At 44.7% G+C, this 57,671-nt stretch carries 59 protein-coding genes and 1 other annotated feature (2 of these 60 cut by a window edge); of the genes, 50 read left to right on the forward strand and 9 right to left on the reverse strand.

Annotated features, from left to right (window positions below; genetic code table 11):
- A protein-coding gene (locus ACFPZG_RS00565) for a CBS domain-containing protein (RefSeq protein ID WP_283733515.1) crosses the window boundary here: on the reverse strand, window positions 1–409 show its 5' portion. It extends 221 nt beyond the left edge of the window; 409 of the gene's 630 nt are visible here — the first part of the coding sequence; its start codon is at window positions 407–409; its stop codon lies off the left edge, out of view.
- Window positions 410–546: 137 nt separating this feature from the next.
- Here ACFPZG_RS00565 and ACFPZG_RS00570 point away from each other — a divergent pair, with 137 nt between their 5' ends.
- The 3 genes from ACFPZG_RS00570 to ACFPZG_RS00580 all read left to right on the forward strand — a co-directional run bounded on the left by ACFPZG_RS00570 (window position 547) and on the right by ACFPZG_RS00580 (window position 3,132).
- Window positions 547–1,191, forward strand: a complete 645-nt coding sequence (locus tag ACFPZG_RS00570; RefSeq protein WP_317940469.1) for a LytTR family DNA-binding domain-containing protein — start codon at window positions 547–549, stop codon at window positions 1,189–1,191.
- A gap of 165 nt (window positions 1,192–1,356) precedes the next feature.
- Entirely contained in the window at window positions 1,357–2,880 is a 1,524-nt protein-coding gene (locus ACFPZG_RS00575; protein WP_283733517.1) for an acetyl-CoA hydrolase/transferase family protein, read from the forward strand.
- A 72-nt stretch (window positions 2,881–2,952) separates the two neighbouring features.
- Window positions 2,953–3,132 (forward strand): hypothetical protein, encoded by a 180-nt coding sequence (locus ACFPZG_RS00580; protein WP_381426365.1) that lies wholly within the window; start codon window positions 2,953–2,955, stop codon window positions 3,130–3,132.
- A gap of 67 nt (window positions 3,133–3,199) precedes the next feature.
- On the opposite strand, the gene mgtE is transcribed toward ACFPZG_RS00580, so the two are convergent.
- Both mgtE and ACFPZG_RS00590 read right to left on the reverse strand, forming a co-directional pair.
- Window positions 3,200–4,684, reverse strand: a complete 1,485-nt coding sequence (mgtE, locus tag ACFPZG_RS00585) for a magnesium transporter (protein WP_317940471.1) — start codon at window positions 4,682–4,684, stop codon at window positions 3,200–3,202.
- Between the two features lie 290 nt (window positions 4,685–4,974).
- Entirely contained in the window at window positions 4,975–5,118 is a 144-nt protein-coding gene (locus ACFPZG_RS00590) for a hypothetical protein (protein WP_317940472.1), read from the reverse strand.
- A gap of 122 nt (window positions 5,119–5,240) precedes the next feature.
- Here ACFPZG_RS00590 and ACFPZG_RS00595 point away from each other — a divergent pair, with 122 nt between their 5' ends.
- From ACFPZG_RS00595 to ACFPZG_RS00605, 3 genes are all read left to right on the forward strand, one after another.
- On the forward strand, window positions 5,241–6,053 hold the full coding sequence (locus ACFPZG_RS00595) for a transporter substrate-binding domain-containing protein (protein WP_283733519.1): 813 nt from the start codon (window positions 5,241–5,243) through the stop codon (window positions 6,051–6,053).
- Window positions 6,054–6,122: 69 nt separating this feature from the next.
- Window positions 6,123–6,755 carry an amino acid ABC transporter permease gene (locus tag ACFPZG_RS00600; RefSeq protein ID WP_283734561.1) on the forward strand — a complete coding sequence of 211 codons (633 nt, stop codon included), beginning with the start codon at window positions 6,123–6,125 and terminating at the stop codon, window positions 6,753–6,755.
- A 15-nt stretch (window positions 6,756–6,770) separates the two neighbouring features.
- Window positions 6,771–7,496 (forward strand): amino acid ABC transporter ATP-binding protein, encoded by a 726-nt coding sequence (locus tag ACFPZG_RS00605; RefSeq protein WP_317940473.1) that lies wholly within the window; start codon window positions 6,771–6,773, stop codon window positions 7,494–7,496.
- 41 nt (window positions 7,497–7,537) lie between these two features.
- On the opposite strand, the gene ACFPZG_RS00610 is transcribed toward ACFPZG_RS00605, so the two are convergent.
- Window positions 7,538–8,122: a hypothetical protein gene (locus tag ACFPZG_RS00610; protein ID WP_381426366.1), complete on the reverse strand. Its 585-nt coding sequence runs from the start codon at window positions 8,120–8,122 to the stop codon at window positions 7,538–7,540.
- A 277-nt stretch (window positions 8,123–8,399) separates the two neighbouring features.
- Between ACFPZG_RS00610 and ACFPZG_RS00615 the strand changes: the two genes are divergently transcribed.
- On the forward strand, window positions 8,400–9,326 hold the full coding sequence (locus tag ACFPZG_RS00615; RefSeq protein WP_317940474.1) for an AEC family transporter: 927 nt from the start codon (window positions 8,400–8,402) through the stop codon (window positions 9,324–9,326).
- A gap of 205 nt (window positions 9,327–9,531) precedes the next feature.
- On the opposite strand, the gene ACFPZG_RS00620 is transcribed toward ACFPZG_RS00615, so the two are convergent.
- Window positions 9,532–10,596, reverse strand: a complete 1,065-nt coding sequence (locus ACFPZG_RS00620) for a M24 family metallopeptidase (RefSeq protein ID WP_317940475.1) — start codon at window positions 10,594–10,596, stop codon at window positions 9,532–9,534.
- Between the two features lie 165 nt (window positions 10,597–10,761).
- On the opposite strand from ACFPZG_RS00620, the gene ACFPZG_RS00625 reads away from it, so the two are divergent.
- The 5 genes from ACFPZG_RS00625 (at window position 10,762) to ACFPZG_RS00645 (ending at window position 18,972) form a co-directional block, all read left to right on the forward strand.
- Window positions 10,762–12,012 (forward strand): helix-turn-helix domain-containing protein, encoded by a 1,251-nt coding sequence (locus ACFPZG_RS00625; protein WP_283733521.1) that lies wholly within the window; start codon window positions 10,762–10,764, stop codon window positions 12,010–12,012.
- A 232-nt stretch (window positions 12,013–12,244) separates the two neighbouring features.
- Complete coding sequence (locus tag ACFPZG_RS00630) at window positions 12,245–14,809, forward strand: ABC transporter permease subunit (RefSeq protein ID WP_317940476.1); 2,565 nt, start codon at window positions 12,245–12,247, stop codon at window positions 14,807–14,809.
- Window positions 14,810–14,961: 152 nt separating this feature from the next.
- Window positions 14,962–15,396 (forward strand): YugN family protein, encoded by a 435-nt coding sequence (locus ACFPZG_RS00635; protein WP_283733525.1) that lies wholly within the window; start codon window positions 14,962–14,964, stop codon window positions 15,394–15,396.
- A 143-nt stretch (window positions 15,397–15,539) separates the two neighbouring features.
- Window positions 15,540–16,436, forward strand: coding sequence for an ABC transporter ATP-binding protein (locus tag ACFPZG_RS00640; protein WP_317940477.1), 897 nt, complete (start codon window positions 15,540–15,542; stop codon window positions 16,434–16,436).
- A complete protein-coding gene (locus ACFPZG_RS00645) occupies window positions 16,417–18,972 on the forward strand; it encodes an ABC transporter permease subunit (RefSeq protein ID WP_317940478.1) in 2,556 nt (851 codons plus the stop codon). The genes ACFPZG_RS00640 and ACFPZG_RS00645 overlap by 20 nt, the downstream gene beginning before the upstream one ends.
- 249 nt (window positions 18,973–19,221) lie before the next feature.
- Here the strand turns inward: ACFPZG_RS00645 and ACFPZG_RS00650 are convergent, their stop codons facing one another.
- From ACFPZG_RS00650 to ACFPZG_RS00660, 3 genes are all read right to left on the reverse strand, one after another.
- Complete coding sequence (locus ACFPZG_RS00650; RefSeq protein WP_381426373.1) at window positions 19,222–19,314, reverse strand: putative holin-like toxin; 93 nt, start codon at window positions 19,312–19,314, stop codon at window positions 19,222–19,224.
- Between the two features lie 112 nt (window positions 19,315–19,426).
- Complete coding sequence (rluF, locus tag ACFPZG_RS00655; protein WP_283733530.1) at window positions 19,427–20,131, reverse strand: 23S rRNA pseudouridine(2604) synthase RluF; 705 nt, start codon at window positions 20,129–20,131, stop codon at window positions 19,427–19,429.
- A gap of 209 nt (window positions 20,132–20,340) precedes the next feature.
- Window positions 20,341–20,567: a binding site (T-box leader), on the forward strand.
- 262 nt (window positions 20,568–20,829) lie between these two features.
- Complete coding sequence (locus ACFPZG_RS00660; RefSeq protein ID WP_381426367.1) at window positions 20,830–20,958, reverse strand: hypothetical protein; 129 nt, start codon at window positions 20,956–20,958, stop codon at window positions 20,830–20,832.
- 27 nt (window positions 20,959–20,985) lie between these two features.
- On the opposite strand from ACFPZG_RS00660, the gene ACFPZG_RS00665 reads away from it, so the two are divergent.
- The 34 genes from ACFPZG_RS00665 (at window position 20,986) to ACFPZG_RS00830 (ending at window position 54,408) form a co-directional block, all read left to right on the forward strand.
- Window positions 20,986–22,338 (forward strand): anthranilate synthase component I family protein, encoded by a 1,353-nt coding sequence (locus ACFPZG_RS00665; protein WP_317940479.1) that lies wholly within the window; start codon window positions 20,986–20,988, stop codon window positions 22,336–22,338.
- 36 nt (window positions 22,339–22,374) lie between these two features.
- Entirely contained in the window at window positions 22,375–23,406 is a 1,032-nt protein-coding gene (trpD, locus tag ACFPZG_RS00670; RefSeq protein ID WP_317940480.1) for an anthranilate phosphoribosyltransferase, read from the forward strand.
- Window positions 23,403–24,194 carry an indole-3-glycerol phosphate synthase TrpC gene (trpC, locus tag ACFPZG_RS00675; RefSeq protein WP_283733531.1) on the forward strand — a complete coding sequence of 264 codons (792 nt, stop codon included), beginning with the start codon at window positions 23,403–23,405 and terminating at the stop codon, window positions 24,192–24,194. Before trpD ends, trpC begins: the two co-directional genes overlap by 4 nt.
- Window positions 24,191–24,814 carry a phosphoribosylanthranilate isomerase gene (locus ACFPZG_RS00680; RefSeq protein WP_317940481.1) on the forward strand — a complete coding sequence of 208 codons (624 nt, stop codon included), beginning with the start codon at window positions 24,191–24,193 and terminating at the stop codon, window positions 24,812–24,814. Before trpC ends, ACFPZG_RS00680 begins: the two co-directional genes overlap by 4 nt.
- Entirely contained in the window at window positions 24,804–25,997 is a 1,194-nt protein-coding gene (gene trpB, locus ACFPZG_RS00685) for a tryptophan synthase subunit beta (RefSeq protein ID WP_283733532.1), read from the forward strand. The genes ACFPZG_RS00680 and trpB overlap by 11 nt, the downstream gene beginning before the upstream one ends.
- Entirely contained in the window at window positions 25,994–26,788 is a 795-nt protein-coding gene (gene trpA, locus ACFPZG_RS00690; protein ID WP_317940482.1) for a tryptophan synthase subunit alpha, read from the forward strand. The genes trpB and trpA overlap by 4 nt, the downstream gene beginning before the upstream one ends.
- Window positions 26,789–26,836: 48 nt before the next feature.
- Window positions 26,837–27,811: a DUF4003 family protein gene (locus tag ACFPZG_RS00695; RefSeq protein WP_317940483.1), complete on the forward strand. Its 975-nt coding sequence runs from the start codon at window positions 26,837–26,839 to the stop codon at window positions 27,809–27,811.
- A 290-nt stretch (window positions 27,812–28,101) separates the two neighbouring features.
- A complete protein-coding gene (locus ACFPZG_RS00700; protein ID WP_317940484.1) occupies window positions 28,102–29,127 on the forward strand; it encodes an ABC transporter ATP-binding protein in 1,026 nt (341 codons plus the stop codon).
- Window positions 29,108–30,034, forward strand: a complete 927-nt coding sequence (locus ACFPZG_RS00705) for an ABC transporter ATP-binding protein (protein WP_317940485.1) — start codon at window positions 29,108–29,110, stop codon at window positions 30,032–30,034. The genes ACFPZG_RS00700 and ACFPZG_RS00705 overlap by 20 nt, the downstream gene beginning before the upstream one ends.
- A gap of 15 nt (window positions 30,035–30,049) precedes the next feature.
- Entirely contained in the window at window positions 30,050–31,018 is a 969-nt protein-coding gene (opp4B, locus tag ACFPZG_RS00710; RefSeq protein ID WP_283733535.1) for an oligopeptide ABC transporter permease, read from the forward strand.
- A gap of 30 nt (window positions 31,019–31,048) precedes the next feature.
- Entirely contained in the window at window positions 31,049–31,963 is a 915-nt protein-coding gene (locus tag ACFPZG_RS00715) for an ABC transporter permease (protein ID WP_283733536.1), read from the forward strand.
- A 21-nt stretch (window positions 31,964–31,984) separates the two neighbouring features.
- Window positions 31,985–33,817, forward strand: coding sequence for an oligopeptide ABC transporter substrate-binding protein (gene opp4A / locus ACFPZG_RS00720; protein WP_283733537.1), 1,833 nt, complete (start codon window positions 31,985–31,987; stop codon window positions 33,815–33,817).
- 201 nt (window positions 33,818–34,018) lie between these two features.
- The gene (locus tag ACFPZG_RS00725; RefSeq protein ID WP_317940486.1) at window positions 34,019–34,843 is read left to right on the forward strand and encodes a M55 family metallopeptidase; all 825 of its coding nucleotides are present in this window, start codon (window positions 34,019–34,021) and stop codon (window positions 34,841–34,843) included.
- A 12-nt stretch (window positions 34,844–34,855) separates the two neighbouring features.
- Complete coding sequence (locus ACFPZG_RS00730) at window positions 34,856–35,791, forward strand: ABC transporter permease (RefSeq protein WP_283733538.1); 936 nt, start codon at window positions 34,856–34,858, stop codon at window positions 35,789–35,791.
- Window positions 35,791–36,729 carry an ABC transporter permease gene (locus ACFPZG_RS00735; protein ID WP_317940487.1) on the forward strand — a complete coding sequence of 313 codons (939 nt, stop codon included), beginning with the start codon at window positions 35,791–35,793 and terminating at the stop codon, window positions 36,727–36,729. The genes ACFPZG_RS00730 and ACFPZG_RS00735 overlap by 1 nt, the downstream gene beginning before the upstream one ends.
- 101 nt (window positions 36,730–36,830) lie before the next feature.
- Entirely contained in the window at window positions 36,831–37,814 is a 984-nt protein-coding gene (locus ACFPZG_RS00740) for an ABC transporter ATP-binding protein (protein WP_317940564.1), read from the forward strand.
- 56 nt (window positions 37,815–37,870) lie between these two features.
- Window positions 37,871–39,535 (forward strand): peptide ABC transporter substrate-binding protein, encoded by a 1,665-nt coding sequence (locus tag ACFPZG_RS00745; RefSeq protein WP_317940488.1) that lies wholly within the window; start codon window positions 37,871–37,873, stop codon window positions 39,533–39,535.
- A 68-nt stretch (window positions 39,536–39,603) separates the two neighbouring features.
- Complete coding sequence (locus tag ACFPZG_RS00750; RefSeq protein WP_317940489.1) at window positions 39,604–40,527, forward strand: S66 peptidase family protein; 924 nt, start codon at window positions 39,604–39,606, stop codon at window positions 40,525–40,527.
- 41 nt (window positions 40,528–40,568) lie between these two features.
- Window positions 40,569–41,516, forward strand: coding sequence for a C40 family peptidase (locus ACFPZG_RS00755; RefSeq protein WP_283733540.1), 948 nt, complete (start codon window positions 40,569–40,571; stop codon window positions 41,514–41,516).
- A complete protein-coding gene (locus ACFPZG_RS00760; RefSeq protein WP_283733541.1) occupies window positions 41,513–42,526 on the forward strand; it encodes an ABC transporter ATP-binding protein in 1,014 nt (337 codons plus the stop codon). The genes ACFPZG_RS00755 and ACFPZG_RS00760 overlap by 4 nt, the downstream gene beginning before the upstream one ends.
- A gap of 475 nt (window positions 42,527–43,001) precedes the next feature.
- On the forward strand, window positions 43,002–43,304 hold the full coding sequence (ureA, locus tag ACFPZG_RS00765; protein ID WP_283733542.1) for an urease subunit gamma: 303 nt from the start codon (window positions 43,002–43,004) through the stop codon (window positions 43,302–43,304).
- A 12-nt stretch (window positions 43,305–43,316) separates the two neighbouring features.
- A complete protein-coding gene (locus tag ACFPZG_RS00770) occupies window positions 43,317–43,682 on the forward strand; it encodes an urease subunit beta (RefSeq protein ID WP_317940490.1) in 366 nt (121 codons plus the stop codon).
- The gene (ureC, locus tag ACFPZG_RS00775) at window positions 43,683–45,398 is read left to right on the forward strand and encodes an urease subunit alpha (RefSeq protein ID WP_317940491.1); all 1,716 of its coding nucleotides are present in this window, start codon (window positions 43,683–43,685) and stop codon (window positions 45,396–45,398) included. It abuts the gene before it with no gap.
- Between the two features lie 36 nt (window positions 45,399–45,434).
- A complete protein-coding gene (locus ACFPZG_RS00780) occupies window positions 45,435–45,881 on the forward strand; it encodes an urease accessory protein UreE (RefSeq protein WP_283733543.1) in 447 nt (148 codons plus the stop codon).
- Window positions 45,823–46,563, forward strand: a complete 741-nt coding sequence (locus tag ACFPZG_RS00785; RefSeq protein WP_283733544.1) for an urease accessory protein UreF — start codon at window positions 45,823–45,825, stop codon at window positions 46,561–46,563. The genes ACFPZG_RS00780 and ACFPZG_RS00785 overlap by 59 nt, the downstream gene beginning before the upstream one ends.
- A gap of 29 nt (window positions 46,564–46,592) precedes the next feature.
- Complete coding sequence (gene ureG, locus ACFPZG_RS00790) at window positions 46,593–47,222, forward strand: urease accessory protein UreG (RefSeq protein ID WP_317940492.1); 630 nt, start codon at window positions 46,593–46,595, stop codon at window positions 47,220–47,222.
- Complete coding sequence (locus ACFPZG_RS00795) at window positions 47,215–48,021, forward strand: urease accessory protein UreD (protein ID WP_381426368.1); 807 nt, start codon at window positions 47,215–47,217, stop codon at window positions 48,019–48,021. Before ureG ends, ACFPZG_RS00795 begins: the two co-directional genes overlap by 8 nt.
- Before the next feature lie 15 nt (window positions 48,022–48,036).
- Window positions 48,037–49,614, forward strand: coding sequence for an ABC transporter substrate-binding protein (locus ACFPZG_RS00800; protein ID WP_283733546.1), 1,578 nt, complete (start codon window positions 48,037–48,039; stop codon window positions 49,612–49,614).
- Window positions 49,604–50,575, forward strand: coding sequence for an ABC transporter permease (locus ACFPZG_RS00805; RefSeq protein ID WP_317940494.1), 972 nt, complete (start codon window positions 49,604–49,606; stop codon window positions 50,573–50,575). Before ACFPZG_RS00800 ends, ACFPZG_RS00805 begins: the two co-directional genes overlap by 11 nt.
- Complete coding sequence (locus tag ACFPZG_RS00810; protein WP_317940495.1) at window positions 50,572–51,384, forward strand: ABC transporter permease; 813 nt, start codon at window positions 50,572–50,574, stop codon at window positions 51,382–51,384. The genes ACFPZG_RS00805 and ACFPZG_RS00810 overlap by 4 nt, the downstream gene beginning before the upstream one ends.
- Window positions 51,377–52,123 carry an ATP-binding cassette domain-containing protein gene (locus ACFPZG_RS00815; protein ID WP_283733549.1) on the forward strand — a complete coding sequence of 249 codons (747 nt, stop codon included), beginning with the start codon at window positions 51,377–51,379 and terminating at the stop codon, window positions 52,121–52,123. The genes ACFPZG_RS00810 and ACFPZG_RS00815 overlap by 8 nt, the downstream gene beginning before the upstream one ends.
- Window positions 52,124–52,140: 17 nt before the next feature.
- Window positions 52,141–52,839, forward strand: coding sequence for an ABC transporter ATP-binding protein (locus ACFPZG_RS00820; RefSeq protein WP_283733550.1), 699 nt, complete (start codon window positions 52,141–52,143; stop codon window positions 52,837–52,839).
- A 61-nt stretch (window positions 52,840–52,900) separates the two neighbouring features.
- Window positions 52,901–53,377 carry an acyl-CoA thioesterase gene (locus tag ACFPZG_RS00825; RefSeq protein WP_283733551.1) on the forward strand — a complete coding sequence of 159 codons (477 nt, stop codon included), beginning with the start codon at window positions 52,901–52,903 and terminating at the stop codon, window positions 53,375–53,377.
- Window positions 53,378–53,457: 80 nt separating this feature from the next.
- Window positions 53,458–54,408 carry a hypothetical protein gene (locus ACFPZG_RS00830; RefSeq protein WP_283733552.1) on the forward strand — a complete coding sequence of 317 codons (951 nt, stop codon included), beginning with the start codon at window positions 53,458–53,460 and terminating at the stop codon, window positions 54,406–54,408.
- On the opposite strand, the gene ACFPZG_RS00835 is transcribed toward ACFPZG_RS00830, so the two are convergent.
- Entirely contained in the window at window positions 54,405–54,773 is a 369-nt protein-coding gene (locus tag ACFPZG_RS00835; RefSeq protein ID WP_283733553.1) for a VOC family protein, read from the reverse strand. The two genes, ACFPZG_RS00830 and ACFPZG_RS00835, sit on opposite strands and share 4 nt — an antisense overlap.
- 456 nt (window positions 54,774–55,229) lie before the next feature.
- Here ACFPZG_RS00835 and ACFPZG_RS00840 point away from each other — a divergent pair, with 456 nt between their 5' ends.
- The 4 genes in view from ACFPZG_RS00840 to ACFPZG_RS00855 are tightly spaced (at most 2 nt apart) and all read left to right on the forward strand, a layout consistent with a single transcriptional unit that may run on beyond the window.
- Entirely contained in the window at window positions 55,230–56,012 is a 783-nt protein-coding gene (locus tag ACFPZG_RS00840) for a hypothetical protein (protein ID WP_317940496.1), read from the forward strand.
- Window positions 56,009–56,662, forward strand: coding sequence for a hypothetical protein (locus ACFPZG_RS00845; protein ID WP_283733555.1), 654 nt, complete (start codon window positions 56,009–56,011; stop codon window positions 56,660–56,662). Before ACFPZG_RS00840 ends, ACFPZG_RS00845 begins: the two co-directional genes overlap by 4 nt.
- A 2-nt stretch (window positions 56,663–56,664) precedes the next feature.
- Window positions 56,665–57,033, forward strand: a complete 369-nt coding sequence (locus ACFPZG_RS00850; RefSeq protein WP_283733556.1) for a GntR family transcriptional regulator — start codon at window positions 56,665–56,667, stop codon at window positions 57,031–57,033.
- A protein-coding gene (locus tag ACFPZG_RS00855; protein WP_283733557.1) for an ABC transporter ATP-binding protein crosses the window boundary here: on the forward strand, window positions 57,026–57,671 show its 5' portion. 71 nt of this gene lie beyond the right edge of the window; 646 of the gene's 717 nt are visible here — the first part of the coding sequence; the start codon lies at window positions 57,026–57,028; its stop codon lies off the right edge, out of view. The genes ACFPZG_RS00850 and ACFPZG_RS00855 overlap by 8 nt, the downstream gene beginning before the upstream one ends.

Below are 57,671 nucleotides of genomic sequence, written 5' to 3' on the forward strand. Positions count from 1 at the left end.
CAAGTGTAATATTAAGTCCACCAGTATTTAGGCCGAATGCATCTTCAAACACACTTTCGATTTTATTATGCGTTACAATACCAATAAGCTTGCCGTTTCTTACTACGCTGATGAATGGCAATGCCTTGATTTTAAGTAAGGCGCTTAAAAATGAAGCATCTTCATAAACGTAAACATCTTGATGCTCTAACAAAGGCTCGATTGACCCTTGTTCATCGCCTTTTTCTTCGTATAAATAGGAGAGCAAATCGACCTTATAGATCATTCCTTTATACGTATCATCGTTATCTACAACAGGGATACAGCGGTATCCTGTCTCAATAATTTTCTTGTATGTTTCGGAAACAGTTTGTTCCACTTTTACCGTTGCGACTCCTAATCTTTCTACGATTAAATCTCGAATATGCATGCTGAATGTCCCCCTTGATTTTTCTTTTTTGTCATAATTTTTTGTTACTTAGTATCTTCCATTATAATTCAAAAGTTGAATGTTGTACATGAAAACTTATATCTATAGTAAAGAGCTTTTCAAAGAAAGGAGCAAGGATGGGCATGTTGAACTTGGACTCCCTTTTAGATGTTATCGGGGAATTATTTGCTGATGAAATATCCATCGTTGTATCGAATACAAAAGAATACGTTTATTATCGACCAAGCAAACGGATTGATTTGAAAATCAGGCCTGGTGATCCTGTAAGGGAAGGGACACTTGCGTACAAAGCATTAACAGAAGGCCAGAAAACTTCGGAGTTCATTAACCGAGATGTTTTCGGCGTCCCTTATCATGGTATGGCCGTTCCTTTTCATAATGATGGTGTCATAGATGGCTGTGTTATTGCAATTTATCCGGCATATACGGAAGGGAAATCGGTTGTCACTTTGAAAACACAGGACGGATGGGTCCCTGTTCCATTTTCGGAAGTGAATTATATTGAAGTAAAGAATCGTAAGACCGTTGTTGTAGCCGATCATATTACAGGTACCCACAAGAATTCATTGCAAAACTTTGAGTATGTCTTGCCGCATGATCTTTTTGTCCGTTGCCATCGATCGTTCATCGTGAATGTGACGCATATAAAAGAAATTTTTCCGGACACTCACTCAACTTTCTTGTTATCTATGAGTGACGGTGCACAAATTCCTGTCAGTCAGTCGTACTCAAGTTATTTTAGAAAACTATTGGGTTTTTAATCTTGGTCTTAAAGCGCGCTGAACAGTTGCTTAGTCAAAAATATGCTGCTTTAGACAAAATGTATGGCTGTTTATCCGCTAATATCGTTTTTCATCCTCAAATTCCCTTTCGTTCCTTTGGATGCGATAAGATTAAGCCAAAGACAATCAAAGGAGCGGTTGGGAATGGGTAACCACATGGATCGTATCAGACATGAAGGATTGAAAAATGTTATTGTTTCTGCTGAAGAGGCGGCTTCTTGGGTTAAGGACGGAATGACGTTGGGGTTAAGCGGGTTCACTCGTGCGGGTGATGCGAAAGCGGTTCCAATGGCTTTGGTAAAACGCGCTGAAACAGAAAAATTCAAGGTGAACGTATTTACAGGTGCTTCACTCGGATCAGATATAGATAGATTGTTTACGGAAGCTGGGATTATCAATAAGCGTTTGCCATTCCAAGCGGAAAGAGCAATGCGTAACGGCATCAATAACGGGGAACTTCTTTTTGTAGACCACCATCTATCTCACACAGCAGAGTGGATTCGCGCAGGTGTAATTGAACCAATTGATTTCGCAATTGTGGAAGCGGTTTCAGTTACTGAGGACGGAATGATTATTCCTTCGACTTCTGTTGGTAACTCGTTATCGTTTGCAAAGCATGCAAAATCAATCATTATTGAGATAAATACAGCTCATTCTTCGGAGTGGGAAGGTATCCATGATTTATATGATACTGGTAAACAAGGCGAGCGGAATCCAATCCAGCTAACGAAAGTGGATGATCGGATCGGAACAGTCGGAATCCCAGTAGACGTGGATAAAGTCAAAGGAATCGTATTTACACATCAAGCAGATTCTCCATCGACAATCACTCAACCAGATGAGGACACTGAAATCATGGCTGGACATCTACTGTCGTTCTTACGCACGGAAGTAGAGTCCGGCAGATTGACAAATTCATTGGCACCTCTTCAATCAGGTATCGGCTCACAGGCAAATGCTGTACTTCATGGCCTGTTAGACTCGGAATTCGAAGACCTTGAAGTGTACTCGGAAGTATTGCAGGATGCTGTATTTGACTTGATTGATGCGGGTAAAGTTCGTAAGGCTTCATGCGCTTCAATTACATTGTCACAAGAGAAGATGGATAAAGTATTTAGTAATTTAGATAAATATCGAGATAAATTAATCATGCGTCCACAGGAAATTTCGAACCACCCGGAAATTATCCGCCGACTCGGATTGATTTCTATCAATACTGCACTTGAGCTGGATATTTACGGAAACGTCAATTCAACGCATGTAACTGGAACGAAAATGATGAACGGCATCGGCGGCTCTGGAGATTTCGCACGTAATGCACGGCTTGCTATCTTTGTGACAAAGTCAGTTGCCAAAAACGGTGACATTTCCAGTATCGTACCATTTGTCTCTCACGTGGATCATACAGAACATGATGTCGACGTCATCGTTACGGAGCACGGATTTGCGGATTTACGTGGACTTGCACCAAGAGAGCGTGTCGAATTGATCATCGGAAATTGTGCGCACCCAATGTACCGTGCACAATTATGGGAGTACTACTCTGAAGCGCTTGAGCGAGGCGGCCACACACCGCATGTGCTTGAAAAAGCGTTCTCATGGCATACGAATTTGATGCAGCACGGGACAATGCGCCCACGCACTGAGCGTACGGAAGAGTTAGTTTAAGTACACTGCCATTCGAATTAAAATATATAAACCGCAAAAAAGCGATCCCTTCTATGGGGTCGCTTTTGCATGGTGTCGATGACATGCCAGCGGGAATTGCTCGAGTTAGGTGGAGTTATGCTCGAGTTTTATGGTGTTATGCTTGAGTTTGGGGAGGTTATGCTCGAGTTTGGACTGGGTATGCTCGAGTTCGATGGGGTTATGCTCATCTCGGGACTATCGACTCATCAAAAAAGTACGGGAGGACCATGATTTCGCGGAAAGTCCACTGTAAAATCAATTATCCGATTGCGCCAAATGCCTTTGACCAATAAAATCTTTACATCAATTTCGAGATAAACATCGCTGCAATACCGAAATAAATAAGCAAGGATAAAATATCATTTATGGTAGTAATGAGTGGACCGGACGCGACGGCAGGGTCGACTTTGAATTTATTCAAAATAAGTGGAATGACAGTGCCCGCGAGTGTGCCGATAATCAGAGTTGCAAAGAGAGATGCCCCTACGACAAGACCAAGCGCAAGGTTTTGTTGCCAAAAATAAGCGATGATGGCTATAATGACGCCGTTGATGACACCAAGCATGATGCCGACAAGCAGTTCGCGGAAAATGAGACTGAATGTCTTTTGCATCGTCAGTTCCTCAGTCACAAGTCCGCGGACGACAATGGCTAACGACTGCGTTCCAGTATTTCCGGTCATCCCCGAAATCATCGGCATGAAAAAGGCGAGCGCAACAACGGCTTCAAGTGTTGCTTCGAATTTGGCAATAATGCTTCCCGAAACGAGTCCGATGAATAATAGCAATACGAGCCAAGGCAATCGTTTAAAAGCAGCTACAACCGGTTTTGTATGAAAATCAATTTCCTTCCCAGACGCAAACAACATTTCAATATCTTCATTCGCCTCACGTATAACGATGTCGAGCACATCATCCGCTGTAATAATACCAACCAAAATATTTTCATCATTTACGACAGGTACAGAAAGAAAATCATAGCGTCCAATCATTCTCGCAACTTCGCTTTGTTTCGTATTCTCATTGACCTTGACGATATCGGATGTCATCACCTCCGAAATGGGATTCTCCGGTTTGCATAACAGAAGGTCCCGATAGGAAGCGACGCCAATCAATTTCTTCTCATCATCAATGACGTATACATAATTCAAGTAATCCGCGAACTCCCTAAAATGTTTCAGTTTATCAATCGTCATTCGGACAGTATATGATTTGTGAACCCATACATACTGACTGATCATCACCCGCCCGGCAGATTTCCTCGGATACTTCATCTGCTTGCGTATCGCCTTTTTCTCCTCATCCTTCATCTGGGCGATCAACTGATTAACTTCTTTATCCGGCAAATCGGAGAGTAGTTGGGTAAGTTCGTCACTTTTCAAAAGCTCCATTAATTCTGTAGAACGGATTGGGCCGATTTTCTTTAGCACAAGAAGCTGTTCACCACGTGTCAAATATCTTAGTAGGGTCACTAATTGATCTAAAGAGAGCCATTCCAAGAATAGGATTCTACGTTTTCGCGGCAAGTTGCGGTAGTGAATTGAAGTGTCATATGGCGATAATTCACTAATCACCTTTTGGAAAGTATTCTTCTGACCTTCTTTTAATAAATGAACAATTGCGCGTGAAATCTCTTCTTTTCCTCCATTGACTGACATGACTCTCTTCACCTCACTTACTATTTCGATGAAGTACTCGATAACCTGTCTATCCCCTGATAGTTGTTTAGATAAACAGAGTGGGGGATTGTAAGGGGGCTGTTTTTCAAGTTGAATTGTAGCCATTCGGTGGTAAATTCGCCTAAGTCGGTGATAAACACCCGAGAGTCGGTGATAAAGTTGCCCGAGTCGGTGATAACACGCCGAGAGTCGGTGATAAACCCCGCCAAGTCGGTGATAAATGGTTGGGGCCAGCTCTTTTTTGTCCAAGTGGTGATAACTATGCCCTGAGTGGTGATAACAGTGTTCCAAGTGGTGATAACGGACATTTAAGTGGTGATAAACATGTTTTAAGTGGTGATAAATGATTCCAAGGGCAGTTTTTCAAGTTGAATTGTAGCCATTCGGTGATAAATTCATCCAAGTCGGTGATAAACACCCGAGAGTCGGTGATAAAGTTGCCCGAGTCGGTGATAACAAGCCTCAAGTCGGTGATAAACCCCGCCAAGTCGGTGATAACGCCTCAAGGACATGCCTGCAATAGGTGCTACCAATACCAATTAGTCTCCCTCCCAACCAATCTCCCCCAAAAAAAGTAGGTTTATTGGATAAATGATAGGGAAAGAGAGTTAGTAGGCAAATAAATTCGGCATCGGTCGATGACAAAAGGGAGTTTTTTAGAATGAGAAAATGGAAAACGCTATTATTCTTGCTTATAGCAACTGTTTCAGTGCTCGCAGCATGTGGAGAGGACAAGGGCGAATCGAGTGATAATGAGTATGGTCTTGTTAAGAAAGGTAAATTGACATATGCGGCAAGTGGTCTTTATAAGCCGTTCAACTTTGAAGAGAATGGCGAGTTGACAGGGTTTGACGTGGAAATCGGAAAGGCAATTGCGGAGAAGATGGGCTTGGAGGCTAATCCGGTGACGAACCCGTTTGAAACGATCTTGCAAGGATTAGTTGCGAATAAATATGATGCCATCATCGGTTCGATGGCTTACACAAAAAAACGTGCAGAGCAGGCGGCGTTCACGGAGCCTTACTACTACTCTGGCGGAATGATTTGGGTTGCGAAGGACAATGACGAAATCAAGACCCCAGAAGATTTGAAAGGGAAGAAGATCGGTGTCGTCTCGCAATCTACGTATGAGGAGCCAGCGAAAACTTTGTCGGACGATATCCAATATTATTCCAGTGACGTTGTAGCACTTAAGGATTTGACAGTAGAAAACCGTTTGGATGCTGTCATCACGGCGGACATCGTCGGATTTGAAGCAATTGAAAATGGATTTGAAATTAAAGAGGTCGGCAATCCATTATGGGTGGAACAGCCATCAATCGCGGTGAAGAAGGATAATGAAAAGCTTCGTGACGCGATTGATCAAGCCCTCCAAGAAATTATCGATGATGGTACCTATGATGAAATCTCACAAAAATGGTTCAAACGGAATCTGTTAGACATCGACTTGGAAGATGCGGAATTGCTTGAGTAAATATGGATTTGTAATGGAAAGAGGGATTGATTAGTGCCTGAAACAATAAAAACATTTTACGAAGTATTCATGAACACCTATCCGGGTTTCCTCGAAGCGGTACTTGTCACCCTGAAGGTAACGGCGATTGCAGTTGTTTTGGGAACCGCATTTGGAATTATCTTTGCACTGATGAAAATATCAAAATCAAAACTTTTACAGACGATTGCAAACTTATATATTCAGATTATCCGAGGGACGCCGCTCATCGTACAGATCATGTTCCTTTATTACGGAATTACGTCGATTGTCGTCCTGTCGAATTTCTGGGCGGGGGCGATTGCGCTTGGTATCCATAATGGTGCCTATATTGCAGAGATTTTCAGAGGTGCAATCCAAGGCATTGACCGTGGCCAACGTGAAGCAAGCCTTGCGCTCGGCATGAATCGAACTCAAGCGATGCGCCGTATTATTTTCCCACAAGCGCTTCGCCGTGCGATTCCGCCACTCGGCAACCAGTTCATCATAACATTGAAGGATTCTTCCCTTGTTTATTTGATAGGGGTTTCGGAGTTGTTCTCGCGTGCGAATCGTGAAGCTGCAGCGAACTTCTTGCCGTTTGAGACATTCCTCGTCGTCGGATTGTATTATCTCATCCTCGTCCTTATTTTCACTTGGTTGTTGAAGCTGTATGAGAATAAATTGAATGTGGATGGATCTTGATAGGGAGGAATACAGATGATTAAAACGAAGAATCTTCATAAATCTTTTGGTGAATTGGAAGTTTTGAAAGGGATTGATCTGGATATTAATCCTGGTCAGGTTGTCGTCTTGGTCGGGGTCAGCGGATCCGGAAAAAGTACATTGCTCCGCTGCTTGAATTTCCTTGAGAAGGCAGAAGAGGGGACGATATCCATCGATGGCCGTACGGTGGATCGGAAAAAGGACGATCTTTCACAAGTTAGGGCTGAAGTTGGCATGGTGTTCCAGCATTTCAACCTGTTTCCGCATAAGACAGTTCTTGAGAATATAATGGAAGCGCCGTTGATCGTGAAGAAGGCGGATAGGGGGAAGGCAAAGCAATTGGCACATTCCCTTTTGGAAAAAGTCGGTCTCTCCGATAAGGCGGATGTCTATCCGAATAAGTTGTCTGGTGGACAGAAGCAGCGTGTCGCCATTGCGCGGGCGCTTGCAATGGAACCGAAAGCTTTGCTATTCGACGAACCGACATCCGCACTCGATCCGGAGCTTGTCGGTGAAGTACTTCAAGTCATGCAGGACCTTGCGAATGAAGGGATGACGATGGTCGCCGTGACGCATGAGATGAAATTCGCAAAAGAAGTGGCGGATCGCATCATTATGTTGGATGAAGGCGTCATTATCGAAGATGCCGATCCAGAGACATTTTTCAACCACTCAACAAACGAGCGGACACGGCAGTTTTTGGAGATGGTCAATGTGTGAGTAAAAAGCAGCTTCCTATTGTAATAGGGGGCTGCTTTTTCTCAATCTATCTCACTCACCCATTCAGGCACATAACTAAGATTGACACGAGAGGAATTCGCTAAAAAAGTTAAAATAGTAGGCTCCCGATAACTGTTGCTATGATACAACTGATAATAAAATCGGTCATCCTTCCACTCCATGAGATTTATCCTAAACAGCGCTTCCACTCCATCGTCCAACGAAATTGTTTCCACATCATCCAACCCTGAGTCCACCAAGGAATAAGCGATAGGCTCTTTACTGACACGATAATAATACGTGCCGTACGTAAGCTGTTTATTATATTCCCATTTCGCACCCTTACGGACATCGATTTTCATATCCCGATGCCTGACAATATGCGTAAACTGCACAGGCTCCCCATCTGCATACGCTACTTCACCAAAGGTACATTCGACAAAATAAGGTTCATCCTTAGGCAAAGGCATATATTTCCCAAATTCCTTCATCGCATCTTCCGTCTGTTTATATCGCTTATAATTCTTCTCATCGATTGTTTCACCTGCAATGTTTTGACTCACCTCAAATTGACCGACTGGTTGATTGAAAAAAATAAAAGAATCGTAATGAGGTGCTTTCCGCATGCATGAGTTATTGTTGGAAAAATAGTAAGCCCCGATAATGATGAATAGTAATAGGATGGGGATTATTACTCTGGGTTTTCTTATTAACTTCATTCGATCCATGACGAAACGAAACCCCCTTTACCGTCCCGAAGTAACTGTACCCTTTGTGTTTATTGTACCACAATAAATTACCGTTTTCTGATTATTATTTTAATTACAGAAACAAATTAATTTCTTGTATACTTAAATGAAAGAAGTTTCTGAGGATTAGAGCCTCACAACAGGGGGAGACACTATGTTCATCGGAACCATTTTCATTAATATCATTATACCTATCTTAATCCTCCTCCTTGTCGGGGCAGGTTTGCAAAGGAAATTCGCATTCAATTTAAAAGCAATCTCGAATCTGATTACATATTGTCTTATGCCAGCCGCGGTTTTCATTAATCTGTATCAGACAGAGATTGACGTGCAAATTCTATTGGAAATCATCGGTTATTTGGTTGCGTTCAGTTTAATAATAATTGTTGTTACAACGGTTTTAAGTAAATTATTGAAGTTGGAAAGAGGGGAAGCGGCGATATTCAAAAACAGTATTTCATTAATCAACTCCGGGAATTATGGGATACCGGTCAGTCAGCTGCTATTTCATGCAAATCCTCTCGGCATTTCCATACAAATTATCGTGATGGTCTTCCAAAATATTCTAACGTATACATATGGATTATATAATTTGATATCCGCTACGAAGTCGGGGTTGGAAATTCTAAAATCGTTATTGAAAATGCCGGTCATCCACGCGATGCTTCTTGGCGGTTTGTTGAATTGGCTGCAAATCCCGATTCCGTCCTTTTTATGGACTCCTATCAGCCATCTGGCAGGTGCATTTTTGGCAATTGCGCTTGTGTTGTTGGGAGCACAACTTGCACAAATCGAATTGAAGACAATCGTCAATCGGACGATTGTTACAAGCAGCATCGGAAGGCTAATCATCGGACCAAGCGTGGCACTGCTCCTCATTTTCATTTTCGGGATAGATGGCGTAGTCGCCCAATCTCTGTTCATCGCAAGTTCCTTCCCAACGTCAAGAAACAGTTCGACACTTGCGTTGGAATACGACGTACATCCGGATTTGGCGGCGCAGACTGTTTTATTTTCAACCGTTTTAAGCGCAATCACGGTTACATTTGTAGTTTATTTGTCTACGGTGTTGTTTGTTTGATTGAGGAGTGAGGTGGGGCGGTAGGTAAAAGGTCACGAAATGACGATAAATTTGTGAAAGTGACCGATAACTTTGCCGAAGTGACCGATAACTCCCTAAAAGTGACCGATAAGTTTGTGAACTTGACCGATAACTCTCTGGAAATGACCGATATTCCGTCTCTCCGAATTAAAATGGACTTCCAGCTAACCGGAAGTCCATTGTTTCAAAGAATGATCAACTCTTTAGGTGATTTCGTAATAATTTCAATTCCATCTTTTTTCATGATAATATCATCCTCAATCCGAACTCCGCCAAGGCCTGGAATATAAATGCCCGGCTCGACCGTCAACACCATTCCTTCCTCAACAAGCAGCTCGCATGTCGGATTCATGAAAATGTCCTCATGAATATACAAGCCAATCCCGTGCCCCATGCCATGCCCATAATTGTCGCCATACCCTTTTTCGCTAATCAAATCACGGGTCAAAGCATCCGCTTCTTTCCCAGTCATTCCGACCTTGATGCCTGACAGCGCATTTTCGAGAGCGTCATAGACAATTGAATAGATTTCCTTTAGCTTCGGATCCGGCTCTCCGACTGCAATTGTTCTTGTCATATCGGAGCAATAGCCTTGATAATAGGCACCGAAGTCCAACGTTACCATATCACCTTGCTCAATTACTTTGTCACTTGCGACTCCATGCGGCAACGCGGAACGAACGCCAGATGCAACAATCATATCGAAAGAAGAAGAAGTAGCACCTAATTTCCGCATATGGAATTCCAGCTCATTCGCAACTTCAATTTCAGTGCGCCCGGGCTTAATGAACGTCAAAATATGCTCGAACGCAGCGTCTGCAATTTCAGCAGCTTTTTTCAAAATAGCCATTTCAGATTCATTTTTAATCATCCGCAGTTTCTCAACGACATTCGATACAGGCACAAGCTCTGGGTTGATTGCCTTCACAAGCTGGGAGTAATAAAAATAAGACTGATGCTGCTGCTCAAAACCTAACTTCTTGATTCCCAAGTCATCTATAAGTGTTGAAATTTCCTCATAAATGATAATGCGATCGATTTCCTTCACGGTAAAATCCGTAACCTGCTCATTCGCCTGGCTAGTATAACGGAAATCGACCAATAAATACGCTTCCGTTTTGGATACAAGCACAGTCCCCGCAGTACCAGTGAAACCCGTCAAGTATCTCCGATTGTAAGGATCCGTAATAATCATCCCATCGATTCCTAATTCGTCAAATGAACCACGTAACTTCACTAATTTCTCCATTATAAAACCCCCATTAATAGAAATATTCCCATTATTACTATGACATAGGAAGCCTGGAGATAATAGAGAGCATTTTTTATTTCTACTATTTAACTCAATAGATTTAATTTATTTAATTTTTCGGAATGGTATAATAGATTAAAATACACACAGCGGGTGATACAAATGGCTATTGGAACGATTATTAAAACAGAGCGACTTCGGAAGAATATGAAGCAGGAGACTTTGGCGAAAGAAATATGTTCCATTTCCCACTTAAGCAGAATTGAAAGTGGGAAAACCGAGCCAAGCGAAGAATTATTAAGGAAGCTATCAGATAGACTGGGTGTGCTGTTAGCTGTTGAAAGTGAAAATGTGGAAATGGAGCAGCTGCAAGACCAACTCGAAACAGTCATTAATGAACGGGATCAAGAAGGTGCAGCACAGTTAGTGGAAGAGTTAAATGTGTTGTTGCACAGAGTGCCAATTGAGGCGGAAATAAGACTTGACTTAGAATTGATGCTGCTAAGGGCGCAATCTGTCCTACCCAAGCAAGAAGAAAATATACTACAATCGTTAGCCAAGTTCACTGAAACTGATTTCAACTTAACACCAATCCAAGCGTTTCGGGCTCAACAAATTAAAGGAATGGCAAGTTATGGAGTAGGTGAGCTGAAAGTGTGTCTGGACTGTTTTTCTGAAGGAGCAGAATTGGCGGAGCTTCTTCCGCTCTCCCGTTTTGAACGGGCTGATTTTGCTTATGTTCAGTCGATTGCATTTATGGCGGATGGACAGAAATTTGAAGCGTTAGAAAAAGCGAAGGATGCACTGAGTTATTTCCAGTCAATCATGACGGGTCGTAGGGTATTGGAATGTCATCTTGTCAGTGGAGTTGCCTATAAACAGATTGGACAATTGGATCGTGCGCTTGAAACATTTCAACACGCAGAAAAAGTATGCCGCCAGTTTGATTTGCAAACTTTTCTGGGAATGATTTATCAAAACTTAGGAACTGTATATAACGCTATGAATCAATCGGACTTGGCCATATCGTACTTCCGGCAGGCGATTGACTGTAAAGAACAGCCAGAGGATCAGGTTTATACCATACTCTCTCTTCTAAGAATATACGAAGAATTAGGGGGTGGGGAAAAGGTTCGTCATTGGCTTGAAGAAGGCAATCGTCTCCTCTCACAATTAAGCGAACCGATACGCCAACGATTCAAAACACATTTCGATGTGCATCAAGCTTTACTTGAAGAAAATGATGAGCGAATTGAAGCCTCCCTTCTAACTGCAGTTCGCTACTTTCAGAAAAAGAAGGATAAGAATCAGACGAGGCACTATTCTAGGAGATTAGCGGAGTTCTATGCATCTAAGCGCAAGTACAAAAAAGCAGTTGACTATTATCGCCAGATAGTTGAGTTAGAGGATTAATTCATTATTTATTTTTTGCGCAATCCGATCGCCTAAACCAATTTAAACATATTGTTTTATTAATGAATTTGTACAAGTTTGAGCAAAAGCAGTGATTTTTCAACAACTAAGCTTATAAAACATCACATACCCCAGTTGTTCGGCTAATTGAATATTTCAGAATAAATGGTAGACTTTTTATTAAGGTTTAAGAATCAACGGTATGAACGCTAAGACGAGGGGGTGTAATGTTTTGGGTTTATTGAAATTTGAACTAAAGAAGATCTATCGGCAGAAGAAGCTGATTTGGTTGCTGGTTGTTGTCCTGTTAGGGGTAAGTTTTATCTTTAATCAGAACTTCTCTAAAAAGGAGACCATGAAAGAAAGGTATTCAGATATGATCCGACCATATTCTGAGGAGGCTGATGGCCTTTATCGTTTCTATAAGGATATGGAGTTAAAAGGTAACCTTGACGAAGAAATGGTGCAGCAGCAAGTGCATGTCAATGAGTTTGGGACAATTTTCTTTAATTGGAAAGGTGCAATTTATTACGAGGAATGGAGCAAAATACCTGCCATTGAACAGGGCTTTTTGAAGAATGTGGAATCATTGGAGGAAGCGGGGGGCGGGTTCAGTGCATTGTATGCACTGGAAAGGGAGAAGGCCATCCAAAAGAATGAGTGGCTTCTTGCGCATGATCTCCCCTATGTTGACGAAGAATTTCCGCTTGCGCCTGCACTTATTCTGAAGCAGAGTGCGGATTTACTCTTAAGTGCCGGAGCGATTCTGTTTCTCGTGCTGTTTTTCGGCAATGCGATGACAGCAGAAAAGGAGCAGCAGACTTGGCTGACATTAAAAACACAGCCGATTCCAAGAAGGCAGCGGATTTTAATGAAGTATGCGGGGATGCTCTTCGTCATGCTTGTGTTTCTCCTCTTGGTCGCTTGTATTGGTTTGCTCATTCCTTACCTATTCGGCGAGCAAGCTTGGCGCTTTGATTATCCGCAGCTTGTCCAATCTGGAGAGGTGTTCTCATTCATCTCAACATCGGCTTATTTGGTTCGAATCTTTGTGCTGTTTTTTACTGCAGGTGCATTGGTGTTTAGTTTCATCATGTTATTGAGCACGCAACTAAAAAGCTCTTTTTCAGTTTTGATAATGACGGGGTTCATCGGAGTAGTCGGATTTTCAGTGACTTTGATGAACGAAGGTTTGCAAGGGTTCTGGAATCCGTTTCATTTATTGAACATCTCGACGGTCGTTTCTGAAACAGCGGCAGGTTCGTTTTGGATTCTTCCTGTCAGTGCGATTGTTTGGAGTTTACTCATTCTAACGGCGGCCTTCGCATTGCCTGAGGGTGAAAAAGGTTTGTTTGGCGCTTCGGACGTGAAGAAACCTTTTGATGATGGGAAGACCCGTCGCGTACAGGCGATAAGGAACAGTGCACTGTTTGAATGGAGAAAGCTGAAGCGGCAGGGATCTTTGAAGCAATCCATTATTATTTTAGGGTTATTTGCTATAATCGGTTATTTTTTGCTTGGCCAGATTTCGCAGAAGAAAGAAGCGGAGTATATTGCTGCGGTGGAGGAGAGTTTAGCGCAATATAGGGACATGATTATTCCTGATCACGAGAGGCAGTTAGACACACTCGATGAGAAAAAAGCCGAGGCTGAAAAATCGGGTGATGAAGAAATGGTCAAGTTTTATGGAGAAGTGGAATTGCAACGTATAGAAACAATGCTCGCCCATTATAAAGAGGTCCTCGCTCACTATGAAATAGGTAAAAGAGCGTATGAACAGAAAGACTGGCAAACGTATAACCAATTTCAACTATACCGAAATAGATATATGCTTGGAGAATTCCATAACGAGTATATGGGTATTAGTGGTGGACTTTCTGGTTTTGACAGCTACGTCAAGTTGGAAGCAAGCAAAGCGGAGAAAGAGTGGCTAATAAAGCATGAAATTCAACCTATTATTTCAGGGATGATGATATCAACGATTTATGACAGTGGAGATAAGGAATTAAAGAAAGAGCATGTTGAATGGAATCGAAAGGTCGATAACAACGGATTGTTTTCACTTTATCTCTACCTTGACAACTTTGTTTATTTCATTCCAATGCTGTTATTGCTGTTTGTCTTTGGCGCAGGATTTGCAGTTGAGAAAGGGAAGCGTCCTACAATCCAAACGCTACAGACACAGCCGGTTGAGATGCGTTCGGTTTTCTTTGGGAAAGTCACGACGGCAGTTTTGGTTGGGATTTCCGGTTTAGTTGGCATCTTTGCGTTTGTCCTACTCGTCGGCACGCTATTCAATCGATTCGGAGACTGGTATTATCCGATCTTCCATTACAACAGTAAAAAGGTAGTGGAGGCTGAAGGATACACAGGGATGAGGGCGTTTGAGGGCGGCTTTGATTTCATGCCGTTGGGTGAATATGTGCTGAGCGGAGTGGCGCTATCCGTTTGCATCTTTTTGTTCTTGATTGCCCTTGTGCATTTATTGGGGATGTTCATTCCACGGTCATTCGTTGTATTTAGCCTTGTGGGATTGATTTGCGGATTTGGCTATGTTCTTAGCGACAAGTTAGGAGATTACGCGCAGTTTTCCCCGTTCACGTATTTGGATATTGGGCGGATTGTTAATGGGGAAGTGGCGACGGTACTGAATAATCCGGGTGTGTCGGTGTTGAATGGGTGTTTGGTGCTTGTTGGTGCGGCAGTTTTATTGGTTGGTGTTGGGTATGGCGTTTTGCGTCTGAGGTCAAGGGTTGGAGTTAGAAAAGGGAAAGAGAGATTGGCGGCAACGATTTAAAGTGATTGACCTCTGTAAGAGTCGAAGTTTTACAACATGGAATTGGGAATACCGTCTATATCCGATAGTGACATTTCGTTTTCAGAGCTTTGTATTTTACCCCCTCCTTTTGTGAATGCTGTATAGCGAATCATTCAGAAGGAGGAGTAACCATGTTAAAATTACAAACGGCTCTGGAAGGGCAGATTGCAACGTTTGGCCTTGTAAGGGACTGTATCCATGGGCTTGGGTATCATATGGGCGGCAATTGGGACTACCATCAAGGGTATTTTGATCATATTTTGTGCCAGGAGGGCGGCGAGACGATTTATGTCAGGATTCCTTTCTCCGTAATTGATGGTGAACTTGACCATCGTGAGGCTGTCATTCGATTCCGTACACCTTATATTATTAAGCATGTTGTCCATGTTGGACTTGATCGTGATGAAACATCTATGTTAAATGTTGCCGGCTTCAACCAGTTTCAGCCGCCGATAGACAAAGACGGCCAAATTACGAATAAGGACAGATGGATGCATGCCGGAGAAGTCGCCGTGCAGGAATTGATCGATTGCATGCAAGAGCAGGATTTATTGAAAATCAGCTGAATGAAAATAAAAGTAATCCACCTTGGTGGTAGTGGCTGAGGTGGATTGTTTTTATCCTGGATTTTAAATCAAATATTCAAATAAATGAGTTTGCAAGTATGGTAGAATGAAGTTTAGTAAAATATTGGAAGGGAGTGGGAGTAATGATTCTATCAGTAAAAGACGTGTACAAATCATATGGCAAGGAGCAGGTGTTGAAGGGGATTACGTTTGAGATTGAGGAGCCGCAGATCATTGCGCTTGTTGGGCCCAATGGGTCGGGGAAATCGACGTTAATGAACATCATTACAAACTTGTTGCCTGCGGATAAAGGGGAAATTACGGTGCTTGGGAAGAACAACCGGGATCCGAATATCTTCCGGGAGATTTCATTTATGCAGGATAATACGGTGCTATACGAATATTTGACGGGGTATGATCATTTGCAATTCATCTGTGATGTGCAAGGATTGCCGAAAAAGCAGCTTTTAGAGACGGCGGACCGGATTGGAATCACGAGTTATTTGAATAAAAAGGTGAAAAACTATTCGCTTGGAATGAAGCAGCATCTGTTGCTTGCGATGGCTGTCGTGAATAAGCCGAAATTGATGATTTTGGATGAACCGCTCAATGGTCTTGACCCAACGAGCGCGATCCGTGTGCGTGAGTTGCTCCTTGCATTGCGCGATGAAGGGACGACGATCCTGTTGTCTTCGCATAACCTTGCGGAAATTGACCGGGTGACGTCATCGATTTTATTCCTGAAGAAGGGGAATTTGATAAAGGAGAATATGGCGGAGTTTGAGCAGGTGCGCTACCAGATTGCGGTTGACCAAACGGCGAAGGCCGAAAAGGCGCTTGTTGCTGCGGGTGTTCCTGTCGAGTTAGTCGACGGGCGCTTGCATATTTATCGTCGCGATGTAGCGTTAAGCAACGTATTGCAAGTGTTGGAACGGGAAAATATAGTCATCGACGATATCGAGAAGAAAGTGTTTGGATCGGAGGAACGTTACCGGAAAATCTTCACGGAGGCAAAGGCCGATGAGCTTGTTCAAGTTTGAGCTGAAGAAGATCCTGCGGCAAAAGAAGTTTGTTTGGCTGTTGGTTATGGTGCTGCTGACCGTCGGATGGTTTTTTTATCAAAACAAAATTGAACAGGATTTAATGTCGAAAGAGGCAGAGGAAAAGATTCGTCCTATCGCTCTAAAGGTTGATCAATTATACACGCAACTTTATCCTTTGAAACGGGAGGACCGACTGACGGAGGAGCAGGCGAAGCAATTCGATATCTTAAACAATACGGCGACGGTCATGTTTCAATGGAAGAGCGCCATTTACGGAGAACGTTGGGATGAAGTTCCGCTGGTCGAGAATCAATTCTTTTCTTTATTGGCAAATTACGAGGAAGTCGGAGGGGTCTTTACAACATTAGAGGGCGTGGAACGGGAAAAGGCCATTGAAAAGAATGCATATTTGGTAGAGCATCAACTGCCTTATGCCAATGAAACACATCCAATGTCCCCTGCCTTGCAAATGAGTGAGATAGCTCCAACTTTGCTGGGACCAGCCGGACTTTTACTGCTATTACTCCTTTTTGGAAACGCTTATACATCGGAGAAGGAGCAGCAGACTTTGTTGACGTTAAGGACGCAACCACTTCGCAGATGGAAGTTGTTGCTTGCGAAGTATGCGGGATTGCTAACCGTAACGTTTTTCTACTTAGTTTTCGTCGCGATTGGCGGATGGGTGATTCCGGTTGTTTTCGGAGACACATTCAATGACTTGTTGTATCCAAAGTTTCTGGAAATAGGTGATTCTTTCGCCATCATTCCTATATGGCAACATTTGTTGAATGTGACGATTCTATTTGTGGGAGCGGGGGCATTCCTTTTTGCCTTGTTGCTTTTAATCGGTACGCAATTAAGAAGCTCTTTTTCAACGATCATGCTGACAGGCTTCCTTACAATGATTGGCGTTGTACTGACGGAGGCACTGCCAATCATGCAGACATCTTGGAACCCTTTCCAGTTTTTCCGTGCAGACCGGTTTTTGACCGAAATGCCGACCGATTCGATATGGTTGTATGCAGTTTCGGCGTTTCTATGGAGCGTTTTATTGCTTACGACAACCATTTTCTTGCGTGAGGGCGAACGTGGTTTATTTAAATCGGCCGAGGAACTGAAGCCGTACCATAAAGGAAAGATGACACATCTCCGCTCCGTTTGGAATAATAGTCTGTTTGAATGGCGGAAGTCGAAGCGGAGGGGGCTTGTCGGGCAGTCTTTGATTGTCTTATTCATCGTTGCTATAGTCGGCTATTTCTATTTCGCGGAGCAAGCGAAGGAGAAGGAGACTGAGGCTCTCGAAAGGTTAGCGTCGATTGTAGAAGATGCGGAGAATGAGACGGGACTCATCGGTTACTTTATGGAGGCCATCGAAGAAATGGAGAAGCAGGTCGCAGAAGCAAATGCAAGAGGTGAAGACGGGGATTTCATATATGGACATAATATTGAACACTTCAATGAGTATATTAACGTTGCCCGTGAAGAAGCCGCGCTTGCCGAACTTGCATTGAAGGCTTATGGAAATCATGATTGGACCCCATTATACGATTATCAGCTGTTCAATGATCGTCGATATCTTGAAAGCTTGAAAGAGGTTAAAAAGCATAATTATGATCCACTCACCATTTTCGGCTATGAAACAGCGATTGCACAAAAAGAGTGGATGAAAGAGCATAATATCCGACCAGTCTTTGCCGGCACCTATATTCCGAGTATCCATGATCAATGGAAAGAGGAACATCGCAAGGAGAAGAAAGCGAATGAAATGCATAACCGGAAAGTGGACCATAGCGGATTGTTTTCACTGTTCATGTATTTCCGGGACTATCTGTACTTCATTCCGCTGATTTTATTCCTTATCCTTGTTGGCGCTGGATTTTCGGGCGAGCGTGGGAAGAGGCCGACATTGCAGTTGCTCGAGACATTGCCAATCATGAAGCGTTCCCTTTTCCTTGGAAAAGTGCTTTTCAGTTCTGCCATTGCGATAGGGAGTGCGATTATTGTTTTCCTGTTTGCCGTGCTCCTCGGAACGGTGTTCAACCGGTTCGGTGACTGGATGTATCCAGTGCTGCACTATCATAGCAGAAAGGAATTCCAATCGTTTGATTTTACAGGGCAGCGAGCATTCGAAGGTGGCTATCATTTCATGCCGCTTGGAGAGTATTTGTTAAAGGCTCTTTTGCTATATGTCTGCGTTGCATTATTCCTTCTTGTGTTGACGAATGTATTAGGGATATTTATCCGCCAGCCACTATTTGTGTATGCCCTTGCAGGATTGATTAGCGTAGCGGGTTATTTACTGAGCTGGAAATTGGACGATTTCGCTCAATACTCACCGTTCCTTTATCTAAACATACCAAAAATCGTCAATGGGGAGATTTTGACGTTGATGAATGATCCGTCAATTAATTTGTATATGGGGTGTGGGATGCTTCTTGGAGCAACGGTTTTCCTTTTAGTTGTGGCTTATGTTGGGTTGAGTTTTAGGAAGGGGTTTGTAAAGGGGAGGAATAGGGTTAGAGTGATGGTGTGAAGGCGTATTAACCAAGCATTTTTGGTTGCGGGGAGATAGGGTGCTTGCTGGGGTTAACTAAAATCTGCAAAAATCAATTGATTGTAGATGCTCAAAAGATGATGTATAATGTAATTAGGACTTTTATAAACTAAAAGAGATCGTCCAATGCGCTAACATTGAACGATCAAGTGTAATAGTCAGGTCCCTTTTAGGGGTCGGCGTTTTTTGGTAAAGTGACCCATCCGAGCCGTTCAACTCAAGGATGGGTTATTTTTTATGGTTATTAGACAATATCGCTACGATCAATGCTCCGAATGCTACTGTAAGCATTAATGCTTCGAATACTGACACAGGCACCACCCCCTTTCGCGGGAGTGAGCCGACCAATCCTTGAGTTCACCTATTCTATTACCCTTCAATTATACCATACGTATGTTTGTGTTATCCAATGTTTGTAATATTCTTTACAAAGTCACCGTTTCGGCTCATAATCCAGCATTTGAAACATTTCGTTCAATTCCTTCTCATTCAAGTCACGCCATTGTCCAATTGGCAAATTGCCGAGATGGATGTTCATGATGCGTGTGCGCTGGAGGCGTCTGACGTTGTAATCGAGTGCCGAGCACATGCGGCGGATTTGGCGGTTCAGGCCTTGTGTCAATGTTATATTGAATTTGCGCGGGCCAAGTTGTTTCACTTTGCACGGTTTCGTTACTGTATCAAGGATTTCGACGCCGGATTCCATTTTGTGAATGAATTCCTTTGTGATGGGGCGATCGACGGTGACGATGTATTCTTTTTCGTGGCCGTGTTCTTCGCGCAGGATTTCATTCACAATATCTCCGTCATTCGTTAGAAGCAACAAGCCATCAGAGTCTTTGTCGAGCCGCCCGATATGGAAGATGCGGAGCGGGTGGTTGACGAAATCGACGACATTTCCTTCGATATGGCGTTCAGTCGTACTCGTGATGCCGACAGGTTTATTGAGAACAATATAGACAAGTTGCTCTTCGGTTTTCACAGGTTTGCCGTCGACACGGACTTCATCCTCTTGTTCAACTCTGCTTCCGAGTTCAGCGGGTTGGCCGTTGATAGTAACACGTCCGTCTTCAATCCATTTATCTGCGCCGCGCCTCGAGACGATGCCGGCTTCGCTTAAAAATTTATTGATTCGCATTGGGTTCCCCTTTTTTCGAGTTTCTTTCCCACTATTGTACATCTTCGGCGATTGTTATACAAAATTGCGGGGCTGCATAAATTATCGAAAGGTTGACAATTGATTGAAAGAATAGTAAGGTTAGTACAACTTTTTTGTTCGGAGAGGGTAGAGGTGCCGGGAGCGGTGCCGCCCAGGAACAGATGAGCCGAGTTGAGAAGAGCATAGCTGAGAAATTGTTGAATAAGAGGAGTAGCATCGGAATCGCGATGTAGAGAGTCAGTGGGTGGTGGAAACTGATTCGCGGCCGGTGTGAATGGACTTATGAGAGCTATCCGGTGTTTTCCGGATGGACGTGTTTCCTACGTTACGGGAAGCGCTTTTTAGGCGCGCCGAGTGGAGGCTTTTTTGATATGGCCTCAAATAGAGGTGGCAACGCGGGTAATCCGTCCTCTGCAATTGGACTTTTCTGTCCTTTTGCAGAGGGCTTTTTTGTTTTTATGCGTAATTTCATGGATTTATGCGTGAGTGTTTTGGTATATGCGTGAATGCCACGGATTATGCGTAAGTAATTGAAGTTATGCGTGATTCAACGGATTTATGCGTGGAAACGATTAGGGATCCCGCGGGGAGTAGTTTGGATCTGTAGCGCTTTGTCGCGCTAAGTGCTTTTGACAAATAAGGGGTTTGACAAGGAGGTGCGATGAATAGGTGAAAGGTCACGAAATGACAATAAAACCTGGGAAATGATCGATATCTTCTGGGAAATAACCAATAAGTGCGGCCAAATAATCAATAACTTCCAGGAAATGAACGATTTCCGTCGGGAAATGATCGATAACGCACAACCAACAAAATAGAAGAGGAGAGCTGAGATGGAAAAGACGAGTTTGCGCATTACAGAGAGGAAAATCGAGGGGGATTCGCTGACACCGATCCTTATATTCAGGAGATTGCAAGGGTGGCAACGCTTTTTGCTGGAAAGTTCATCACAACATGAGCGGTCAGGGCGATATTCGTTCATCGGGGTGGATCCGGTGAAGGCGTACCGCGGGGGCAAAGGAAGTCTGGAGGAGTTTGTATATGCAACAGGAAAGTCGTACACGCACGAAGGGGATCTATATACGCTCCTAAAAAGGTTGATGCCGCGCATCGCGGAGCATGGAAAATACCCATTCATGGGCGGCGCAGTTGGATATGTCGGGTACGGGGCGGCGGGAGAAGCGGGTACGACTGAAACCGAAACACCTAACGTGTATTTCAATATTTACAACACGGTCATCATCTATGATCACCTACTCAAGGAGGTAACATTACTTCATACCGAAATCAATCCAGAGTATGCAAAGCCCAACTTGGATGACCTTGCAGAACAAATCACAAATGGCCCGGCCGAAGAGGAGAACGGCATCACCATTTCCGATTACCGGTGCGCCCTTTCGCAACAAGAATTTGAAGGCCGAGTGCTTCAAGCGCAGGAATTCATTGAAAAAGGCATTGTTGAACAAGTCGTCCTCTCCCGAAAACTCGAAGCGGATATCGATGGCGACCCATTCGCGTTATACCGAAAACTACGTAAGCGGAATCCTTCGCCCTATATGCACTACATGGAATTCGATGATCACAAAATCATCGGGGCCTCGCCGGAAAGTCTTGTTCGGGTGAAGGACAGGACTGTCGTGGCGAATCCGATTGCGGGAACACGCAGGCGGGGGCGCACTAATGAGGAAGACAACACATTGGAAACAGAACTCCGAAACGATCCGAAAGAGTTGTCGGAGCACGATATGTTGGTGGAACTCAGCCGTGAGGAGTTGGAACCGATTTGCAATCCGTCTTCTGTCCATGTTTCGAAATATATGGAGACCGTGCGTTATGAGCATGTTATGCATCTCGTCTCCGAAGTGGAGGGAAAGCTTGCACCTGAATTGCACGCGCTTGATGCACTAAAAGCAGTGTTGCCAGCTGGGACAGTTACGGGGTCACCAAAGAAACTTGCGATGGATATCATTTCGCAGTTAGAAGATGAGCCTCGGGGAATTTACGGAGGCGCAATTGGTTATATCGGCTTGAATGGGAATATCGATTTTGCCCTTACGATTCGGACGATGTTCGTGAAGGACGGGGTGGCTACTGTACAGGCGGGTGCTGGGATTGTGAAGGAATCTATTCCAGCCCTTGAATATAAGGAAACCGTGAATAAAGCCCGTTCTTTATTAGAGCTCTAACTATAAATGAAGAGAATAGAAGAGGAGAAATGAGCTATGAAGAATTACACGAGAATAGTGGAGAGAAAACAACATTTACAGTATGAGGAGATGGAGGAAGCAGCGAATCAGATGTTCGCCGAGAATGCGAAAGTTGAGGAGATTACGGAATTTCTTGTTGCACTATCCAATAAAGGAGAGACCACAAAAGAGGTGGCCGCGCTTGCTTCTGTCATGACAAAGCATGCAATTCCTTTGGATGTTCCGGAAGCCCGATACTTGGACAATTGTGGGACGGGGGGCGATGGATCGAACTCGTTCAATATTAGTACGACATCTGCTTTCGTATTGGCGGGTGCTGGGGTGAAGGTAGCGAAGCATGGGAATCGAAAAATCACAAGTCACGCAGGGAGCCAAGATGTGCTTGACGTGCTCGGCATCCATTCGAATTTCACCCCTGAGGATATGAGTCGGATGCTTGAGAAAGAAGGAATGGCGTTCATATTTGCGCCGATTGTCCATCCGAAGATGAAAAAGATTGGGGAAGCTCGAAGACAAATCGGGAAGCCGACAATCTTCAATCTTGTTGGCCCGCTTGCGAATCCTGTTCCACTTGAAACGCAGTTCACGGGCATCAACCGACCAGATTTCCTCATGGAGTATGCGTCCGTCCTCCGGATGCTTGGCCGAGATCGAGCGATTGTCGTCTCTGGGGCCGGAGGAATGGATGAGGCGTCACTTGCGGGACAGAACTCATTCGTGCTGATGGATAAAGGTGACTTGATTCCCTTCACATTGACTGCCGAAGATGTCGGCCTCTCTTATGCCCATCTTTCCGAGATCCGCGGGGGGACTGCCAAGGAGAATGCAGAGATGATTCGCGATATTCTTGAAGGAAAGCGCGGACCGAGGTTTGACACAGTCGTATTCAATGCGGGTATCGGGTTGTTTGCGAACGGCGTCGCGAACTCAATTAATGAAGGAATTGGCCTTGCGAAAGACAGTATTCTATCCGGAAATGCACTTCGGAAGCTTGAGGCAATCCTTGCATTCAGCGCCGACATTGAAAGAGTGGCGGTGGCAAAATGACGATTTTAGAAAGGATTCTTGAAGTGAAAAGGCTTGAAGTGAAACAATTATTAATGGAGGAACGAGACGTTTCATGTGGAACGTTGTCGAAAAGGCCATCGCTTTTTGAAACACTAAAACATTCAAACCTACTTGAAGTCATTTCGGAGATGAAACGTGCATCACCTTCGAAAGGCATGATTGCAGGTCAAGTGGATCCAGTCACGCAGGCGACCACCTACGAACGGGCAGGAGCAGCATGTATCTCAGTATTGACAGATAAGCAATTCTTCAAAGGCTCCTTCGATGACTTGGCAGCTGTATCTAAAGCAGTTCAAATCCCGCTCTTATGCAAGGACTTCATCATCCATGAAGTGCAGATTGACCGCGCAATGGAAGCGGGGGCGTCCGTCATTTTGCTAATTGTGGCGGCATTAGATGAAGGAACACTACAACGGCTTCATACGTATGCAACAGGTAATGGGCTTGAAGTGTTGGTAGAAGTGCATGATGCAAAAGAATTGAGCCAGGCACTTTCAATTGATGCAAAATTGATTGGCGTCAATAACCGCGATTTGCGGACGTTTGAAGTGGATCTCTCAAGGACCGAAGAGATTTCAAGGCTTTTTCCGTTCAATGAAGACCATGTGTTCATCAGCGAAAGCGGCATTATGAATGGAAAAGATGCAAAGCGTGTGGCGACTGTGGGGGCAAGTGCTGTTCTTGTCGGCGAGTCTTTGATGAGAAGTGCTTCCGTGGAAGATTCACTTCATTCGCTGCAAGTACCGAAAGGGGGTGTCCTTCAATGACCAAGGTGAAAATATGTGGCTTGATGGAACCGCCGCATGTCCAAGCGGCAGTCGAGGCGGGAGTAGACGCGGTCGGATTCGTATTTGCACCAAGCAGGCGCCGTGTCGCGATTGAGCAAGCAAAGGAATTGGCGCGCCTTGTGCCTGATCATGTGATAAAGATAGGAGTGTTTGTGAATGCGGAGCGGGAGGAGATGGAGCAGGCTTTCCTGGAGGTACCGCTCGATTACATCCAATATCATGGGGATGAGACGGTTGAGTTTATGGAATTTGTGGCACTTCCTTCCATTAAAGTATTATCGGTTCGTGATGTGGAGGATGTGAAAAGAGCGAAAGCGGTTCAAACCGAATATGTTTTATTCGATACCCCTGGGACAGAATTCCGTGGGGGTAGCGGCGAGGCGTTTGATTGGAGCTTATTGAATGGTGACTTGCCGAGGGATCGAATGATCTTGGCGGGTGGATTAAATGCGCAAAATGTAAAGGAAGCAATCCGGCAGGTGCGTCCATTTATGGTGGATGTGTCGAGCGGGGTGGAGATTGATCGGAGAAAAGATGAGGCGTTGATTCGCGAATTCATTCGTGCGGTGAAAGAGGAGGAGAGCGGAGATGGCAATTGAGATGAGAAAAGGTAGATATGGGAAGTTCGGTGGGCAATATGTACCGGAGACATTAATGACAGCGCTTATTGAGTTGGAGGAGGCGTATGAGGAGGCGAAGTCCGATCCTACATTCGCAGAGGAACTTGACTATTATTTGCGGGATTTTGTTGGTAGGGAAAACCCTCTCTATTTTGCGGAGCGTTTAAGTGCAAAAATTGGTGGTGCAAAGATTTTTTTGAAGCGTGAGGATTTGAATCATACAGGTGCGCATAAGATCAATAATTCAATCGGACAGGCATTGCTTGCGATGCGAATGGGCAAGAAGAAAATTGTTGCAGAGACAGGGGCGGGGCAGCATGGCGTGGCGACCGCGACGGCTTGCGCTCTATTTGGGCTTGAGTGCGTCGTGTTCATGGGCAAAGAAGATATCCGCAGGCAGGAGTTGAATGTGTTCCGGATGGAGTTATTAGGAGCGAATGTCGTGTCGGTCGACAAAGGTTCGGGGACGTTAAAGGACGCTGTCAATGAAGCGTTGAGGTATTGGGTCGCGAATGTGGAGGATACACATTATATATTAGGGTCTGCCCTCGGTCCGCATCCGTTTCCTATGATCGTAAGGGATTTCCAGCGGGTGATAGGCGTGGAGACACGGCGGCAGATCGTGGAGAAGGAGGGACGTTTGCCCGACGCGATAGTTGCGTGCATCGGGGGAGGTAGCAATGCAATCGGCATGTTCCATCCGTTTGTTAAGGATGAAGATGTCGCATTATTTGGCGTCGAAGCAGCAGGAAGTGGCATATCGACAGGGTTGCATGCGGCTGCGATTGCGGACGGTCGGGAAGGCGTGCTGCATGGTGCGTATATGTATGTGCTCCAAGATGATGACGGTTTTATTCAGGAGGCGCATTCGATATCCGCGGGGCTTGATTATCCAGCGGTCGGACCGGAGCATTGCCATTTGCATGATATTGGCAGGGTGAAGTATGAGGCTGTGACGGATGCGGAAGCGCTTGAAGGGCTGAAGCTTTTATCAAGGACGGAAGGGATCATCCCTGCGCTTGAGAGCGCGCATGCAATTTATTATGCTACGGAACTGGCAAAGGATATGGCGCAGGATGAAATTGTCGTCGTCTGTCTATCGGGCCGCGGCGACAAAGATATGCAGACTGTACGTGAAGTGCTTGGGGGTGGAGTAGAATGAAGACGGTTGAGAAGCGAATACGTGAATGCATGATAGAAGGGAAAAAAGCGTTCATCCCCTATATAATGGCGGGGGACGGGGGATTGGAGACGTTACAGGATAAGCTACTTTTCCTTGAGGAATGTGGAGCAACGGCAATTGAAATCGGTATTCCGTTTTCGGATCCTGTCGCGGATGGGGAAGTGATCCAACACGCGGGGGAGCGTGCGCTTTCGAACGGTGTAACGTTGCGGAAAGTGTTAGATAAGCTTGAGGATATTAAAGGTGAAGTGTCTGTTCCGCTGGTTATCATGACGTATCTGAATCCGATTTTGGCTATAGGCGTCACTTCATATATTGAAAAATGCCAGGAAATTGGCATTGGTGGGTTGATCATCCCAGATTTGCCACTGGAGGAAAATGGATTGTTGTATGACCAATTGCAAGGGACGGATATCGCCTTGATTCCCCTACTATCATTGACGAGTACGCATGAACGGATGGCGGACATTACAGCCAGTGCGGAAGGGTTCGTTTACGCAGTTACAGTGAACGGGATTACGGGTGTGCAAAATAGTTTCGGGGGTGAACTTGCTGAACATCTTAAGTGTGTGAAGGAAGTCAGCCCGGTGCCTGTCCTTGCCGGGTTCGGGATTTCGACACCGCAACAGGTAGAAGAGCTTGGAGCACAGGCTGATGGCGTCATTGTCGGCAGTGCGATTGTGGATGCATTTCATCGTAAAGATTTGGAATCGATTAGTAGATTAATAAAGGCGGGAGATAGAAAATTTAAAATTATTGCCACTTCATGAAACTTTTTCAACAATATGCACGTACTTATTACAAAGGGGATGTGCGGCATGCAGGTGGATATGATTAGACATGAAGTGGAAACCACATATGACAAAGTGAAATCCTTGGCCGGTTGGAGTGTAACCAAAAACGTAGTATTAACAATTACTTCGTATTATGTGACAGCTACCGAGGAATTCAATGCTGTCAATTTCAGTCGAGCCATGGCCTCCTTAAAAGAAAGGGCAGGCTGGTTTTCACCGTTGCGTGGACATTTATTGCCGATGATGGCAGCCTTTATGACACAATCTGCTAACTCCATGGATGAAGAAGCGGACCTTCTATTTGTCAAACAGCGTGCGTTGAAGCAAGCAGGCTTCCGTAACTCGATTCATTCCTATTTAGCCGCACTTCTCATGAGCGATGATCCTAAAATGTTTGAAGAAGAGGCGGAGCGGGCAAAGAAGCTGTATGATGCAATGAAAAAACAACATTTCTTTCTGACCTCTGAGGATGATTATGCATATTCCATGCTTCTTGGAAAAAAGGGAGAAGATCCCGAGCTCCATGCACGAGCGATGCGCGTCTATTACGATGCACTGCGTAAAGAAGGTTTCCGGGCTGGTAATGAACTTCAATGGCTATCCCAAGTGATGACGTATACCGATATAACCTTTCACTCACGTCTTGTCAAAAGAGCGGCAGAAGTATTTAAAATGCTTGGGGATGACTTGAAAGTAAAGCCTATCCATTACCCAATGATTGGATTCCTTACTGTTTTTGATGTAGGGGATCAAAAAATAAGTGAAGTTATTTCCATAACAAATGAGTTAGAGAGGTCGAAGCAGTTCAAATGGAATAGGGAAATGGCCTTATCACTTGCATGCGGCATTATGTTGCATCATTTGACGGAATCCGCAAATCAAGTCGGCGTTAGTATGGCAACGTCTTTTGAGATGGTTTTACAAGCGCAACAGGCAGTAATGGCGGTAACCGTAGCCTCGGTAGCCATTTCCTCAGCTACAAGTTCCTCGGATGTATGAATTGGATGAATATGTAAACAAACAGGAGAAAAAGCCGTTAGTTGAATCCGACGGCTTTTTTCTCCTGTTTTTTAAAATTTATTTTTCAGGAAATTTATTTCAGGAAAACGCTTACAAATCAATGTTTGTAATGATTTTGTCATATTAGAAGTAATGCAAGATTATGATATTCTAAAAAAACAGTATTGTCAGGACTTCCGATGTGTAGTATATTGAGTTCAATAACTTTTCGCAAAATAAGAAAATTGGTTATTTGAAGAAGTGTCAGTGAGTAAGGGGGAAAGTCAGAGATGAAAAAACCGGTCTTAGAAATCAAAGATCTACGGACATCATTCAATATTAAAGGTGACTACTACGCAGCTGTGGATGGTGTCACGTTAACAGTCCATGAGAATGAGGTTGTGGCAATCGTTGGAGAATCAGGCTGTGGAAAAAGTGCTTTGGCGCTTTCAATCATGGGATTGCATGACCACAAGAACACGAAGCTTGATGGTCAAGTGAATTTTGGTGATGAAAATCTTTTAACAGTTTCCCGCTCCCGTTTGAATAAAGTGAGGGGGAAAGACATAGGGATGATCTTCCAAGACCCGATGACTGCCCTTAACCCACTCGCGACCATCGGGCGACAAATCGAAGAACCGATGGATTACCATATGAAGTTATCCGCATCGGACAAGAAAAAACGTACATTGGAACTTCTTCGTCGGGTAGGAATTAAAAACGAACAACGCGTGTACGAGCAATATCCGCATGAGTTATCGGGTGGGATGAGACAACGTGTCGTCATAGCAATCGCACTTGCATGCGATCCACTTCTTCTCCTTGCGGATGAGCCTACAACTGCCTTGGACGTAACGATTCAAGCACAGATTTTGGACTTGATGAAAGAATTGCAAAATCAAATGAAGACGGGAATCATCCTCATCACCCATGACCTTGGCGTTGTTGCCGAGATGGCAGACCGCGTCGTAGTCATGTATGCGGGTGAAGTTGTAGAAGTTGCTGAGGTTAAGGAGTTATTTGAGAATCCATTGCATCCATATACGAGATCGCTATTGAATTCAATTCCTTCCAATATGCAAGCAAAACAAAAGTTACATGTCATTGAAGGAATCGTTCCTTCCATTCAGAACCTTGACCGTGAAGGCTGTCGTTTTGCGCCACGTGTCGATTGGATACCTGAAGAGGATCATGAAAAGAACCCGGAAATGCATGAAGCGGCACCGAACCACTTTGTCCGTTGCACATGCTACAAAACGTTCTATTTCCCGGAGGACAGAGTAGGAGAGAATGAATATGTCGCTACTAACAGTTAATGATTTAAAAGTTCACTATCCAATTAGAGGCGGTTTTTTCCGTAGAGTCGTAGACCACGTCAGAGCAGTTGATGGTATTAGCTTCGAATTGCAGCCAGGAGAAACATATGGCCTTGTCGGAGAATCCGGCTGTGGGAAAACGACTTCAGGTAGAGCAATCATCGGCTTGAATAAATCAACAGGCGGGGAAATGCTGTTTGAAGGCAAGGACTTAGCCAAAATGGGTAGAGCTGAACGATATAAACATACGAAAGACATCCAAATGATTTTCCAGGATCCATATTCGTCCTTGAATGGACGTAAAAACGTATTGAATATCATTGCTGAACCTCTTCGTAACTTTGAAAGACTCTCACCAAAAGAAGAGCTTTTAAGAGTACAAGAGTTGGTTGCGCGAGTCGGATTAAGCCCTGAGTCAATCTACAAGTACCCTCACCAATTCTCGGGTGGGCAGCGGCAACGTATCGGAATTGCCCGTGCACTTGCTTTGAATCCTAAATTGATTATCGCAGATGAACCTGTTTCGGCGTTAGACGTATCCGTACAGGCGCAAGTATTGAACTTCATGCAGGAAATTCAAGAAGAGTTCAATCTGACGTATCTTTTCATCTCGCATGACCTTGGAATCATACAACATATGTGTGATCGTATCGGTATCATGTACCGCGGACGTTTCGTTGAAGAAGGAACAGCTGATGAGATTTACAATAACCCGCAACACGTTTATACAAAACGTTTAATTGCCGCTATTCCGGAGATGAATCCAGAAAAACGTTTTGAGAAGATGCATCTTCGCCAGGCAATTAATGAAGAATACCAAACTGGCTACAATAACTATTTTGACAATGATGGACGGATGTTCGATTTGAAGAAGATTTCAGACTCGCACTCCGTTGCCATGCAGTAAGGGAGGATGATGTAAATGTTAAAATTCATTTTACGTAGAACATTGATCATGATTCCGCAGCTCATCCTCCTAAGCCTCGTCATCTTCATGCTTGCGAAAGCGATGCCGGGTGATGCGGTAACGGGGGCGTTCATGGGGAATCCTGACGCTACACCTGAACAGATTGAAAAAATCCGTGAAAAGTTTGGCTTGAATGATCCATGGTATGTCCAGTACGGACGATGGATCGGAAAAGCGGTAAAAGGGGATTTCGGTCAGTCGTACACCCACCAACAGCCTGTTACGACTCTGATAGCGGGCCGGGTTGAAAATACTGTGCTACTTTCTTTATTCACCGCAATAATGATCTATTTAGTTGCCATACCGCTTGGTATTATAGCCGGGCGTTGGACTGATTCATGGGCAGATAAAATGATTGTCACTTATAACTATGTCGCATTTGCAACACCGCTATTCGTTTTTGCCTTATTAATGCTGTTCATATTCGCCTTCGTATTGGGGTGGTTCCCATATGGCGGTAGTGTTGATATACGAGCAGAATCGGGAACTTGGGATTATGTCGTGAGCAGGGCGAAGCACTTATTCCTACCAGTCATGTCCGCGGCATTAATTGGTACAGTCGGTACGATTCAATATTTGCGGAACGACATTATCGACCAAAAAAATAAAGATTATGTAAAAACAGCACGTTCCAAAGGGGTGCCGGAAGGAAGAGTGTACACTCGTCATATTCTGCGGAATTCACTTTTACCAATCGCTGCTTTCCTTGGGTATGAAATTACAGGTTTGATTAGTGGCTCGGTCTTCATCGAAACCATCTTCAGTTATCAGGGACTCGGACAACTTTTCATTCAATCAATTGGCTTACGTGACTTTACCGTTGTTACAGCGCTTGTTCTCATATCTGGAACAGCTGTTGTAGTCGGAACAATGCTGTCGGACATCATCCTGAGTATTGTCGATCCACGTATCCGAATTGAATAATGGAAAAGGAAGAAGAGGAGGGGAATACCGATGAAAGATACAGTCACAATAAATGAAAAAGACCTGATTGCAAGAGAGAAGTTGAATAATCCATCGTTTGCAAAGACGATTTGGAGAGAAATAATACATGATAAGATGGCCATAATCTCATTGATTCTGCTTATTATCGTCTTGGCAACTGCATACTTATCACCGCTTTTTATAGACCAGGTGGCATTGAAGCGTGTGAACTTCTTGAATACTTGGAAGGCGCCTTCTGCTGCTAACTGGCTTGGTACTGACGACGGTGGTCGTGACGTATTCGGTCAGCTAATGATCGGAGCGCGTAACTCATTTACAATCGGTATTGCCGTAACGGTGATTGCAGGAGTTGTCGGCCTTTCATACGGATTGATCTCTGGATTTTACGGAGGCCACGTAGATAATGTCATGATGCGTTTTCTTGAATTCATGATGGTATTACCAACTACGATGTTCATTATCGTACTTGTAACTATCATTCCAAACTATAATGTTGTCTCATTCATTCTAATCCTGAGTATTTTCGGATGGCTCGGAAAGGCAAGGCTTATCCGTTCCCGAGCATTGCAAGAAAGGGAGCTTGACTATATCAATGCTTCCAAGACGTTAGGAACGCCAAGTTGGAAGATCATGTTTTTTGAAATGTTCCCTAACTTAAGTTCCCTCGTCATCGTTAATATGACACTTACTCTTGCAGGAAATATCGGGATTGAGACAGGGCTTACTTTCTTAGGTTACGGTTTGCCTGCTGGAACTCCTTCACTTGGAACGCTCGTTGCGTTCGCAAGGAATCCTGATATCGTGCAAAATAAGTGGTGGGTATGGTTACCTGCAGCATTACTAATTTTAGTAATGATGCTGTGTATAAATTACGTCGGGCAAGCGGTTAAACGCGCGTCAGACGCAAGGCAGAGATTAGCCTAAAAAATAAGGGGAGGGAATACAATGGCAAAGAAGCAATTTATGCTACTTGCAAGTCTATTGCTTGTTCTCAGCGTGTTTTTAGCTGCATGTACAGGCAAGGACAATGATGCTGGTGAAACTAAAACACCAGACAAAGAAAAACCGAAAGAAGAAGAAAAAGCAGGCGAAGAAGAAGAGGAAGTTGTAGATCCAAACGCTGGACTTGATTTCCCACTTACTGTCACTAACACAGGAACGCCTATCGATGGCGGAGAGTTGAACTATGCATTAGTTTCTGACACTCCATTCGAAGGTACTCTAAGCCCAGTGTTCTATTCAGGTTCACCTGATAGCACTGTAATGAGCTTCTTCAATGAAAGCTTGTTCGCTATCGACGGTGACTTCTTAATCACTAACGACGGTGCTGCAACATATGAAATCTCTGAAGACTACAAAACTATCACAATCACAATCCGTGATGGCGTAAAATGGCATGACGGTGAGCCTGTTAAAGCAAGTGACCTTCTTTACTCTTACCAACTACTTGGTCACCCAGACTACACAGGAACTCGTTACACATTCATGATCTCTAACGTTGACGGTATGCCTGCATACCATAACGGCGAAACAACTGAAATTTCTGGTATCACAGTTTCTGATGATGACAGAACAATCTCAATTACTTACACAGAAGCGACTCCATCACTTTTGTCAGGTATTTGGGGTAGCGCAACACCAAGACACCATGTCGGAGATGTTATGACAGGTGAAGTTACAATTGAAGAACTTGCAGCATCTGAAAAGATCCGTACAAGCCCTATCGGCTTCGGAGCTTACAAAGTTAAGAAAATTGTTCCAGGTGAATCTGTACTTTACGAGCGCAACGATGACTACTGGAGAGGTAAGCCGGCTCTAGATTCAATCGTATTGAAAGTAGTAAGCTCTGCTTCTATTCTTGAAGCACTTAAGAAAGGCGATGTAGATATCGCATCAATTCCAGTTGACCAATACTTGAATGCTAAAGAAGTCGATAATATCGAGTTGTTAGCAGAAGTTGACCTTGCATACACTTACATCGGTTTCAAACTTGGTAAGTGGGATGCAGATAAGAAAGAAAGCGTAACAGATCCAAATGCTAAAATGGGTAACAAACTTGTACGTCAAGCAATGTGGTGGGCATTGGATAACGAAACAATCGGTAAAGAACTTTACCACGGTCTTCGTTTCCCTGGTACAACTCTAATTGTTCCTGTATTTGCTTCATTCCATGACGCAAGCATCCCAACACCATCTTACGACCCTGAAAAGGCGAAAGCACTTCTTGACGAAGCTGGATACGTTGACGTTGACGGAGACGGATTCCGTGAAAACGATAAGGGCGAGAAATTCGAACTTAATTTCGCTTCCATGTCAGGTGGAGAAACTGCTGAGCCGATTGCACAGTTCTACATTCAAAACTGGGCTGACGTAGGTATTAAAGTACAACTTCTTGAAGGTCGTCTACATGAGTTCAACTCATTCTACGATCGCGTAGAAGCTGACGATCCAGATATCGACATCTACCAAGGTGCTTGGGGTGTAGGTTCTGACCCGAACCCATCCGGTCTATACGGCAGAACTGCTGCATTTAACTATACTCGTTTCACAAGCGAGAAGAACGACGAGCTTCTTGCAGCTATCTCTGGCGAAAAATCTTTGGATACAGACTACCGTGCTGGTAAGTTCAAAGAATGGCAAGAGCTAATGGTTGATGAAGTTCCAGTTGCACCAACAGTATTCCGTTACTACCTAATGGCTGTTAACAAACGTGTTACAAACTACTCTATCGAAACTGGCACAGATCTACGTCTGTGGAAGTGGGGCGTAACTGAATAATAAGTGACTACAAGGTTTTCCTTGTAATCTACAATCACCGCCATCCGGCTAATCGGATGGCGGTTTTTGTGCGTTTTTCATTTTATACCCGTTCATTTTATTCCCAAACTATATTGTAATATTCACAAGTATTTGATAGTATTGAAGTCATCGATTAATCAGTTAATACATTTTTTAACTAATAGAAATGGGGGAGAAGTTTTGAGAGTTTACGTTTCCGTAGACATGGAAGGAATTACAGGCTTGCCGGATTATACGTTTGTTGATTCATCTATGCATAATTACGACAGGGCAAGGCGTATTATGACAGAGGAAGCAAACGCAATCATCCGTGCGGCAATTGACCAGGGGGCAGAACAAGTCCTTGTCAACGACAGCCATTCAAAGATGAACAATCTTCTTGTGGAAGAATTGCACCCCGATGCAGATTTGATAACCGGCGATTTGAAAGCGTTTTCGATGGTTCAGGCCTTGGACGAGACTTTCGATGGTGCGATTTTCACTGGATATCATGCGAGGGCTGGGCAACCGGGTGTCATGAGCCACTCAATGACTTTCGGTGTTAGAACGATGTTCATCAATGACGTGGAGATTGGAGAGCTTGGATTAAACGCATATGTAGCGGGACATTACGGTGTGCCTGTCATTATGGTAGCGGGCGACGATTGTGCATGCCGCGAAGCTGAAGCATTGATACCCGGTATAGTAACTGCGGCAGTAAAACAATCTATTTCACGCTCTGCTGTAAAGACCCTCCACCCTAAAAAAGCCCAAGCGTTGTTGGAAGAAAAGACGGCGGAAGCGATTGCGAAGCGTACTACGATCAAACCCTTAAGCCCTCCTGAACAACCAATATTACGGATTGAATTCACGAACTATGGACAGGCGGAGTGGGCGGCGTTAATGCCAGGTTGTGAAATTGAACCGGGTACGACAATTGTGAAGTTTGAAGCGAAAGACATTTTAGAAGCGTATCGTGCGATGCTCGTAATGGTCGAATTGGCAATGCAAACAAAGTTCTGTTAGGGGGAATGCCGCATGGCGATTTACATAGTAAAGAGATTCTTCATGATGATTGCGACAATCCTCATTATTGCAACGCTAACATTTTTCTTGATGCATTCGATACCAGGTTCTCCGTTCGACGAAGAGAGGACATCAAATCCTACAATCCAGGCAAATCTCGAGAAATTCTATAAGTTGGACCAACCGACACATGTGCAATACTTTGAGTACTTGAAGTCAATTGCCACGTTCGACTTTGGGCCTTCTATTAAGAAGCCAAATGAGACGGTGAACACATTACTTGCGAGGGGTTTCCCGATTTCATTCGAACTAGGAATGATAACAATCCTTGTTGCGGTCATTTCGGGAATTACGTTAGGCACACTGGCTGCCCTGCGCCATAACGGCATCATTGATTATTCTGCGATGGCATTTGCAGTCATTGGGATATCTGTTCCGAACTTCGTATTGGCGACTGTTTTAATCCAGCAATTCGCCGTCACTTGGAATCTGCTTCCTCCAGCCACTTGGAGTAGCAGGATGCACATGATTTTACCGACATTGGCACTTGCCACAGGCCCAACCGCAATCATTGCACGTTTAACCCGATCGAGCATGTTAGAGGTGCTAACCCAGGATTATATGAAGATGGCAAGAGCGAAAGGATTATCGCCTGCCCGCATTGTATTGCGACATGCACTGCGAAATGCATTAATGCCGGTCGTCACCATAATGGGTACAATGCTCGCGGGTATATTAACAGGTACATTTGTCATTGAAAAGATTTTTGCAATCCCAGGGATGGGGAAATACTTTGTAGAAAGCATTAATAATCGGGATTATCCAGTTATTATGGGGTCAACTGTATTCTATAGCGCGTTTCTTGTATTCATGTTGTTTTTAGTAGATATCGTCTATGGATTCATTGATCCGCGCATTAAACTTCACCGAAAGGAAGGTGATGCGTAATGGTAACACGTCAACAAAACGTGCAAGCCCCGGACGAGTGGTTCAAACCAAAAGGACGGGACGTTGAAAAGGCTGAATCTGTCGTTCGCCCCTCGCTCTCCTATTGGAAAGATGCATGGCGGAGATTACGGAAAAATAAATTGGCAATGGGCGGTCTTGTATTCTTATTCATTCTAACGATGTTTGCTATCTTTGCTCCTATTCTATCACCACATAATATAGAAACGACACAGTACGCTAATCAGAATCAGCCGCCCTCCTCAACACATTGGTTCGGAACGGATGATAAGGGATGGGATGTATTTACCCGAACTTGGCATGGAGCCCGGGTATCATTATTCGTCGGTGTCGCAGCGGCATTGATCGACTTCTTCATCGGTATTATTTACGGCGGAATCAGCGGCTATAAGGGTGGAAAGACGGATACGATCATGATGCGTATCATTGAAATCCTTTATGGGTTGCCGCATTTATTAGTCGTAATTCTTTTAATGGTCATCATGGGTCCGAGTTTAACAACAATCATTGTTGCGCTGACAATAACCGGATGGGTCGGAATGGCCCGAATTGTTAGGGGACAAGTACTTCAGATTAAGAACTATGAATTTGTCACTGCATCCAAATCATTTGGCGCGAGGACACCAAGGATTATCCGAAAGAACTTACTTCCAAATACAATGGGTCCGATCATCGTTCAAATGACACTGACTGTACCAAGTGCAATTTTTGCGGAAGCGTTCTTAAGTTTCATCGGACTTGGAATCCAAGCACCTGTAGCAAGTTGGGGGGTAATGGCGAACGATGCATTGCCTGTTATTCTATCAGGTCATTGGTGGAGATTATTTTTCCCGGCACTTTTCATTTCACTGACAATGTTTGCATTTAACGTCCTCGGAGACGGTATGCAAGATGCACTCGATCCGAAACTGAGGGGGTGAAGAGATTGAATGAAAATGAAAATACGTTGAATGAAGGCGGGGCAGCAGTCTTATCAAAGCCCGATGAATTGGGGAAACGCAAAAAGGTGTTTTCCGAGGTAATGCTGTCCGTGCGTGATTTGTATGTGTCTTTCAGGACGTTCGGGGGAGAGGTTCAAGCATTACGTGGCGTTTCATTCGATCTATATAAAGGAGAAACACTGGCAATTGTCGGGGAGTCTGGTTGTGGAAAAAGTGTAACGGCGAACACGATAATGGGGTTGATCCCTGAACCTGCAGGGCGGATCAAAAATGGAAGTGTTCTTTTTAAGGGGAAGGATTTAACAAAGTTGGACAAATCCAAAATGCGGAAAGTACAGGGTGTCGATATTTCAATGATCTTCCAGGACCCGATGACTGCATTGAACCCGACACTCAAAATTGGTGAACAGCTTACGGAAGGGTTGAGAACCCACCAAAAAGTAAGTAAATCCGAGGCGCGTAAAAGGGCCATGGAACTGCTTGAGGTGGTCGGTATTCCGAATCCTGAGGAAAGGATGAAACAATATCCGCACCAATTTTCGGGAGGGATGCGGCAAAGAATTGTAATTGCAATTGCGTTAATATGCGAACCTGAGCTGTTGATCGCGGATGAGCCTACAACCGCATTGGATGTGACAATCCAGGCACAAATTCTTGAGTTGTTTGAGGAAATTCAAGAGCGGACGGGCGTTTCCATCATTCTTATCACACATGACTTAGGTGTTGTTGCAAAGATAGCAGACCGTATTGCGGTTATGTATGCAGGTAAAGTCATTGAAATCGGTACGAAGCGTGAGGTGTTCTATTCGCCGCAGCACCCCTATACGAAGGGATTGCTCGCTTCCGTTCCAAGGCTTGACTTGAAGGAAGAGGAACTTCAACCGATTGAAGGGACACCGCCGGATTTATTTGCTCCTCCAATCGGATGTCCATTCACCGCAAGATGCCCGTTTGCGATGGAAGTCTGCGATCGTATCTATCCAGGGACGACAGACTTATCTGAAACGCATGCAGTAGATTGCTGGTTGCAGGATGAAAGGGCGAAGAGACTGTTCGATAAATAAGGTGCTATGCACAAAAGTGCTTATCTATTCATATACAAACAAAGGGGGTTATTGATTTGAAAAAGTGGTTGACGTTTTTGATGGTGGTTATACTATCTCTTGTTCTTGCGGCGTGTACAGCGAATAAGGACGCAGGGAAGGAGCCTGGTAAGACGACTGAACCGACTACTAATGAAGGGAAAGAGGAAGGAAAGTCTGAAGAGGTTGCTGCTGCTGAGAAGATCCTTCTCATGAACAATGGCGATGAGCCAACGTCATTTGATCCGTCGATCGGTTTCAATGCGGTGTCTTGGAGTGCACTTAACAACATTATGGAAGGTTTGACGCGCCTTGACAAGGATCATCGGGCGGTGGAAGCGACAGCTGAAAAAATCGATATCTCTGGTGACGGTTTAACGTACACATTTACAATTCGTAGCAATGCGAAATGGTCTAATGGAGATCCGGTAACAGCTGGGGATTTTGTATTTGCGTGGAAACATATGCTGAATCCTGAAACAGCCTCACCGGCTGCGTTCCTTGCGTATTTCATCGAAGGGGCGGAAGCTTATAATAACGGAGAAGGTTCTGCTGATGACATCGCAATTGAGGCAAAGGATGAAAAGACATTCGTTGTCAAATTGACATCACCGAACGAAGCGTTTTTGAATATCATTACAAACCCAAGCTTCTTCCCAATCAATGAAAAAGTTGCATCTGCCAATCCTAAATGGCATACAGAAGCATCAACTTTCGTAGGAAACGGACCATTCAAATTGGCGTCATGGGATCATGATGTGAGCTTTGAATTTGAAAAGAACGAACATTACTGGGATGCAGGCGTAGTTAAACTGGATAAAGTTCACTGGGCAATGGTGAATGATACGACGACTGCTTACCAAATGTATCAAGCCAATGAGCTGGATGTAACTAGCGTTCCGTCCGAAATTGCCGACCAATTGAAAGATAGCAACGAGCTGCGCATCGATGACCAAGCGGGCTTATACTTCTACCGTTTCAATACTTCAATGGAGCCATTTACGAATAAAAAGATCCGTCAAGCATTTGCATTTGCGGTTGACCAAGAAGAAATCGTCACTTATGTAACGAAAAATGGAGAGAAACCAGCACATGGCTTTGTTACTTTTGGATTCATCGGTCCGGATGGCAAGGAATTCCGTGATACGGTAGGCGATCTTGTAGCTTTTAATCCAGATAAGGCAAAACAGCTTTTGGAAGAAGGGATGAAAGAGGAAGGATACACAGAACTTCCGAAAGTTACAATTACGTATTCTACAAGTGAATCCCACCAAAAAATTGCAATTGCTCTTCAATCTAAATTCAAGGAAATTTTAGGTGTTGATGCAGAATTGCAAAATGTTGAAGGCAGAGTTTTTCTATCTGAGCAAAAAGAATTCAAATACCAAATGTCTCGTTCCTCTTTCCTGCATGACTATGCAGACCCTGTGAACGCACTTGAAAGTTTCATCACCGGCTCTTCCATGAACCGTACTACATGGTCGAATGCGGAATATGATAAGCTAATTGCGGACATTAAAAATGAAACAGATGAAAACAAGCGCTGGGAATTGTTACAACAGGCGGATAAGCTTCTTATGGAAGAAATGCCTGTATTCCCACTTTACTTCTATAACTCGACATCACTTGAAAAATTAGGAGTTTCCGGAATCTTGCGCCACCCTGTAGGTTATTTAGACTTGAAATACGCAGATAAGAACTAATTCAACGTCGCGGTGTCCATCATGGCGCCGCGATTTTTTAAAATGGCTCGGAAAGGAAGATGTGGAAAATGAGAATACGACCTAAACGGCTTCAACCTGGGGATACAATCGGAATTATTGCACCTTCCAGTCCGCCAAATCAAGAAAGCCTTGAGCGATCGCTAACATTTTTAGAGCAGTTAGGATTGAAATGGAAGTTTGGAAAACACATCAATAATACGTACGGCTACCTTGCAGGAACCGATGATGAACGCCTGCAAGACATGGAAGACATGTTCGCTGATCCATCCATTAATGGCATCATCTGCGCGGGAGGCGGATATGGATCCGCACGGTTTACAGACCGGTTGGATCTCCAATTGATACGGGAAAATCCAAAGATATTCTGGGGATTCAGTGACATCACATTCTTGCACACTGCAATGGGTTTGTACTCAAATCTCGTCACATTCCATGGCCCGATGCTTGCGTCTTGTGTTGGAAAAGACACCTTCCATGAACTATCCGCAAAAATGTTCATGCAACTGTTCGAACCGATGGAACTTCATTATACCGAAGACATTTCTCCTCTCGGGACAGTAAGCGGAGACGTTGCGCAAGGGGAAATTGTTGGTGGCAATCTTTCGTTGCTTGCCGACACAATGGGAACAAAATTCGAGGTCGAAACGAAAGGGAAATTGCTTTTCATTGAGGATGTTGGGGAGGAACCGTATCGGGTAGATGGAATGTTGAACCAGCTTCGCATGGCAGGAAAGTTCTCTGATGCTGCTGGAATCATAATAGGAGATTTTTCTGAGATTGAATTAAAGAAAACGAAGAATTCATTGACGATGGACGAAGTTTTTGACCATTACTTTGGGGATATCGGAAAACCAGCCGTCAAAGGATTTAAAATCGGCCATTGTGAGCCACATTTTGCAATTCCGTTAGGCGTTGAAGCAAAGCTTGACGGGAATAAGAAAACACTCACAATCCTGCCGGGGGTAGAATAAGTCAAAACGTTAAGAGGAGTCACTGAAAAGGGGGAAACGCAATGACAGAGCTTACCGTGAATATGTTCGCATGTGCAGTACCGGTCGCGACGGTTTGGACATCACCGGAGTCCGCTCGTGAAATGGACACGGAAGGTGTTGCCAATCCGCTTCAGCTAAATAAATGGTTGGAAAAGCTTGCATACGAAGAGCGACTTGATCTTTGCAATAGCAACCGTGTACAGACACAAGTTTTGTATGGCGAGCCGGTCATCGTGGAGAAAATCGTTGGTGATTGGGCAAAAGTAATTGCAGTTTGGCAACCGTCGAAGAAAGACGAAAGAGGATATCCGGGCTGGGTACCTTTGGCACAATTGAAAAAGGCGTCTCCACTTGAGCAAGCGGGAGGCTTTATACGGGTGGACGTTGGCAAAGCGCAGTTATGGAAGATAGATGGTAGGCCGTTTATGATTGTGCCATTTAATACGATTCTTCCTTTGATCGATGAAAGCGAAGATCATTTCCATGTAATGACGCCAGATGGAGAGGCATTGGTTTTGAAAGCTGATAGTGTAAGGGCGCCTTCCGTTCATCAATTTAAAAAACGTCCGCCAGCATCCGCAGTTGATGAAGGGCTTTCCTTTTTAGATCTCCCTTATTTCTGGGGAGGCATGTCATCGTACGGTTTTGATTGTTCGGGATTCACGTACAATATGCTGAAAGCTTGTGGGTATTTTATTCCCAGAGATGCGAGCGATCAGGCGAAAATCGGTAAAGAAGTGCCAATGGATGACCCTTCTTTCTGGGAAAAGGGTGATTTAGTATTCTTCGCGAATGATGAAGGGAAAGGCAATGTTCGGCACGTCGGGTTTTACTATGGTAATGGCTTACTTCTTCACTCGCCTTCAACAGGGCAATCGATTGAATTGTTGAAACTACCAGGCTCAAAGCTTGAACGAGATATTTGCGCTGTCCGAAGATTTGGGGCGGATAGGAGGCAAACTGAATGACCAAAAAAGTGATTCTGTCTGTCAAGAATTTGAAGCGCTATTTCGATGTTGGAAGAGGCCAAAAATTAAAGGCGGTCGATGGCATCAGCTTTGACATTTTAAGAGGGGAAACATTTGGCCTTGTTGGGGAGTCGGGATGTGGAAAATCGACGGCGGGTAGAACGATTTTGGGCCTTTACAATAAAACGGACGGAGAAGTTTTATACGAGGGACAAAGCATCCATGATATGACGGACGACGAACGGCATCGATTCTTGAAGAAAATGCAAATGATCTTCCAAGATCCGTATGCTTCCTTGAACCCGCGCTCCACTGTTTATGAAATTATTGCTGAGCCGATGCAAATCCATAAAATGTACAAGACTCAAGAAGAAATGCGTGCACGGGTACATGAATTACTTGAAGATGTTGGATTGAACAGGGATCATGCCAATCGTTATCCACATGAGTTTTCCGGAGGGCAGCGGCAACGGATCGGCATCGCCCGTTCGCTCGCACTCGACCCTGATTTCATCATTGCGGATGAGCCGATTTCCGCATTGGATGTTTCTGTACAAGCCCAAGTCGTTAAGTTGCTGCAGCGATTGCAAAAGGAAAAAGGGCTGACGTATTTATTCATCGCACATGATCTGTCGATGGTCAAATACATATCGGACCGTATCGGCGTCATGTATTTGGGGCATATGGTGGAACTTACGTCGAGCAAGCAGCTCTACGACAAACCGTTGCACCCATATACGGAAGCATTGCTGTCGGCCATTCCAATTCCTGACCCGGACATTGAGGAGTCTCGTGAACGAATACTGCTGAAAGGTGAGCTTCCGAGTCCGATCAATCCACCGTCGGGCTGCGTGTTCCGTACACGCTGTCCATATGCGATGGAGGTTTGTGGTGAATTGAAGCCGAAGTGGCTTGAAAAGGAAAAAGGGCATTTTGTTGCCTGTCATTTGCATGATAAAGAAGTAATGAAACGTTCCGATGCGGTAAGGGAAGCTGTTGGGTCGTCCTGAAATTTCAGGACGGCTTTTTTTTGTGGGCGTGGTGGGGTGTGTTTTGAGTGGGTAGTAAGTCCTGCGATGAGCAAAACATAGTGAAACTCGAGCAAAAGTGACCCGAACTCGAGCATTACACAAGCAAACTCGAGCAAAAACAGCCCAAACTCGAGCAAAACTCACATAAACTCGAGCATACCTTTTCGAATCGTTACAAACCCTATGAAGTAAGCTTTTCCCCCAACGAATTTCTGCTTTGTGTAGAAGTTGCCAAGGAAAAATGATTATCCTATAATAGAGTCGTTGTAATTCCCTCATTACCCTCATAAATGACCTACATCACGATAGGTTCTAATCAAACGGACACTCGTCCTTTACCGCATATTCTTGCAAAACACTAAATGTACGAAAAAAAATGAATAAGAAAGATAGTATTGGTAGAATACTATCTAAAGTTGTCTAAAATATGTGACTATTATTTGGAGGTGTTTTTTTGAAGCTATCACCAGTTGAACAGGAAAAATTGTTGTTACACGTAGCAGGGGAGCTCGCGCTGAAGCGTAAGGAGCGAGGCGTAAAGTTGAATTACCCTGAGGCTGTAGCTCTTATTTGTCATTTCATCATGGAGGGTGCGCGAGATGGGAAGACTGTTGCGCAGTTGATGAGTGAGGGGAAACAGTTATTGACGGTGGATGATGTAATGGAAGGCGTCGAGGATATGGTAAAGGAAGTACAGATTGAGTGCACATTTCCGGATGGGACGAAGTTGGTTACGGTGCATCACCCAATTCAATAAGGGGGTTTTCATATGAAACCAGGAGAGATCAAGGCGGCAGACGGGTGGATTGAAATCAATGTCAGACGAGCGGTGAAGACGGTGAAGGTCGCGAATACAGGTGACCGTCCGATACAGGTTGGGTCTCATTTCCATTTTATTGAGGTAAATAAGTTTCTGGAATTCGATCGTGAGCACTCGGTTGGAATGCATTTGAATATACCTTCAGGGACGGCGGTCCGTTTTGAACCGGGTGAGGAAAAGGAAGTGGAGCTTGTCGAGTTTGGTGGAAGGCGCCATGTTTTTGGTTTAAACAAGCTGACGGAAGGATCCACGCATAAACGAGAGGAAATTATAGAAAAAGCATCTGATGGCGGATTTAAAGGAGCTGACAGTTAATTGAAAATTACACACGAGCAGTATGCAAGAATGTTTGGCCCGACTGTGGGCGACAAGGTTCGTTTGGCAGATACTGATCTATGGATTGAAATAGAGAAGGACTATACGACTTACGGAGACGAAGGCATTTTTGGCGGCGGGAAGTCCCTTCGCGTATCGATGGGACAGAATGGTGAAAAGACTTCCGATGAAGGCGTTCTTGATACGGTCATTACAAATGCAACAATCATCGATCATACAGGGATTGTGAAGGCCGATATCGGTATCAAGAATGGAAGGATTGTCGGAATTGGCAAGGCGGGTAATCCGGATACGATGGACGGTGTCGACCAGGGTATGATCATCGGGGTTGGAACAGAAGTGTACGGGGGCGAAGGGTTGATCGCAACTGCGGGAGCGATTGATACGCATATTCATTTCATCAGTCCCCAGCAAGTTGAAACGGCATTGAATGCGGGGACGACGACATTTATCGGTGGTGGGACAGGCCCGGCGTCAGGTTCCACTGCGACGACAGTGACACCAGGGAAATGGCATTTGCATCGGATGCTTCAACAGATCGAAGACATTCCGTTGAATATCGGTTTATTCGGAAAGGGAAGCGCAGCATTTCCAGCACCACTTGTTGAGCAGGTGCGGGCGGGCGCGATTGGTATGAAGATTCATGAGGACTGGGGCGCAACGCCTTCCGCTTTGGATCAAAGCTTGAAAATCGCGGATGAATACGATATTCAAATTGCTTTGCACTCCGATACGTTGAATGAGGCGGGATTCGTTGAAGACACGATTAATGCGATTGACGGAAGGGTCATCCACGTTTTCCATACAGAAGGAGCGGGTGGAGGACATGCACCGGACCAGTTAAAGATGGCGTCGTTGCCAAATGTATTGCCAGCTTCGACGAATCCAACAAAGCCGTTTACGACGAATACAATTGATGAGCATTTGGATATGCTAATGGTTTGCCACCATTTGAAACATGATGTGGCGGAGGATGTTGCTTTTGCGGATTCGAGGATTCGTCCTGAGACGATTGCTGCCGAAGACATTATGCAGGATCTTGGGATTTTGAGCATCATGTCATCCGATTCCCAGGCGATGGGCCGGGTAGGCGAAGTGACAATCCGAACATGGCAGACTGCAGACAAAATGAAGAAGCAGCGCGGTCCACTTCGACAGGATGAAGGGAAAGATAATGATAATTACCGTGTAAAGCGCTACGTTTCGAAATATACGATCAACCCTGCCATTGCCCAAGGGATTTCGCATGAGGTTGGTTCGCTCGAAGAAGGCAAGTTAGCGGACATCGTTTTATGGGAGCCTGCATTTTTTGGAGTTAAAGCTCAGGTCGTCATTAAGGGCGGTGTGGCCGTGTATGCGATGACGGGAGATCCAAATGCATCAATCCCGACGCCGCAACCGATGATGGGCCGTAAGATGTACGGATACCATGGACACGGCCCGCAAAATGCGGCGATGACATTTCTACCAAAAATTGCTGTAGAAGAAGGCCTTCCGGAGCAACTTGGACTGAAGAAGATGATTGGAACAGTGAAAAATTGCCGCAACATTTCAAAAGCGGATATGAAGCATAATAGCGAAATGCCTGTAATCGACGTCGATCCGGAGACGTATGAAGTGAAGATTGACGGGGAACTAGCGACATGCGATCCGGTTGACGTCCTTCCGATGGCACAAAGGTATTTCTTGTTTTAATTAATATAACTATTGATTTGTAAAGGAGTATACGCGATGTTAATTGAAAAAGTCATAGGCAATATCGGGGATACCGAAGAAGTTTCAGGAAAGCGCATCGAATGGGTCGATCTGGAATGGGAAGAACTGAGCAAGCGTATTTTGCGTACAGAAACGAATGAGGGTACGGACGTCGCTTTGCGCATCGATCAGGAGGAACCGTTGAAATACGGCGACCTCTTGTTTGAGGACGACGAGCGCTGTATCGTGATCCGGACAAAAGTGGAACAGGTCATCGTTATCCGACCAAAGGATATGGTTGAGATGGGTAAAGCCGCTTTCGAGCTTGGCAACCGCCACACACCTGCTTTGATCGAAAAAGACGAAATCGTCGTCCGTGCAGATCATACCCTTGCACCATTATTGGATGAGGTGGGTGTGGCATATGAAACAACCGAGCGTCGATTCAAACAACCTTTCAAATACCGTGGCCATTCCCACTGACATCCAGTTTCTTCGGCTGCTTCAAATCCATGACTCAGCCTTCCCAATCGGCACTTATACACAATCGTACGGAATGGAAACATATATCCAGGAGGACGGCATCCGGGCAAAGGAGGAACTTATTGCTTTTTGCACAACGTTTCTCCACCAAAACCTCGTCTACGGGGATGCGATTCTCATTCAGGAAGCGTTTGGGGCGGCAAAAGACCAGGACATCGAGCGGCTTTTACATTTGGAGGAGCTTTGCGGAGCTATCAAGCTTGCAAAGGAATCAAGGGATGCGAGCGTCAATTTGGGCAGGCAATTCATCCGGACAGTTGCACCTCTTGTACAGGATGCATTTTTCGATGAATGGAAAAGTCGGATTGGTGCCAATGAAATTAAAGGGCATTATGCCATTTTGTACGGCATTTATTGCGCAGTCAATGACGTCGATGCCCACCATACGGTCTTATCGTATTTATTTTCATCGGTGAACGGTCTTGTTCAAAACGCGGTGCGTGCTGTGCCATTCGGGCAAAATACAGGCGTCCAAGCAATGCATCAGCTGTCCGAAGAAGTAGTTACAGCCGTTAGGATCGTCGCTAACTTGAAAGAAGAGGACATCAGTAACAACGCCCTCGGCATCGAGCTTGCCTCGATGAAACACGAATACCTATTTTCGAGATTATTTATTTCATAGTTTTATTTCTGAAGGAGGCGGTTTTTTATATGAAACCAGTACGAATTGGAATCGGAGGTCCCGTCGGATCGGGCAAAACATCGCTTGTCGACGCACTAACTCGAGCAATGCATGAAAACTATAACATTGCAGTCATTACAAATGATATATACACACGCGAAGATGCCCAATTCCTAATGAATCACGGGGTGTTGGAAGAAAACAGGATTCTTGGAGTAGAGACAGGCGGATGCCCGCATACCGCAATCCGCGAAGACGCTTCCATGAACTTCGCAGCAATCGATGAATTGAAAGAACGCTTCAACGATCTCGATATCGTTTTCGTCGAAAGTGGCGGGGATAACCTTTCAGCTACATTCAGCCCTGAGCTTGTCGACGGATATATCTACGTAATCGATGTCGCGGAAGGACAGGATATTCCAAGAAAAGGCGGTCCTGCGTTAACAAGATCCGATCTTTTATTGGTCAATAAAACTGACCTCGCACCGCATGTTGGCGTCGATCTTGAACAGTACGAAAGTGATGTGAAGAAGATGCGAGGCGGCCGCCCTTATGTCCTTGCGGATGTCCGCACACGGAAAAACGTCGACAAAATCGTCGAATGGATCAAACGGAATATGCTGCTTGAAGGCGCGGGCGCGACAAGTGCTGGTGAGTAAAGTGGCTCGAAGACACCATAACGGCAAGCTGAAATTGGTGTTTGAGCCAAGGAGAGGTTACACAAGGATGCCGCATGTATTCCAGCAACCACCGCTAAAGGCGAGCCGTGAACTGTATGAAGGGGACAATCCGATGGCGACGGTATATGTGATGGAGTCTTCGGGTGGCATGGTGGCTGGCGATCGGAATGATATTTCGATAAAACTATTGCCGGGAAGCAAGGTAAGAATCATCCAGCAATCGGCGTTGAAGGTGTACAGGTCACATACAGGAGAAACTTGTGTGCAATCTATTGATGCGGAGCTTGAAGAGGACGCGCGACTTGAATGGATGCCTGAAGTGATCATTCCGTTTGCGGATGCGAAATTCAAAATGGAAACGACGATCCGTCTTGCGAAAAATGCCACACTGCTATGGGGTGAAATCATCGCGCCTGGCAGGGAGATGAGAGGCGAAGTTTTCGATTTCTCGTCATTGAAGTCAATGTTAAGAATTTACGTTGAAGATGAGCTAATTGCTTTCGACAGTCTTCATTTCATTCCCGAGAATATGAAACTTCAAGATCTTGGAATGCTTGAAGATGCGTTGTATGTCGGCTCCATCTGGCTCGTATCGAAAAAAGCAGATTGTCTCGATCTACGGGCAATCCAGGAGGCATTGAATGTTGGAGACGGCTTACGCGCTGGAGTGACAAGGCTTGCGGGAAATGCGGTCCATTGCAGATTCCTTGGTGTCAATCAATGGAGGCTCCAGCAGGAGATGAAGCGCGTCTATACCGAGCTCTCTGCGCTCATTTAAAGGATGGAGGAAACTATGAAAAAACAAATAAGTATGATAGCCCTCATCTCGCTGATCCTGCTGTTAGTCCTAACAGGTTGCGGAAAAGGTAACGAGCACGCGGTTGGCGGCAAGAAAGAAAACAGTCTTATCTATGCATCCGAAGCTGAGTTTGATGGTTTGAATCCGATTCTTGAGGAGACGAATTTGGATGCTCTCCTCTTCCGGGGGCTGTTCCGTTTTGATGAAAACAATGAACCGAAAGCCGATATTGCAGATTCCTATACCATATCGGATGATAAATTGACTTATACATTCAAGCTTAAGCAGGATATTCGTTTTCACGACGACGAGCCGCTGACTGCGGATGATGTGATTTTTACGATCGAAAGTATTTTGGATGATAAAAACGCTTCATTTTTGAAATCGGATTTTACTGAAGTGGCATCAATGAAAAAGCTGAATGATTACGAGTTTGAATTGAAGCTGAAACACCCGTTCACACCAATTCTTGATAAGCTGACGGTACCCATTTTGCCAAAGCATGCGTTTCAGGGTGTTGATATGAGGACCGCTGAGTTCAACAGCCATCCGATTGGCGCAGGACCTTATCAGTTCGACAAATGGGACCGAGGCAATAGCTTGATGCTGAAGGCATACAACCAGTTTTATGGCACAAAGCCGACCATCGAGAAAGTCATCTTCAAATTCATCCCTGACAGCAATGTCCGGGCTTTGCAACTCGCTTCGGGTGAAGTCGATATTGCTCTGCTTGACCCAGTGCAAGTAGGTGAGCTTGAAAAGCGAGATCATATTAAAATTTATAATGTTGATACCGCGGATTACCGCGGAATCCTTTTCAATATGCAAAACGAGCTTTGGCAAGATGTGCGTGTTCGTCAGGCATTCAGTTTCGCCATTGATCGGGAACGAATCGTAAAAGGTATTTTGAAAGGATATGGAGAAGTAGCCTATTCACCGCTTCAAAAACATGATTTTCATTATGAAGAAATTGAAAAATATAGTTTTGACCAAGCACGTGCAGAAGCTTTGTTGGATGAGGCAGGTTGGGAAAAGTCTACCAATGGATTCCGTTATAAGGACGGCCAAAAACTGAGCTTCACAATTACAGCGCCTGCATCCGATTCAGTCCGTGTAAATATGGCGAATTATGTTGCTGAGGGCTATAAGTCAATTGGTGCGGATGTCGATGTGGCAGCACTTGACTGGAGTGCAATCACAATCGAAGAGACGGATGCATTCATGATTGGATGGGGTAGCCCGTACGATGCCGATCATCATACGTACGGCTTATTCCATTCATCTGAATCAAGTCTAACAAGCTCGGGCTATAACTTCGGAAACTATTCGAATAAAAAAGTAGATACCTATCTTGAAAAAGGTCGCTTATCTATGGACGAAGCAGAACGGAAGGAAAGCTATATGGCCTTCCAGAAAGAGCTTGCGGAAGACCCGGCATTCGCATTCATCGCTTATGTAAATGCAGTTTATGGCATTAACGGGAATATCGAAGGCGTGAAGGAGCGAACGCTCGGTCACCACGGTTCCGGTTTCCTGTGGAATGTCGAGGAGTGGAAGTGGAATGACCGTTAAATGGATTGGGAAGCGCATGATGTTGGGGATTTTAGTTCTCCTCATCGTGAGCTTCCTCTCTTTTTTCATCATGCATGCTGGACCAGGCAGCTCAGCAACAGCATATTACGGGGGCAATGCCCAAACATTGACTGCATCTGAGAAGGAGCGGATCAGTGAGGAGTTTGGGCTGGACCGTCCGTTGATCATACAATATGGGTCTTGGTTGAAAGAGACGATGAATGGGAATCTCGGTATGTCGGCTAAGGAGGGACGTCCTGTCGCATTGATTTTAGGTGAGCGTTTGCCGAATACGCTTCTCTTATTCGGAGTATCGATGTTTTTCATCATCATCGGATCGATTTGGCTCGGAATGGCTGCAGGAGTGAAGCCGGGATCGCTGTTAGATAGGGGGCTATCGATGTTCAGTATCGCATCCTCTTCAATCCCCCCTTTTTGGCTTGGAATTTTATTTATTTATTTATTTTCCGTTACGTTAGGCGTCTTGCCTTCTTCTGGGACGAGGAGTCTGATTGGGGACGGCGGCTTTTTCGATAAAATACGGCATCTAATCATGCCGGCATCCGTCATTGTGTTGACGCATGTCGGCCTGTATGCGCGCTTCCTCCAGGAGAGTGTAAAGACGGAGATCGAAAGCTATTATGTGATGACTGCAAGGGCGAACGGAGTAGATGAACGGGAAATCAGGATTGGAGTATTACGGAACGCTTTCATTCCCTATTTGAATTATCTTGGCATGACGATTCCTTCATTTTTTGGGGGTTCGGTCATTGTGGAAGCCCTTTTTGCATGGTCGGGCCTCGGGCAGTTGCTCATAAAATCCATCATGGTGAAGGATTATCCGCTGCTGATGGGCGGTATCATGCTGACATGTTTGATCGTCGTCATTACACTGTTCGTCATTGATGTTCTCATGTTCATGCTCGATCCAAAGCTTCGTAGAGGGGAGTTGGGCGGATGACACAGAGAAAAATGTTTGTTTTCTGGTGCTCACTTTTAGGCCTGATCGTTATTTTGACGCTATTTGCCGGTTCGTTTTCTTCCCATCCGGTGAATGAAATGGACATGGACGCTGTCTATTCTCCGCCAGGGGATGGTCATCTGTTAGGGACGGACCATCTTGGCAGGGATGTGTTTTCTCGTTTATTGGAAGGCGGAAAAGTAACATTGATAGTTGCCGGCTTATCGGTTCTGCTGTCATTCATCATCGGAGTCGTTTATGGTGGAATAAGTGGGTATGCCGGCGGGTGGACCGATAGTGTGATGATGAGGATTTTGGAAGCGCTCATTTCCATCCCTTCGCTTGTTTTGGTACTTGCTTTTCAGGCAATCATGCAAGGCGGGATGTGGGGAATGACATTCATCATTGGGGTGACGGGGTGGTTCACTACGGCGCGAATTGTCCGTTCTGAGTTCATCCGGCTGAAGGATACTGAGTACGTTAAAATGGCGAAAATGTTCGGTACGCCAGTATGGAGGATCATTACCGGGCATTTGCTGCGCAACAGTTTGCCGCCGTTGTTCGTCGTGACGATCTTCAATTTAGCGGGAGCTGTGTTTATCGAAGTGTCGCTAAGTTTCCTTGGAATCGGCATTCCTTCGGCAATTCCATCGTGGGGGAATATGCTGTACAATGCACAAAATGATTTATTGATCGGTGCATGGTGGATTGGTGTATTCCCTGGATTGCTGATCTTCTTGACGATACTTTCCATTAACTTCATCGGGGAAGCTTTGAAAGATCCAAGAAGGAGGCGGTTCCATGCTTGAGGTGAAAGGATTATCAGTTGAAATAAATGAAGTCCCTGTCGTAAAGGGTATTACCTTTTTAATTCCGAAAGGGAAAGTGACAGCGCTGATTGGTGAAAGTGGCAGTGGGAAAAGCATGACAGTCTCAGCATTGTTAGGTATGCTGCCCGCAAATTCGCGTGCCTATGGAGAAGTTCATTATAAGGATATGGACTTGTTGAAAGCGACTCCTGAAAAGATCTCAGCATTACGGAAAAATAAGTTCTTTGCGGTTTTTCAGGATGCATCAAATAGTTTCAATCCGAGTGTGAAGATGGAACGGCAGTTGTATGCATTCTCCGGGAAAAGGGTTGGCGATGATGAGGAGAAGTTTCAGGAGAAGATGCCGGAGATTTTAGAGAGGTTAAGCTTGTCTGTTGATATTATGGATCGATATCCGTTTGAGTTATCGGGTGGAATGTTGCAGCGTTGCATGGTTGCATGCGCATTCTATTTGGAGCCTGAATTATTGATAGCCGATGAACCGACTTCAGCACTCGATAAAGTCGTACAGAAGGAGTCCATAAAAACGCTACATCTGTTGAATGAAAGCGGGACAACAGTCCTTATCATCACCCATGACTTGGATGTTGTGGCGGCTGTGGCAGATGAAATGATTGTCATGCGGAAAGGCGAAGTCGTTGAGACAGGGGCTGTTGAAGATGTTTTGGCAAATCCAACACATGAATATACAAAACGTTTGCTGGACAGCCGATTTTAGGAAAGGGGGTGCCGGAAGTGCTTAAAATAGAAAATCTTTCAAAAAGCTATGGCAGAGGAAAACGAAAAAAGAACGTCCTTCATGATGTGAATCTGACAGTTGGTGAGGAAGAGATTGTTGGGATTGTCGGCGAAAGTGGCAGCGGGAAAAGCACACTATCCCGTCTGATCATGCGTTTAGAATCCGCAGATGAAGGAACGGTTTCATTTGCAACCGTAGATAATTTCTATGCTTCCTGTCAAATCGTCTTCCAAAATGCATCTGCCGCTATGAATCCGTCCTGGACGGTTCGCGATATTTTAAAGGAGCCGCTTCGCAAGATGAAAGGTGATCGAGACGCCCATATCCGCGAAATGCTTGAAAAAGTGAGTTTGGAAGAAAAGCATTTGGACCGGCGCCCTTCGGAACTAAGCGGTGGGGAGCGTCAACGAGTGAATCTCCTTCGCTCAATCCTTGTCGAACCGAAGCTACTTGTTTGCGATGAAATTGTATCCAATTTGGATCGTTTGATACAGAAGGAAATTGTTGAATTGATACAGCGGCTTAACCGGGAGACGGGAATGGCGATTCTGTTCATCTCCCACGACCTCGATGTCGTGGAACATCTGTGTAACCGAGTTTATGTGATGAAGAGCGGAAGGATTGTTGAGGAGGGCGTGAAACGGGACGGTAGGTTTTCATTTGAACACCCGTATTCCCTTTTGCTATTTGAGTGAACTTGTTCAACCATTTCGATAGTGGGTATACTAAGAGAGTATTAAAAGGGAGATGACAGTAATGGAACAACGGCCGATGAGCCACTCACGTACAATCGTTACGAAGCTTGTACTACCGCCTGACACAAACCATATGCAGACGATTTTTGGTGGAAAGGTGCTGGCATACATAGATGAAATTGCCGCCATTGCGGCGATGAAACACTCCAACAAGCGTGCTGCTGTCACTGCATCCATCGATTCGGTCGACTTTCTGTCGTCTGCCAAAGTCGGCGATGTACTTGAACTGGAAGCGGTCGTCAGTTCGACGGGCCGTACGTCGATGGAGGTTTTCGTAACGGTGCATTCAAGGGATTTGGTTACGGGTGCGACCAAGTTGACGACAGAGTCATTTCTGACGATGGTCGCAATGGATGAAAACAATAAACCGACAGCGGTTCCTGGCATCTATCCGGAAACCGAAGCCGAAAAACGATTATTCGACACAGGTCCAGCACGTAGAGACCACCGGAGATTACGTAGGGAAATTATACATTGATAGAAGTCGCCTTTTATGGCGGCTTTTTTGATTGAAACCTCCAACGATATTTTCCGTATATAAGGAAAGGAGTGAGTGTGATGAGGGCGGATATTCAAGAACGGCAAATGGAACTGACGATGCTGCGGAATGAACGGAACCGGGTGAAAAGACGTCTTGATGGGGCGGAGGCGCAATATAAGGAAGCGGTTCAGTTGCGTGATCGGTTGCACAGGCAACTATCAAAGGAGCAACAGGATGTCGTGAAGCTTGGGAAATTCTCGTTTGCGAATAAACTAAAAGAGTGGACAGGCAAATGGGATATGCAGATGGAAAAGGAAATCAATGAAGTCGTGGAGGCCGAACTGAAATACAATGAGGCGGAAAAGACAGTTACGGATTTGGAAGCGGAAGTGAGCCGACTCCGTGAACAGATGAAACGGGAGGATTTTCTTTATATCGACGAGGATTGGTCGGACTTCTTAAAAGAGAAAGAGGCATGGATAAGGCAAAACGATTCGGTGGCAAACGGTACTTTGCAAAGAATCGCAGATGATCGAGTACGTGTCAGGTCATTGATAAGGGAAATCGACGAGGCATACGAAGCGGGCGACAAGGCGATGCGGACACTTGACGCTGCGCTTGATAAGCTTGGAAATGCTGAAGGGTTGTCGATGTGGGATACGTTTTTAGGCGGTGGCCTGATCGTTTCAGCTATGAAGTATTCGGAAATGAACAGCTCCGATGATCTCGTACACCGTGCTCAACGCGCCCTTCGGCATTACGAAACTGAATTAATGGATGTACAAAATGTCGCTTCTGAATCTTTCAAAGTGAATCATAATGACTTTTTCACATTTACGGATATCTTCTTCGATAATATTTTCTCCGACTGGGCGGTGCATTCGCGGATAACAGACGCGAAGGGCAAGTTGAATGGCGTGCTTCAAGACGTCCGCCGTGTGCAGGACCAACTGCGAAGGAAACGTGATGAAGCTATGGAAGAATTGAAGCGACTTGACCAGCAGGAGAAGGATATTATTGTGTCTTAGTCAAACTCCAAAAACTCAATCCGATTGCCAAATGGATCTTGTGTGAAGAAGCGGGCCCGGCCTGCGATCGGTGGTTCTTCAGTGATGGGGAAGTCTGCCGCAATTAGACGGGATTTCAATTGTTCAAGCGCATGTACGGTGAATCCGGGATGCGCTTTTTTTGCTGGTGTGAAATCTGCTTCGACACCGATATGGACTTCTTGTGTACCGCATTGGAACCAGCATCCACCGCGTGCTTGCAAGTTTTCTGGTTTCGGGATTTCTTTCATTCCAAGTAGCTCACCGTAAAATTTGCGTGCTTGTTCTTCGGAATTCGGTGGTGCTGCGATTTGGATATGGTCGATGCCAATGAGAAATTGAGTCATATGAATCTCTCCTTTGCTCTTGTTAACTTCAGTGTAGATGAGTTTATCAAGAGAAGCTATGACGGGAAATGAAACGATATGTATAAGGGTTGCTTATGGATAATTGGCTTCGCGATAAGTCCCGCGGAGAATGTCATCTTGGCACCCTTTTTTTGTCGTGCCAAATGTTTTTGAGCAACTAAAAAAGCTCTTTTATTGAATGGGTGAATAGTCCCTAAATGACAATATATCTCGGGAAATGATCGATATAAATTGGGAAATAATCGATAAACCATATCAATTGATCGATAAGTTCCGGGAAATAATCGATAAAACCTGGGAAATGATCGATAACTTTTTCCGGTTGGAAGAAATAGGACTTTTAAATTAATCTTCACGAAATAGTCAAATTCCTTTGCAATGCTGCATAAGTTAGTGTACTATGTAACTAATACACCGATACAGGAGGGGTAGATGGTGAAGCAATGGAATGGTTTATTGCAGAAGGAATGGGTGCAGTGGAGGGTACAGATAATCGTTTTGGTCCTTCTGATGCTCACGGGATTGTTCGTTTTCCCGACATTTGCAAAGGTATTAACAGCGGGGGAAGTTCCCGTATTTGAAATTACGATGATCATTAGTTTCGTGGCGGCGGGTGCCTGTGTTTTTGTCCCGGTCATTGCATTCGCAACGATGTTTAACAAAGAAATGAAAAGGCCGGATCTATGGCTTCATTCGACAGCGTCCACGTCCAAACTAATTGGGGTGAAGCTGTTCATGGCAGCGGTAATGGGATTTGCCTATTTACTCGTCCCAGTAGTGGTCGTTGCAATCCGCTATCTATTCACATCACATCCGGAGGTGATGTTCAGTGAGTTGCTGTTCGTAGGCGTCCTGTTAATAAGCGCCGTTTTTTTAGCGTCTATCCAGTTTATGGTTTATGGCTTTTTCTTTATCGTCATCGATCAACTGCTAAAACCTTTTCTTAAAGGGTTTTCGATTATCATCACTATAGTCTTATTTATCATTTCAGCGCGAATTTATGGCGAGGTCATGAACTCCGTTTTTTATGAACGGTTCATAAAGATAGGGCGCTTTGATTTGTTAAGTATCAAAAGTTCTAATATTCATATCCAATATGAAAACTTTGCCTTTAGTAATACCGTTTTGTACTTCGGTGAAATTGCCTTCGCTATTTTCTTTACAGTCGGTCTACTTTACCTCGCTATCACCTTATTTGAAAAGAGGGTGAGGCTATGACGGGTTGGAATGGTTTATTACGCAAAGAATGGATGCTGATGAGATATACGTTCATTGCTTTTATCGTGGTCTTTGTCGTGATTGCCGTATCAAGTTTCGCACCCCTTGCGGTCGGAGGCATATTTGATCTTGTAGAAATTACTAATATGTTCTCGTATTTGCAAATGTATTTTGGGGCGCTGCTTTTCATCCATAGTCTTCATACGGATATGAAGCAGCCTGATATATGGCTACATTCTCCAGCTTCAATAACACAGCTTTTGGCCTCCAAGATGCTGATGGCCTTACTATTAGTCGGTGTGTCTAACCTGATTTGGAGCGGCATAGGGGTTGTCGCCTATTTCATCGGCGGATTTGAAGGGGTCATCCCTGGATGGCCGAACTTGCTAAAAGTATTCCTTACTGCCACTTTTGCGATTTCAGCAAGTTTGCCGATATGGGTGATCTACAGGCTTTTGTCATTGAAGATTGGCTGGTTGGCGGTAATTGTTGTGATTATATTTTTCACCTTGGTATCAATGGTATGGGGAATCATAGAGGTAATATGGGGAGAAATTGGACCTGACATAGGTTCACTCGTATACATCCTCGTTTCATTCGTATTATTTGCAGGCGGAGCAATTTTGCTTGAGAAGAAAGTGAGGTACTAACGATGAGCATTGATTTTTTACCGGATAAGCCGATTTACCAGCAGCTCATCGACCGGATTTTGGGGGATATTATGCGCGGAACGCTTGCAACGGGAGAAAAGTTACCGTCCGTCCGTGAATACGCGGTTGAAGTCGGCGTGAATGCGAATACGATGCAGCGCGTTTACAAGGAGTTGGAGCAGATGGAGATCACTGAGACAAGAAGGGGGCAGGGATCGTTCGTGACGGAGAATCAGGAAAAGATTACAGCACTTCGCAATGAAATGAAGGAGCAACTCGTGACGGCTTTCCTTCAAAGCGTGGCAGCATTCGGATTTACGACTGAGGAGATTGTAAAGTGTCTGCAGGAACGGGGTGGCGAAAATGATTGAGTTAAAACATATCGTGAAGAAATATGGCAGTAAAAGGGCGCTACAGGATGTGACATTATCGATTCCGAAGGGGAAAGTGATTGGACTTGTCGGTGAAAACGGGAGTGGGAAATCGACATTATTGAAGATGATGGCGGGTTTATCGACACCGAATAGCGGGAGCGCGTCGTTTGACGGGAAGCCGATTACACGAAGGGTTGCTTCCAGAATCGCGTATATGTCCGATACGGATGATTTCTATACGTACTTCACAGTTCAGCAGCTGATTGACTTCTACGAATCGCAATTCAAGGATTTTGATGTGCTCAAAGCGAAGGAGATTGTGCAATTCCTGAATGTGTCGCTTAATTCGAAAATAAAAAGCTTGTCCAAAGGGAATCGAGGGCGGGTGAAAATTGCGGTGACGCTTGCACGTGAAGCGGATGTTTATCTGTTAGATGAACCGTTTTCCGGACTTGACCCTATGGTGCGGGACGATATTGCAAAAGGACTAATCCGTTTTACAGATCCGGAATGGCAGACGGTTATAATGTCAACGCATGAAATCCGGGAAGTCGAGCCGCTTTTGGATGATATCATAGTCATGAGGGGCGGAGTTATCATCGCACATGAAGCTGTTGATGAAATCCGTGATTTCT

It is taken from the genome of Sporosarcina thermotolerans, from assembly GCF_042658975.1.
Taxonomy (GTDB): domain Bacteria; phylum Bacillota; class Bacilli; order Bacillales_A; family Planococcaceae; genus Sporosarcina; species Sporosarcina thermotolerans.

What these genes read in the sequence shown, in the direction of transcription:
- ACFPZG_RS00570 (WP_317940469.1), top strand. Translation starts at nt 547, where the DNA reads ATGGGCATGTTGAACTTGGACTCCCTTTTAGATGTTATCGGGGAATTA.
- ACFPZG_RS00575 (WP_283733517.1), top strand. Translation starts at nt 1,357, where the DNA reads ATGGGTAACCACATGGATCGTATCAGACATGAAGGATTGAAAAATGTT.
- mgtE (WP_317940471.1), bottom strand. Translation starts at nt 4,684, where the DNA reads ATGGCTACAATTCAACTTGAAAAACAGCCCCCTTACAATCCCCCACTC.
- ACFPZG_RS00595 (WP_283733519.1), top strand. Translation starts at nt 5,241, where the DNA reads ATGAGAAAATGGAAAACGCTATTATTCTTGCTTATAGCAACTGTTTCA.
- ACFPZG_RS00600 (WP_283734561.1), top strand. Translation starts at nt 6,123, where the DNA reads ATGAACACCTATCCGGGTTTCCTCGAAGCGGTACTTGTCACCCTGAAG.
- ACFPZG_RS00605 (WP_317940473.1), top strand. Translation starts at nt 6,771, where the DNA reads ATGATTAAAACGAAGAATCTTCATAAATCTTTTGGTGAATTGGAAGTT.
- ACFPZG_RS00610 (WP_381426366.1), bottom strand. Translation starts at nt 8,122, where the DNA reads ATGCGGAAAGCACCTCATTACGATTCTTTTATTTTTTTCAATCAACCA.
- ACFPZG_RS00615 (WP_317940474.1), top strand. Translation starts at nt 8,400, where the DNA reads ATGTTCATCGGAACCATTTTCATTAATATCATTATACCTATCTTAATC.
- ACFPZG_RS00620 (WP_317940475.1), bottom strand. Translation starts at nt 10,596, where the DNA reads ATGGAGAAATTAGTGAAGTTACGTGGTTCATTTGACGAATTAGGAATC.
- ACFPZG_RS00625 (WP_283733521.1), top strand. Translation starts at nt 10,762, where the DNA reads ATGGCTATTGGAACGATTATTAAAACAGAGCGACTTCGGAAGAATATG.
- ACFPZG_RS00635 (WP_283733525.1), top strand. Translation starts at nt 14,962, where the DNA reads ATGTTAAAATTACAAACGGCTCTGGAAGGGCAGATTGCAACGTTTGGC.
- ACFPZG_RS00640 (WP_317940477.1), top strand. Translation starts at nt 15,540, where the DNA reads ATGATTCTATCAGTAAAAGACGTGTACAAATCATATGGCAAGGAGCAG.
- ACFPZG_RS00645 (WP_317940478.1), top strand. Translation starts at nt 16,417, where the DNA reads ATGAGCTTGTTCAAGTTTGAGCTGAAGAAGATCCTGCGGCAAAAGAAG.
- rluF (WP_283733530.1), bottom strand. Translation starts at nt 20,131, where the DNA reads ATGCGAATCAATAAATTTTTAAGCGAAGCCGGCATCGTCTCGAGGCGC.
- ACFPZG_RS00665 (WP_317940479.1), top strand. Translation starts at nt 20,986, where the DNA reads ATGGAAAAGACGAGTTTGCGCATTACAGAGAGGAAAATCGAGGGGGAT.
- trpD (WP_317940480.1), top strand. Translation starts at nt 22,375, where the DNA reads ATGAAGAATTACACGAGAATAGTGGAGAGAAAACAACATTTACAGTAT.
- trpC (WP_283733531.1), top strand. Translation starts at nt 23,403, where the DNA reads ATGACGATTTTAGAAAGGATTCTTGAAGTGAAAAGGCTTGAAGTGAAA.
- ACFPZG_RS00680 (WP_317940481.1), top strand. Translation starts at nt 24,191, where the DNA reads ATGACCAAGGTGAAAATATGTGGCTTGATGGAACCGCCGCATGTCCAA.
- trpB (WP_283733532.1), top strand. Translation starts at nt 24,804, where the DNA reads ATGGCAATTGAGATGAGAAAAGGTAGATATGGGAAGTTCGGTGGGCAA.
- trpA (WP_317940482.1), top strand. Translation starts at nt 25,994, where the DNA reads ATGAAGACGGTTGAGAAGCGAATACGTGAATGCATGATAGAAGGGAAA.
- ACFPZG_RS00695 (WP_317940483.1), top strand. Translation starts at nt 26,837, where the DNA reads ATGCAGGTGGATATGATTAGACATGAAGTGGAAACCACATATGACAAA.
- ACFPZG_RS00700 (WP_317940484.1), top strand. Translation starts at nt 28,102, where the DNA reads ATGAAAAAACCGGTCTTAGAAATCAAAGATCTACGGACATCATTCAAT.
- ACFPZG_RS00705 (WP_317940485.1), top strand. Translation starts at nt 29,108, where the DNA reads ATGTCGCTACTAACAGTTAATGATTTAAAAGTTCACTATCCAATTAGA.
- opp4B (WP_283733535.1), top strand. Translation starts at nt 30,050, where the DNA reads ATGTTAAAATTCATTTTACGTAGAACATTGATCATGATTCCGCAGCTC.
- ACFPZG_RS00715 (WP_283733536.1), top strand. Translation starts at nt 31,049, where the DNA reads ATGAAAGATACAGTCACAATAAATGAAAAAGACCTGATTGCAAGAGAG.
- opp4A (WP_283733537.1), top strand. Translation starts at nt 31,985, where the DNA reads ATGGCAAAGAAGCAATTTATGCTACTTGCAAGTCTATTGCTTGTTCTC.
- ACFPZG_RS00730 (WP_283733538.1), top strand. Translation starts at nt 34,856, where the DNA reads ATGGCGATTTACATAGTAAAGAGATTCTTCATGATGATTGCGACAATC.
- ACFPZG_RS00735 (WP_317940487.1), top strand. Translation starts at nt 35,791, where the DNA reads ATGGTAACACGTCAACAAAACGTGCAAGCCCCGGACGAGTGGTTCAAA.
- ACFPZG_RS00740 (WP_317940564.1), top strand. Translation starts at nt 36,831, where the DNA reads ATGCTGTCCGTGCGTGATTTGTATGTGTCTTTCAGGACGTTCGGGGGA.
- ACFPZG_RS00750 (WP_317940489.1), top strand. Translation starts at nt 39,604, where the DNA reads ATGAGAATACGACCTAAACGGCTTCAACCTGGGGATACAATCGGAATT.
- ACFPZG_RS00755 (WP_283733540.1), top strand. Translation starts at nt 40,569, where the DNA reads ATGACAGAGCTTACCGTGAATATGTTCGCATGTGCAGTACCGGTCGCG.
- ACFPZG_RS00760 (WP_283733541.1), top strand. Translation starts at nt 41,513, where the DNA reads ATGACCAAAAAAGTGATTCTGTCTGTCAAGAATTTGAAGCGCTATTTC.
- ACFPZG_RS00770 (WP_317940490.1), top strand. Translation starts at nt 43,317, where the DNA reads ATGAAACCAGGAGAGATCAAGGCGGCAGACGGGTGGATTGAAATCAAT.
- ACFPZG_RS00780 (WP_283733543.1), top strand. Translation starts at nt 45,435, where the DNA reads ATGTTAATTGAAAAAGTCATAGGCAATATCGGGGATACCGAAGAAGTT.
- ACFPZG_RS00785 (WP_283733544.1), top strand. Translation starts at nt 45,823, where the DNA reads ATGAAACAACCGAGCGTCGATTCAAACAACCTTTCAAATACCGTGGCC.
- ureG (WP_317940492.1), top strand. Translation starts at nt 46,593, where the DNA reads ATGAAACCAGTACGAATTGGAATCGGAGGTCCCGTCGGATCGGGCAAA.
- ACFPZG_RS00800 (WP_283733546.1), top strand. Translation starts at nt 48,037, where the DNA reads ATGAAAAAACAAATAAGTATGATAGCCCTCATCTCGCTGATCCTGCTG.
- ACFPZG_RS00805 (WP_317940494.1), top strand. Translation starts at nt 49,604, where the DNA reads ATGACCGTTAAATGGATTGGGAAGCGCATGATGTTGGGGATTTTAGTT.
- ACFPZG_RS00810 (WP_317940495.1), top strand. Translation starts at nt 50,572, where the DNA reads ATGACACAGAGAAAAATGTTTGTTTTCTGGTGCTCACTTTTAGGCCTG.
- ACFPZG_RS00815 (WP_283733549.1), top strand. Translation starts at nt 51,377, where the DNA reads ATGCTTGAGGTGAAAGGATTATCAGTTGAAATAAATGAAGTCCCTGTC.
- ACFPZG_RS00825 (WP_283733551.1), top strand. Translation starts at nt 52,901, where the DNA reads ATGGAACAACGGCCGATGAGCCACTCACGTACAATCGTTACGAAGCTT.
- ACFPZG_RS00830 (WP_283733552.1), top strand. Translation starts at nt 53,458, where the DNA reads ATGAGGGCGGATATTCAAGAACGGCAAATGGAACTGACGATGCTGCGG.
- ACFPZG_RS00835 (WP_283733553.1), bottom strand. Translation starts at nt 54,773, where the DNA reads ATGACTCAATTTCTCATTGGCATCGACCATATCCAAATCGCAGCACCA.
- ACFPZG_RS00845 (WP_283733555.1), top strand. Translation starts at nt 56,009, where the DNA reads ATGACGGGTTGGAATGGTTTATTACGCAAAGAATGGATGCTGATGAGA.
- ACFPZG_RS00850 (WP_283733556.1), top strand. Translation starts at nt 56,665, where the DNA reads ATGAGCATTGATTTTTTACCGGATAAGCCGATTTACCAGCAGCTCATC.